Origin of the sequence: Sphingomonas flavescens (assembly GCF_030866745.1) — a bacterium.
Taxonomy (GTDB): domain Bacteria; phylum Pseudomonadota; class Alphaproteobacteria; order Sphingomonadales; family Sphingomonadaceae; genus Sphingomicrobium; species Sphingomicrobium flavescens.
The window spans coordinates 283,498-339,385 of the sequence record NZ_CP133016.1; the positions used below are offsets into that span (position 1 = coordinate 283,498).

At 63.6% G+C, this 55,888-nt stretch carries 59 protein-coding genes, 2 tRNA genes and 1 other RNA gene (2 of these 62 running past the window's edge); 40 read left to right on the top strand and 22 right to left on the bottom strand.

All coding sequences use genetic code 11. The features are described from left to right. Positions 1–1,031, bottom strand: the 5' portion of a protein-coding gene (dapE, locus tag QU596_RS01470) for a succinyl-diaminopimelate desuccinylase (RefSeq protein ID WP_308516594.1). It extends 97 nt beyond the left edge of the window; only the first 1,031 of its 1,128 coding nucleotides appear in the window; the start codon lies at positions 1,029–1,031; the stop codon falls past the left edge of the window. A gap of 150 nt (positions 1,032–1,181) precedes the next feature. On the opposite strand from dapE, the gene QU596_RS01475 reads away from it, so the two are divergent. Together QU596_RS01475 and QU596_RS01480 are read left to right on the top strand one after the other, a co-directional pair. Beyond that, positions 1,182–3,260, top strand: a complete 2,079-nt coding sequence (locus QU596_RS01475) for a TonB-dependent receptor plug domain-containing protein (protein ID WP_308516595.1) — start codon at positions 1,182–1,184, stop codon at positions 3,258–3,260. Positions 3,261–3,291: 31 nt separating this feature from the next. Then, positions 3,292–3,756, top strand: coding sequence for a cupin domain-containing protein (locus QU596_RS01480; protein ID WP_308516596.1), 465 nt, complete (start codon positions 3,292–3,294; stop codon positions 3,754–3,756). Here the strand turns inward: QU596_RS01480 and QU596_RS01485 are convergent. The 7 genes from QU596_RS01485 to QU596_RS01515 form a co-directional block, all read right to left on the bottom strand. Continuing rightward, positions 3,753–4,421, bottom strand: a complete 669-nt coding sequence (locus tag QU596_RS01485) for a glutathione S-transferase family protein (protein ID WP_308516597.1) — start codon at positions 4,419–4,421, stop codon at positions 3,753–3,755. The two genes, QU596_RS01480 and QU596_RS01485, sit on opposite strands and share 4 nt — an antisense overlap. Before the next feature lie 10 nt (positions 4,422–4,431). Continuing rightward, positions 4,432–5,073: a ribosome biogenesis GTP-binding protein YihA/YsxC gene (gene yihA, locus QU596_RS01490; RefSeq protein ID WP_308516598.1), complete on the bottom strand. Its 642-nt coding sequence runs from the start codon at positions 5,071–5,073 to the stop codon at positions 4,432–4,434. Continuing rightward, positions 5,070–6,776: a membrane protein insertase YidC gene (gene yidC, locus QU596_RS01495; protein ID WP_308516599.1), complete on the bottom strand. Its 1,707-nt coding sequence runs from the start codon at positions 6,774–6,776 to the stop codon at positions 5,070–5,072. Before yidC ends, yihA begins: the two co-directional genes overlap by 4 nt. Positions 6,777–6,789: 13 nt before the next feature. Then, positions 6,790–7,002 carry a membrane protein insertion efficiency factor YidD gene (gene yidD / locus QU596_RS01500; RefSeq protein ID WP_308516600.1) on the bottom strand — a complete coding sequence of 71 codons (213 nt, stop codon included), beginning with the start codon at positions 7,000–7,002 and terminating at the stop codon, positions 6,790–6,792. Then, a complete protein-coding gene (gene rnpA / locus QU596_RS01505; protein ID WP_308518020.1) occupies positions 6,999–7,316 on the bottom strand; it encodes a ribonuclease P protein component in 318 nt (105 codons plus the stop codon). Before rnpA ends, yidD begins: the two co-directional genes overlap by 4 nt. A gap of 5 nt (positions 7,317–7,321) precedes the next feature. After that, a complete protein-coding gene (gene rpmH / locus QU596_RS01510; protein WP_037504084.1) occupies positions 7,322–7,456 on the bottom strand; it encodes a 50S ribosomal protein L34 in 135 nt (44 codons plus the stop codon). A 91-nt stretch (positions 7,457–7,547) separates the two neighbouring features. Then, entirely contained in the window at positions 7,548–7,880 is a 333-nt protein-coding gene (locus QU596_RS01515) for a PGPGW domain-containing protein (RefSeq protein ID WP_308516601.1), read from the bottom strand. 129 nt (positions 7,881–8,009) lie between these two features. Here QU596_RS01515 and QU596_RS01520 point away from each other — a divergent pair, with 129 nt between their 5' ends. Beyond that, positions 8,010–9,518, top strand: a complete 1,509-nt coding sequence (locus QU596_RS01520) for a YifB family Mg chelatase-like AAA ATPase (RefSeq protein ID WP_308516603.1) — start codon at positions 8,010–8,012, stop codon at positions 9,516–9,518. Positions 9,519–9,556: 38 nt separating this feature from the next. Next, positions 9,557–9,641, top strand: a tRNA-Leu gene (locus QU596_RS01525). A 10-nt stretch (positions 9,642–9,651) separates the two neighbouring features. On the opposite strand, the gene QU596_RS01530 is transcribed toward QU596_RS01525, so the two are convergent. Continuing rightward, positions 9,652–12,735, bottom strand: coding sequence for a GAF domain-containing protein (locus QU596_RS01530; protein ID WP_308516605.1), 3,084 nt, complete (start codon positions 12,733–12,735; stop codon positions 9,652–9,654). A 135-nt stretch (positions 12,736–12,870) separates the two neighbouring features. Between QU596_RS01530 and QU596_RS01535 the strand changes: the two genes are divergently transcribed. The 3 genes from QU596_RS01535 (at position 12,871) to QU596_RS01545 (ending at position 14,956) form a co-directional block, all read left to right on the top strand. Then, positions 12,871–14,094: an AI-2E family transporter gene (locus QU596_RS01535; RefSeq protein ID WP_308516607.1), complete on the top strand. Its 1,224-nt coding sequence runs from the start codon at positions 12,871–12,873 to the stop codon at positions 14,092–14,094. Between the two features lie 23 nt (positions 14,095–14,117). After that, positions 14,118–14,194 (top strand) — tRNA-Asp (locus QU596_RS01540). A gap of 39 nt (positions 14,195–14,233) precedes the next feature. Next, positions 14,234–14,956, top strand: a complete 723-nt coding sequence (locus QU596_RS01545) for a J domain-containing protein (protein WP_308516609.1) — start codon at positions 14,234–14,236, stop codon at positions 14,954–14,956. Here the strand turns inward: QU596_RS01545 and QU596_RS01550 are convergent. The 7 genes from QU596_RS01550 to QU596_RS01580 all read right to left on the bottom strand — a co-directional run bounded on the left by QU596_RS01550 (position 14,953) and on the right by QU596_RS01580 (position 18,047). Then, on the bottom strand, positions 14,953–16,065 hold the full coding sequence (locus tag QU596_RS01550) for a cell wall hydrolase (protein ID WP_308516611.1): 1,113 nt from the start codon (positions 16,063–16,065) through the stop codon (positions 14,953–14,955). The two genes, QU596_RS01545 and QU596_RS01550, sit on opposite strands and share 4 nt — an antisense overlap. Positions 16,066–16,111: 46 nt before the next feature. Beyond that, positions 16,112–16,333 carry a DUF2842 domain-containing protein gene (locus QU596_RS01555; protein ID WP_308516613.1) on the bottom strand — a complete coding sequence of 74 codons (222 nt, stop codon included), beginning with the start codon at positions 16,331–16,333 and terminating at the stop codon, positions 16,112–16,114. Positions 16,334–16,378: 45 nt separating this feature from the next. Then, on the bottom strand, positions 16,379–16,528 hold the full coding sequence (locus QU596_RS01560; RefSeq protein WP_308516615.1) for a hypothetical protein: 150 nt from the start codon (positions 16,526–16,528) through the stop codon (positions 16,379–16,381). 156 nt (positions 16,529–16,684) lie between these two features. Then, entirely contained in the window at positions 16,685–17,314 is a 630-nt protein-coding gene (locus QU596_RS01565; protein WP_308516616.1) for a 5-formyltetrahydrofolate cyclo-ligase, read from the bottom strand. Then, positions 17,301–17,469: non-coding RNA, 6S RNA (ssrS, locus tag QU596_RS01570), on the bottom strand. Before ssrS ends, QU596_RS01565 begins: the two co-directional genes overlap by 14 nt. Positions 17,470–17,481: 12 nt before the next feature. Beyond that, on the bottom strand, positions 17,482–17,811 hold the full coding sequence (locus QU596_RS01575) for a cell division protein ZapA (protein ID WP_308516618.1): 330 nt from the start codon (positions 17,809–17,811) through the stop codon (positions 17,482–17,484). Continuing rightward, positions 17,811–18,047, bottom strand: coding sequence for a hypothetical protein (locus QU596_RS01580; RefSeq protein ID WP_308516620.1), 237 nt, complete (start codon positions 18,045–18,047; stop codon positions 17,811–17,813). The genes QU596_RS01575 and QU596_RS01580 overlap by 1 nt, the downstream gene beginning before the upstream one ends. Before the next feature lie 82 nt (positions 18,048–18,129). On the opposite strand from QU596_RS01580, the gene tkt reads away from it, so the two are divergent. Genes tkt through QU596_RS13660 form a run of 4 tightly spaced genes read left to right on the top strand, consistent with a single transcriptional unit; the run spans position 18,130 to position 22,795 of the window. Further along, a complete protein-coding gene (tkt, locus tag QU596_RS01585; RefSeq protein WP_308517919.1) occupies positions 18,130–20,115 on the top strand; it encodes a transketolase in 1,986 nt (661 codons plus the stop codon). Next, positions 20,112–21,122, top strand: coding sequence for a type I glyceraldehyde-3-phosphate dehydrogenase (gene gap / locus QU596_RS01590; RefSeq protein WP_308516622.1), 1,011 nt, complete (start codon positions 20,112–20,114; stop codon positions 21,120–21,122). The genes tkt and gap overlap by 4 nt, the downstream gene beginning before the upstream one ends. A gap of 1 nt (position 21,123) precedes the next feature. After that, positions 21,124–22,326, top strand: a complete 1,203-nt coding sequence (locus QU596_RS01595) for a phosphoglycerate kinase (protein ID WP_308516623.1) — start codon at positions 21,124–21,126, stop codon at positions 22,324–22,326. A 16-nt stretch (positions 22,327–22,342) separates the two neighbouring features. Continuing rightward, on the top strand, positions 22,343–22,795 hold the full coding sequence (locus QU596_RS13660; protein WP_420030932.1) for a lasso peptide biosynthesis B2 protein: 453 nt from the start codon (positions 22,343–22,345) through the stop codon (positions 22,793–22,795). Here the strand turns inward: QU596_RS13660 and QU596_RS01605 are convergent. Further along, complete coding sequence (locus QU596_RS01605) at positions 22,746–24,458, bottom strand: asparagine synthase-related protein (protein WP_308516625.1); 1,713 nt, start codon at positions 24,456–24,458, stop codon at positions 22,746–22,748. The genes QU596_RS13660 and QU596_RS01605 overlap by 50 nt on opposite strands. Positions 24,459–24,927: 469 nt before the next feature. On the opposite strand from QU596_RS01605, the gene QU596_RS01610 reads away from it, so the two are divergent. Beyond that, positions 24,928–25,815: a fructose bisphosphate aldolase gene (locus tag QU596_RS01610; RefSeq protein WP_308516626.1), complete on the top strand. Its 888-nt coding sequence runs from the start codon at positions 24,928–24,930 to the stop codon at positions 25,813–25,815. Here the strand turns inward: QU596_RS01610 and QU596_RS01615 are convergent. Then, entirely contained in the window at positions 25,812–26,246 is a 435-nt protein-coding gene (locus tag QU596_RS01615; protein WP_308516627.1) for a hypothetical protein, read from the bottom strand. The two genes, QU596_RS01610 and QU596_RS01615, sit on opposite strands and share 4 nt — an antisense overlap. A 35-nt stretch (positions 26,247–26,281) precedes the next feature. Between QU596_RS01615 and thiE the strand changes: the two genes are divergently transcribed. Then, on the top strand, positions 26,282–26,944 hold the full coding sequence (thiE, locus tag QU596_RS01620) for a thiamine phosphate synthase (RefSeq protein ID WP_308516629.1): 663 nt from the start codon (positions 26,282–26,284) through the stop codon (positions 26,942–26,944). On the opposite strand, the gene QU596_RS01625 is transcribed toward thiE, so the two are convergent. Together QU596_RS01625 and QU596_RS01630 are read right to left on the bottom strand one after the other, a co-directional pair. Further along, positions 26,941–27,651: a prolyl hydroxylase family protein gene (locus tag QU596_RS01625; protein ID WP_308516631.1), complete on the bottom strand. Its 711-nt coding sequence runs from the start codon at positions 27,649–27,651 to the stop codon at positions 26,941–26,943. The genes thiE and QU596_RS01625 overlap by 4 nt on opposite strands. Before the next feature lie 44 nt (positions 27,652–27,695). Beyond that, positions 27,696–28,448 (bottom strand): DUF72 domain-containing protein, encoded by a 753-nt coding sequence (locus QU596_RS01630; protein WP_308516633.1) that lies wholly within the window; start codon positions 28,446–28,448, stop codon positions 27,696–27,698. Between the two features lie 41 nt (positions 28,449–28,489). Between QU596_RS01630 and QU596_RS01635 the strand changes: the two genes are divergently transcribed. The 24 genes from QU596_RS01635 to QU596_RS01750 all read left to right on the top strand — a co-directional run bounded on the left by QU596_RS01635 (position 28,490) and on the right by QU596_RS01750 (position 49,307). Then, positions 28,490–29,098, top strand: a complete 609-nt coding sequence (locus QU596_RS01635; RefSeq protein ID WP_308516634.1) for a M23 family metallopeptidase — start codon at positions 28,490–28,492, stop codon at positions 29,096–29,098. Positions 29,099–29,175: 77 nt separating this feature from the next. Further along, complete coding sequence (gene efp, locus QU596_RS01640) at positions 29,176–29,739, top strand: elongation factor P (protein WP_308516636.1); 564 nt, start codon at positions 29,176–29,178, stop codon at positions 29,737–29,739. Between the two features lie 3 nt (positions 29,740–29,742). Then, a complete protein-coding gene (locus QU596_RS01645; protein ID WP_308516637.1) occupies positions 29,743–30,555 on the top strand; it encodes an inositol monophosphatase family protein in 813 nt (270 codons plus the stop codon). 73 nt (positions 30,556–30,628) lie between these two features. Then, positions 30,629–31,006: an NADH-quinone oxidoreductase subunit A gene (ndhC, locus tag QU596_RS01650; RefSeq protein ID WP_308516639.1), complete on the top strand. Its 378-nt coding sequence runs from the start codon at positions 30,629–30,631 to the stop codon at positions 31,004–31,006. Further along, on the top strand, positions 30,997–31,578 hold the full coding sequence (locus QU596_RS01655; protein ID WP_308516641.1) for a NuoB/complex I 20 kDa subunit family protein: 582 nt from the start codon (positions 30,997–30,999) through the stop codon (positions 31,576–31,578). Before ndhC ends, QU596_RS01655 begins: the two co-directional genes overlap by 10 nt. Beyond that, the gene (locus tag QU596_RS01660; protein ID WP_308516642.1) at positions 31,578–32,429 is read left to right on the top strand and encodes an NADH-quinone oxidoreductase subunit C; all 852 of its coding nucleotides are present in this window, start codon (positions 31,578–31,580) and stop codon (positions 32,427–32,429) included. The genes QU596_RS01655 and QU596_RS01660 overlap by 1 nt, the downstream gene beginning before the upstream one ends. Then, a complete protein-coding gene (locus QU596_RS01665; RefSeq protein WP_308516643.1) occupies positions 32,426–33,700 on the top strand; it encodes an NADH-quinone oxidoreductase subunit D in 1,275 nt (424 codons plus the stop codon). Before QU596_RS01660 ends, QU596_RS01665 begins: the two co-directional genes overlap by 4 nt. After that, positions 33,697–34,143, top strand: coding sequence for a hypothetical protein (locus QU596_RS01670; protein ID WP_308516645.1), 447 nt, complete (start codon positions 33,697–33,699; stop codon positions 34,141–34,143). Before QU596_RS01665 ends, QU596_RS01670 begins: the two co-directional genes overlap by 4 nt. Further along, positions 34,143–34,835: a complex I 24 kDa subunit family protein gene (locus QU596_RS01675; protein WP_308516646.1), complete on the top strand. Its 693-nt coding sequence runs from the start codon at positions 34,143–34,145 to the stop codon at positions 34,833–34,835. Before QU596_RS01670 ends, QU596_RS01675 begins: the two co-directional genes overlap by 1 nt. After that, positions 34,832–34,978, top strand: a complete 147-nt coding sequence (locus tag QU596_RS01680) for a hypothetical protein (RefSeq protein WP_308516647.1) — start codon at positions 34,832–34,834, stop codon at positions 34,976–34,978. The genes QU596_RS01675 and QU596_RS01680 overlap by 4 nt, the downstream gene beginning before the upstream one ends. Continuing rightward, the gene (gene nuoF, locus QU596_RS01685) at positions 34,978–36,288 is read left to right on the top strand and encodes an NADH-quinone oxidoreductase subunit NuoF (protein WP_308516648.1); all 1,311 of its coding nucleotides are present in this window, start codon (positions 34,978–34,980) and stop codon (positions 36,286–36,288) included. Before QU596_RS01680 ends, nuoF begins: the two co-directional genes overlap by 1 nt. Beyond that, entirely contained in the window at positions 36,285–36,419 is a 135-nt protein-coding gene (locus tag QU596_RS01690; protein ID WP_308516649.1) for a hypothetical protein, read from the top strand. The genes nuoF and QU596_RS01690 overlap by 4 nt, the downstream gene beginning before the upstream one ends. Next, positions 36,412–38,421 carry an NADH-quinone oxidoreductase subunit NuoG gene (nuoG, locus tag QU596_RS01695; protein ID WP_308516651.1) on the top strand — a complete coding sequence of 670 codons (2,010 nt, stop codon included), beginning with the start codon at positions 36,412–36,414 and terminating at the stop codon, positions 38,419–38,421. The genes QU596_RS01690 and nuoG overlap by 8 nt, the downstream gene beginning before the upstream one ends. After that, the gene (gene nuoH / locus QU596_RS01700) at positions 38,418–39,476 is read left to right on the top strand and encodes an NADH-quinone oxidoreductase subunit NuoH (RefSeq protein ID WP_308516653.1); all 1,059 of its coding nucleotides are present in this window, start codon (positions 38,418–38,420) and stop codon (positions 39,474–39,476) included. Before nuoG ends, nuoH begins: the two co-directional genes overlap by 4 nt. Beyond that, positions 39,473–39,955, top strand: coding sequence for an NADH-quinone oxidoreductase subunit NuoI (nuoI, locus tag QU596_RS01705; RefSeq protein ID WP_308516654.1), 483 nt, complete (start codon positions 39,473–39,475; stop codon positions 39,953–39,955). The genes nuoH and nuoI overlap by 4 nt, the downstream gene beginning before the upstream one ends. Before the next feature lie 24 nt (positions 39,956–39,979). Beyond that, entirely contained in the window at positions 39,980–40,585 is a 606-nt protein-coding gene (locus QU596_RS01710; RefSeq protein WP_308516656.1) for an NADH-quinone oxidoreductase subunit J, read from the top strand. Beyond that, positions 40,582–40,887 (top strand): NADH-quinone oxidoreductase subunit NuoK, encoded by a 306-nt coding sequence (nuoK, locus tag QU596_RS01715; protein WP_308516657.1) that lies wholly within the window; start codon positions 40,582–40,584, stop codon positions 40,885–40,887. The genes QU596_RS01710 and nuoK overlap by 4 nt, the downstream gene beginning before the upstream one ends. Next, complete coding sequence (gene nuoL / locus QU596_RS01720; protein WP_308516659.1) at positions 40,887–42,932, top strand: NADH-quinone oxidoreductase subunit L; 2,046 nt, start codon at positions 40,887–40,889, stop codon at positions 42,930–42,932. The genes nuoK and nuoL overlap by 1 nt, the downstream gene beginning before the upstream one ends. Next, positions 42,929–44,452, top strand: a complete 1,524-nt coding sequence (locus QU596_RS01725; RefSeq protein WP_308516660.1) for an NADH-quinone oxidoreductase subunit M — start codon at positions 42,929–42,931, stop codon at positions 44,450–44,452. Before nuoL ends, QU596_RS01725 begins: the two co-directional genes overlap by 4 nt. Continuing rightward, positions 44,452–45,885, top strand: a complete 1,434-nt coding sequence (nuoN, locus tag QU596_RS01730) for an NADH-quinone oxidoreductase subunit NuoN (protein WP_308516662.1) — start codon at positions 44,452–44,454, stop codon at positions 45,883–45,885. The genes QU596_RS01725 and nuoN overlap by 1 nt, the downstream gene beginning before the upstream one ends. Positions 45,886–45,950: 65 nt before the next feature. Continuing rightward, complete coding sequence (locus QU596_RS01735) at positions 45,951–46,571, top strand: biotin--[acetyl-CoA-carboxylase] ligase (protein WP_420030948.1); 621 nt, start codon at positions 45,951–45,953, stop codon at positions 46,569–46,571. A gap of 29 nt (positions 46,572–46,600) precedes the next feature. Further along, positions 46,601–47,386 carry a type III pantothenate kinase gene (locus tag QU596_RS01740; protein WP_308516664.1) on the top strand — a complete coding sequence of 262 codons (786 nt, stop codon included), beginning with the start codon at positions 46,601–46,603 and terminating at the stop codon, positions 47,384–47,386. Positions 47,387–47,396: 10 nt separating this feature from the next. Continuing rightward, positions 47,397–49,034 carry a ribonuclease J gene (locus tag QU596_RS01745; RefSeq protein WP_308516666.1) on the top strand — a complete coding sequence of 546 codons (1,638 nt, stop codon included), beginning with the start codon at positions 47,397–47,399 and terminating at the stop codon, positions 49,032–49,034. 6 nt (positions 49,035–49,040) lie between these two features. Next, the gene (locus QU596_RS01750; RefSeq protein WP_308516668.1) at positions 49,041–49,307 is read left to right on the top strand and encodes a DUF1467 family protein; all 267 of its coding nucleotides are present in this window, start codon (positions 49,041–49,043) and stop codon (positions 49,305–49,307) included. Here QU596_RS01750 and QU596_RS01755 read toward each other — a convergent pair. Then, positions 49,304–51,610, bottom strand: coding sequence for a coiled-coil domain-containing protein (locus tag QU596_RS01755; protein ID WP_308516670.1), 2,307 nt, complete (start codon positions 51,608–51,610; stop codon positions 49,304–49,306). The two genes, QU596_RS01750 and QU596_RS01755, sit on opposite strands and share 4 nt — an antisense overlap. Before the next feature lie 108 nt (positions 51,611–51,718). On the opposite strand from QU596_RS01755, the gene QU596_RS01760 reads away from it, so the two are divergent. From QU596_RS01760 to QU596_RS01770, 3 genes are all read left to right on the top strand, one after another. Beyond that, the gene (locus QU596_RS01760; protein WP_308516671.1) at positions 51,719–52,903 is read left to right on the top strand and encodes an NTP transferase domain-containing protein; all 1,185 of its coding nucleotides are present in this window, start codon (positions 51,719–51,721) and stop codon (positions 52,901–52,903) included. Between the two features lie 83 nt (positions 52,904–52,986). Continuing rightward, a complete protein-coding gene (locus QU596_RS01765) occupies positions 52,987–53,988 on the top strand; it encodes a DUF2336 domain-containing protein (RefSeq protein WP_308516672.1) in 1,002 nt (333 codons plus the stop codon). A gap of 55 nt (positions 53,989–54,043) precedes the next feature. Next, a complete protein-coding gene (locus QU596_RS01770; RefSeq protein WP_308516673.1) occupies positions 54,044–55,300 on the top strand; it encodes a sensor histidine kinase in 1,257 nt (418 codons plus the stop codon). Here QU596_RS01770 and QU596_RS01775 read toward each other — a convergent pair. After that, positions 55,297–55,888: the final stretch of a citrate synthase gene (locus QU596_RS01775; RefSeq protein ID WP_308516674.1), read on the bottom strand. It continues 695 nt past the right edge of the window; 592 of the gene's 1,287 nt are visible here — the last part of the coding sequence; the start codon falls outside the window, past its right edge; its stop codon occupies positions 55,297–55,299. The genes QU596_RS01770 and QU596_RS01775 overlap by 4 nt on opposite strands.

Below are 55,888 nucleotides of genomic sequence, written 5' to 3' on the forward strand. Positions count from 1 at the left end.
TTCGGCAAACCGAAATCGACGACGGGGCAAAGCTGAATCAAAAAACGACCATCGGACGTGCCGCCGCTGGTCGATAGTTCGGGCTTACGGCCCATCTCCTCTTCAATTGCAGCGACCACGACGTCGAACAATTGGCCAGAGGGCGTGAGAAAGGCTTCGCCCGAAATCCTCGCCCGGATTTTGGTCCCCGGTGCCTTTCGCTCCGCTATCTCCTCCACCAACCGCACCAGATCTTCTCCGCGATGCAGATTGTTGAAGCGGATGTTGAGTTGCGCCGTCGCGGTCCCCGGGATGACGTTGCTTGCATCCGTCGGCGTCGAGATGGCGGTGAATTCCAGGTTTGACGGTGGGAACTGTTCCGTGCCGTCGTCCAGATGAAGCTCATCCAGGGCGGCAATCACGCGGGCCAGCGGCGGGATCGGATTGGTCGCACGATGAGGATAGGCAACGTGACCCTGCACGCCCGGTGCCTCGATCCACATATTCACCGATCCCCGCCGCCCAATCTTCACCGTGTCGCCGAGGCGATCGACCGATGTCGGCTCGCCGATAAGGATCATGTCCGGTCGGATTTGCCGCTCATTCAGCCAGTCGATGATCCGCGGGGTGCCGTAGGTCGCATAGCCCTCTTCATCGCCGGTGATCAGAAACGAAAGCGTCCCATCGCGCGTGTCGAGGCGCGAGACCGCGCCGACATAGGCTGCGATTGCGCTCTTCATGTCATTGGCACCGCGGCCGACCAGCACCCCGTCCACAATCTCGGCACCAAACGGATCGCCGTTCCAACCTTCCCCGGAAGGAACGACGTCGAGATGCCCTGCAAAGCCGAAGTGCGGCCCACTATCGCCGCGAATCGCGACCATATTTTCGGTCGGGCCGTCGGGCGCTTCGCCCATGACCCATCGATGGACGGCGAAGCCAAGGGACGTTAGCGCATCGCCGAGCACGTCGAAAACTTCGCCACTCGCGGGGGTGACGCTTGGGCAGCGGATCAGCCGCTGCGCGAATTCGACCGGATCAATGGCTACCATGTCGCCTGCCTAGCAAGCCGCAAGGCGCCGGCAAATGCCACCGCTCGTCGTTCATTCGTCGGTTCGTCGATTTCCCGCTTGCGCTACCAACGCTACAAATGTAGCACGCTACAAATGTAGCACCGGTGGTGCGCGTTCAGGGAGTTTCCGGTGCCGATCCATTTCGTTCGATCTTTGTTGCTCGCAAGCGCGGCCGCCGCAGTCGCAGCGCCGGCATTCGGACAAACCACCCCGGCGCCTATTGCGAAGGCCGTCGATGGCAGAAGGATCTACACCGCTGCCGACTTCACGCGCTTCGCGCCCAAGACGGCGTACGACATGCTGGTCCAGGTGCCGAGCTTCTCGATCCGCTCGGCGGACCAGGAACGGGGACTTGGTCAGGCCTCCGAAAACGTGCTCATCAACGGCCAGCGGGTCGCCAACAAATCCGGCGGCGCCGTCGATCAGGCACAGCGCACTTCCGCCGCCAATGTCGACCGGATCGAAATTGTCGACGCGGCCAGCCTCGACGTCGCCGGGCTATCCGGGCAGGTCGCCAACATCATCCTGAAGTCGAGCCCGAAAGGCGGGTCAGGCCAATATGAATGGTACGTCAACTGGCGGGCGCATTATGCCGAGCCGGAGTTCCTTGGCGGTTCGATCAGCTATTCGAATAAGGTCGGACCGGTCGATTACACGATATCCGTCAAGAACCAGTCGGGCCGCGGTGGTCTGGGCGGTCCGGTCCGGCTTTACGACCGCGATCGCAACCTGATCGAAAGCCGGACCGAATTCTATCACTCCGAGTTCGAGCAGATCAGCACGCAGCTGAAGATGGCGATCGATGGGCCCGGCTCGTCGCTTGGGAACCTGACGCTTGGCTATCAACCCTACACCAATCCGGAATCGCTGCGGGACACGCGAATTCTTGCGAACGGCGAGCGTCGCAGCCGGGTCTACTCCGGCAGCCTCGCTGGCTACGTCGGCGACATTAGCGGCGATTACGAGTTCGCATTGGGCCCGGGCCGGTTGAAGCTGATCGGCTTGCGCCACTGGGAGCATGAGCCTCTCTTCAACACGCAGATCCTGTATTTCGACACGACCCATGCCGATCCGGACGGCACACGTTTCAGCCGGGATTCGCACATCGGGGAGACGATCGGCCGCGCCGAATATCACTGGAAGAGCGGCAAGAACGACTGGCAGTTTTCCTTGGAGCGAGCCTTCAATTCGCTCGACCAGCATGGCCGGCTGTTCCTGCTCGACCCGCAGCGGGAGTTTGCCGAAGTCGACTTTCCCGAAGGCAGCGGGAAAGTCACCGAAACGCGCTACGAAGGCATTGCGACCTTGAGCCGCCCGTTAACGCCGAAACTCGACCTGCAGGTGGCGGCAGGCGCCGAGATTTCGAAGCTCGACCGTGTCACGGATGACCAGCCCGCGCGGAAGTTTTTCCGGCCCAAGGGCAGCGTGACGCTCGGCTGGCGCCCGGCGAAGGGGTGGGACGTCAGCCTCAAGCTCCGCCGCCGCGTGGGACAGATCAGCTTTTACGATTTCCTCTCACAGCCGCAGTTGGAGCAGGACCGCGAGAATGCGGGCAACCCCGACCTCGTGCCGCCGCAGAGCTGGGAGATCGAGACGGAGATCGGCCGTGATTTCGGCAAGTGGGGAAAAACGCGGCTCAACCTGCATTATTATCGCATCGAGGATATCGTCGACGTCATCCCCATCGGGACGGACGGGCAGGGCGTCGGCAATTTGCCGCGGGCACAACAGGCCGGCTTCGAGAGCGTCAGCACCTTGCTGGGCGATCCGATCGGCTGGAAGGGTGCCAAGCTGGACCTCACGGTCGGCGGCGAATGGTCGTCCGTTCGCGATCCGCTGACCCACGAGAAACGGCCGATCGGCGGCAATCGCGATCGCTGGATGAGCGCCCGGATCCGTCACGACATTCCCGGCACGCCATTCGCCTGGAGCGCCTACGTCCAGCATAACCATTATGCGAAATATTATTATCTGACCGAGGTCTACAGCTCGCTAGACCTGCCGTGGATCTCCGGCTTCTACGTCGAGGACAAGAACGTGATGGGGCTGACCGTCCGGGCCAGCGTCGACAACATCTTCAATGGCAAGCACATTTACCACCGGACGATTTATGGCGGGTACCGAGATCGCTTTCCGGTCACGACCTATGAAAATCACGACGACATCGTCGGCCCGTTGTTCAAGGTGTCGGTGAAGGGGACCTTCTAGCGGCGGTGCGCGAAACTGCTATTGTCCTGCCATGCCCAAAGTCGACCTGGACGCCATCCCGCAAGTCAATCGCACCGGCTATCCGGCGCCCTTCGACGAGGCGGTGGCGGGACGCTGGCAACGGCGCCTCGCCCCGGCCGTGGGATTGACCGAATTCGGCGCGACGCATGTCGTCCTGAAGCCGGGCGCCTGGTCGTCCCAGCGGCATTGGCACGACGGCGAAGACGAATTTCTCGTCATGCTCACCGGAGAGGCCGTGCTGGCTGAGGACGATGGCGAGACCCTGCTACGCGCTGGTGACATCGCTGCTTGGCCCAAGGGGAGCACCAATGGGCATCACCTGCGCAATGAAAGCGACGCGGACTGTTCGTTCGTCGCGATCGGGGCGGGGGCCAACACGGGCGGCGGCTATTCCGACATCGACATGATCTTCACGCCCGAGGGTACCTATGCCCACAAGGACGGCACGCCTTACGACGCCAAGCGCCAGCCTTAGGCGGCGCCCTCGGTCTCGTACTGTTCGATCACCCAGGGCTCGTCCTGGGCCTTGTCGATCCACTCCGCCACGTGCGGATGCGACAGCACGTTTTTCATGTAGACGCCGGCAAAGCTGGGCACGCCGACGCCATAGGTGATCAGGCGCGTGACCACGGGCGCGTACATGATGTCCGCGGCGCACCACTCTCCGAATAGGAAATCGCCGGTTCCGCCCCAGCGGGCGCGGGCTTGCGCCCATAATTGCAGGATCCGCTCGACCTCGCCCCTTACGCCCTCGCTCAAATCCTTGGGCGGGAAGCTCTTGCGGACGTTCATCGGCAGTTCGCGGCGCAAGTTTGCGAAGCTGCTGTGCATCTCAGCGGACATCGACCGCGCGACCGCGCGCGCGCCTTCGTCTTCCGGCCAGAATAGGGCAGGCCCGTAGCGGTCGGCGAGGAAGTCGATGATTGCCAGGCTGTCCCAGACGACGATGTCGCCGTCCCACAGGATTGGCACCTTGCCGAGCGACGGCGCGAACTCGTCGCCTTCGCGACGCTGCTCCCACTCCGCGTCGAACATCGGCACCACGAGTTCCTCAAACTCCTCGCCAGTTTGCTTGCAAGCGAGCCAGCCGCGCATCGACCAGCTCGAATAAGCGCGATTGCCGATGATCAGCTTGAACAAGCCCGTCTCCCTAGGTCGTCGCGGCTTCGAGGATGGCCGTCCGCAATTCCGCGATCCCGCTACCGGTTTCGCTGGACGTAGTGAAGATCGTCGGGTGAGCGGCCGGGTGCTTGGCGGCTTCGACGCGCGTGGCCTCAAGTGTCTTGGCAAGCTCGGTCGGCTTCACCTTGTCGCCCTTGGTCAAGACCACGTGATAGCTGACCGCTGCGTCGTCGAGCATTTGCATCATCTCGCGATCGACGTCCTTCAGACCATGCCGCGAATCCACCAGCACCAGCGCGCGCTTCAACGGCCCGCGCCCGCGCAGGAAATCGTTCACGACGCGCTTCCATCGCTTGACCATGTCGCGCGGGGCCTCGGCGAAACCGTAGCCGGGCATGTCGACCAGCCGCAGCTGCAGCGGTTCGCCCACGTCGAAGAAGTTGAGCTCCTGCGTCCGACCAGGCGTATTGGACGTCCGCGCCAAACCCTTGCGGTTGGTGAGCGCATTGAGCAGCGAACTCTTCCCGACGTTCGAACGGCCGGCAAAAGCAACTTCGGGCGCATCCGGATCAGGCAGGAAGCGAAGATCCGGCGCCGATTTCAGAAACGTGATCGGCCCCGCAAAGAGCTTCCGCGCGCGCTCCGTCAGCTCTTCGTTCGCCTCGCTCACGTTGCGACCGGGTGCGTGTCTTTAAGGTGCAGTCCGTACTTGCGGTACAGCCACCATTGCTGCGCCATCGTCAGCACGTTGTTGGTGATCCAGTAGAGCTGCAGCCCCGCCGCGAACGGCGCCATGATGAACACCAGGAACCAGGGCATGATCGCGAACACCTGCGCCTGCGCGGGGTCCATCGGCTGCGGGTTGAGCTTCATCGAGCCCCACTGCGTCGCGCCGACGAGGATCGGCAGCACACCGATCGCTAGGAACGCCGGCGGGGTGAAGTGCAGCAGGCCGAAGAGGTTGACCGGGGTCAGCGGGTCCGCTGCCGACAAATCCTTGATCCACAACGCGAACGGCTGATGGCGCATTTCGACGCTGACCAGCAGCACCTTGTAGAGCGCATAGAAAACCGGGATCTGCAGCAGGATTGGTAAGCAGCCCGCCGCCGGATTGATCTTCTCGGCCTGATAGAGCTTCAGGATTTCCTGCTGCTGGCGCTGCTTGTCGTCCTTGAACCGCTCCTGCAGCGCCTTCAGCTTGGGCTGGATCTTGCGCATGGCGGCCATCGACTGGAACTGCTTCTGCGCAATCGGGAACATGATCGCGCGGACGATGAGCGTCAGGCAGATGATGGCCACGCCGAAATTGCCGACCGTGTGGAACAGGAACATCAGCAGGTCGAAGATCGGCCGCATGAAGAATTCGAACCAGCCCCAGTCGATCGACTTGGACAGCTTCGGAATGCCGGCATCCTCGTAGCGATCGAGCCAGGCCTTCTCCTTCGCGCCCGCAAATAGCCGCGTCTGCGTTGTCGAAGTCTGGCCGGGTGCGACCGTGATCGGTGCGAGAGCATAATCGGCCTGATACCCGCCGCTCGGACTGCGGCGGAAATCGGCAGCCATGCTGCCCTGCGGGATTAGGGCCGTGAGCCAATATTTGTCGGTGAAGCCGAGCCAGCCGTCGACATTGTTGAAGGGCTGCGGCCCATCTTCGTCGAGGTTCTTGTAGTTCACGTCGTAATTGGCCTTGCCACCGAAGAGACCGATGGGCCCGACGTGGTTCGTCCAGCTATCGGGGTCGTGCGACTTCTCGGCGCGGCTGACGAGGCCGATCGGCCGCAATATGAAGGGGGCGCTGGAGCCGTTGGTGACGCTCTGCGCCACCGTGAACAGATAGCCGTCGTCCACCGCGATTTTGATCTGGTAACGCGCGCCGTCGGCCCCTTGCGAAGTCAGCGTGACGGGGCGACCGGGAACGAGCTCCTGGCTATCGGCAGTCCACATCGTATCCATGCCAGGAGCCGCGCCGTTCTGGGCGGTCCACCCGAAGCTGGCGAGATAGGCTCCCGGCGCGCCGAGCGGGGAGAACAGCCGCACGGGCGGGGAGTTCTTGGCGATGGTCTGCCGTTGATCGAGCAGCACGAGATCGTCGATCTGTGCGCCCTTGAGGTTAATCGAGCCGCTCAGCGACGGCGTGCGGATCGCAACTCGCTGGGAGCTTCCTAATGCAGCCGCAACCGACATCGTCGCCTTGGGCGTTGCGGGTGCCGACGGTTGCGCGTTCGGCTGTTGCACTGGCTGCTGTTTGCCCGCTTCGATCTTTGTGCTTGGAGGATTCGCAGTCGGGAAGAATTTGTTCGCCGCCCAGCTCCAGCCGAGCAGGACGAGCGCGCTCAGCACCACCGCGAGGATCAGGTTCTTGCTGTCGTTCACTTAACTTTGATCCTCACGGTACGGGGTCGTGGCCTTGGCCACCCCAGGGATTGCAGCGGAGGATGCGCTTCAACGCCATCCACCCCCCGCGCGCGGCGCCATAGCGTTCAACTGCAGTGATCGCATAGGCCGAACAGCTTGGCTGATAGCGGCAGCTTGGCGGGAGCACTTGCGACGGGCCCCGCTGCCACGCTTTCGCAATCAGAATCATCGCGCGTGCGATCATGGCCGTAGCCGGTCCAATGCGCTTGCGAGTTCCGACCGAAGCAGGCCGAAGTCACGCTCGACGCCCTTGGCGCGGCCAATCATGATGTGATCGGCACCCGCCAGGCCTTTGGTGGGAACGATTTCTCGGGCAAGCGCCCGAAACCGGCGCTTCATCCGGTTGCGGATGACCGCGCCCCCGATCTTCTTGGTCACGGTGAAACCCACGCGCATCGATGTGTCCGCGTCCTTGCGATCGCGGATCAGCAGGATGAAACCGGGGGTCGTCGTGCGCAGGCCGCCGTTGGCGGCGAGGAAATCCGCGCGCTTGCGGATATTAACTAGGCGCTGAGCTTCTTGCGGCCGCGGGCGCGGCGAGCGTTCAGCACCTTGCGCCCGCCGACGGTCGCCATGCGGCTGCGGAACCCGTGACGCCGCTTGCGGACCAGGTTGCTCGGCTGGAAGGTGCGCTTCATCACTCATGCCTTTAAGTTCAAATAAAAGAAAAAGGGCCGCCCATCAGGCAGCCGCTGTCCTGCGCGCCGATAGGGAAGGTGCGCGTGCAAGTCAATTGCCTCGACCACCGTCGGACAGGGTCGTCGCCTGCTGTTCGGCCTTGCGGATCGCCTCGCGGCGCTTGGCCGAGCGCCGCTGCAGCGCCCAGTCCGTCCAGCGGCCGGCTTTGGGCTGCCAGCGCTTGAACCGCACGTAGCGGCGTTTGGCCCACATGCTGGTCTTGAGAATCAGGGCCGCGCCAGGCGCGATGAAGAAAACGCCGCCCGGGCCGGGCAGGGGGGCAACGATGATCCCGATGATGACCAGCACCACGCCAAGCGCGAACAGGCACCATTCCACCCATGGCTGATCCAGGAAGCTGCGCCACTGATCCCGCGATATCATCGTCCGGATGTGGCCACCCATGGCCGTTCGCGCAAGCCGCTTGCGGGAAAGCTCCGCTTTGGCTTAGGTCTGAACCGCCGAGCTAGGGGGAATTCTGTACAAGATGGTCGGTTGTGGGGGCGTGGCCTGATGGCCGCGACCGTCGCCACTGTGGCGTATCTCGGCCTGGAAGCCCGCGCAGTCGAAGTCCAGGTGCAGCTGTCGTCTGGGCTGCCGGCGTTCATCATCGTCGGCTTGGCCGACAAGGCGGTTGCAGAGAGCCGCGAGCGGGTGCGGGCAGCCCTGTCCGCCATCGGACTAGCGCTTCCGCCGAAACGAATCACCGTGAACCTGTCGCCTGCGGATCTGCCGAAGGAGGGATCGCATTACGACCTGCCCATCGCGCTGGGCTTACTGGCCGCAATCGGTGCGACCGACGCGGAGACATTATCGCACTATGTCGCGGTTGGAGAGCTCAGCCTGGACGGCCGTATCGCGCCATCGCCGGGGGTGTTACTCGCCGCGTTACACGCTTCGTCTTTGGACCTCGGCCTCATATGCCCAGCGGCACAGGGTGGCGAGGCCAGTTGGGCCGGGCAGCTCGATGTCATCGCTGCCCCCGACCTGCTCGCCTTGCTGGCGCATCTCAAAGGCACGTCGCTCGTCCCGATCCCAGCGGTGGTCGAAGCGGAAGCGCCGGATGGCGGGCCCGACCTCGCGCAGGTCAAAGGCCAGGAAGTCGCCAAGCGCGCGCTGGAAATCGCCGCGGCCGGTGGTCACAATTTGCTGATGAGCGGCCCGCCCGGTTCGGGCAAATCGCTGCTCGCCGCCTGCCTTCCGGGTATTCTCCCACCGTTGCAGCCCAGCGAAGCGCTGGAAGTCTCGATGGTCGCATCGGTGGCCGGCGAGTTGGGTGACGGCAAAATCCGCCGACGCCGGCCCTTCCGAGCACCCCACCACAGCGCATCCATGCCGGCTCTGGTCGGTGGAGGCCTCAAGGTCCGCCCGGGCGAGATCAGCCTCGCGCACCTTGGCGTGCTGTTCCTCGACGAACTTCCCGAATTCCAGCGAGCGGTGCTCGATTCGCTCCGCCAGCCGCTTGAGACAGGAAACGTCAGTGTCGCGCGCGCCAACACCCATGTGACGTTCCCGGCGAGGGTGCAGCTCGTGGCAGCAATGAACCCTTGCCGCTGCGGTCATCTCGGCGATCCGGCGCTCGCCTGCAGCCGTGCCCCGCGCTGCGCGGCTGATTACCAGGCGCGCGTCTCCGGCCCGCTCCTCGACCGTATCGATCTCCACGTCGAAGTGCCGGGCGTTTTGGCGGCGGACCTCACCTTGCCGCCGCCGGCGGAAGGAAGCGCGGAGGTTGCCCAGCGGGTTGCGTCTGCGCGACAGCGGCAGGCCGACCGCTACAACGGCCACGGTCCGCGCACCAATGCAGAAGCCGACGGTGAATTGCTGGATTCGGTGGCGACGCCTGACGAACCCGGCCGAAAGCTTCTCGCCGACGCCGCCAACGCCATGCGGTTATCCGCCCGCGGCTTCCACCGAGTTCTCCGCGTTTCGCGCACCATCGCCGATCTTGCCGGCGCTGAGCAGGTAGGGCGCATTCACATCGCCGAGGCGCTTAGTTATCGTCGGCAATCACCACGCAATTGATTAGCGCCGTCGGCTCGCCTAGCTAGCGGCAGTCGCAGGCCCCTGTGGCGGAATTGGTAGACGCGCTCGACTCAAAATCGAGTTCTGCAAAGAGTGTCCGTTCGAGTCGGACCAGGGGCACCAGCCACTTGCCTTAGCGAAGCATGTTGCGGATGCGGTTCGCGAGGTCTTCCACACCGAACGGTTTCGTCAGCACTTCAAGGGAACGCTCGCCATCGGGCGTCTGGTCCAGCGCACTGCGCGCGTAGCCCGTCGTGAAAAGCACGTTCAATCCTGGTTGCTGAGCTTTGGCTTCCCGTGCCAAGTCGGCACCCGTACGGCCGCCGGGCAGCACCACATCGGTGAACAGCAAATCGACCTCGCCATGCTCAGCGAGTGCCACGAGAGCCGTATTGGCGTCGCGCGCTTCTATGACATTGTAGCCAAGGTCGCGCAGCGCCTCCGTCGAAAAGAAGCGCACCTCGTCGTCATCCTCGCATACGAGGATGCGCTCGCCGTGCCCGCGCGGCAACTCGGCCTGACCGGGTTCATTGCTCTCCTGGCGAGCCTCGGCGGTCGAGCAGGGAAGATACAGCTCGACCGTTGTTCCTTCACCAAGCGCAGAGTCGAGCCGCAGCTGTCCGCCGGTCTGGTTCACAAACCCGTAGACCATGGAGAGACCGAGCCCGGTGCCTTGGCCGACTTCCTTCGTTGAAAAGAACGGTTCGACCGCACGCTGGCGAACCTCTTCGCTCATCCCTTCGCCGTCGTCGCGCACGGTGATCAGAACATAGCACTCTTTGCTTAATCCAAGTTCCGCGCGTTCGGCATCATCGAGGCGGGTGACGCTGGTACCGATTTCCAGGTGACCGCCGCGCGGCATCGCGTCGCGCGCGTTAATGGCAAGATTGAGCAGCGCGTTTTCCAGCTGATTGGCATCGACCAGTGCATTGGGGATGCCGCTGCTCAGTTTATTGTCGATGATCACGGTCTCGCCGAGTGTCCGGTGCAGAAGCTCGGTCATGTCGAGGATCAAGCGATTGACGTCGATTGGACGCGTGTCGAGCGGTTGCCGCCGTGAGAAGGCGAGCAAACGCTTCGTAAGCGCTGCTGCCCGCTCAGTGCCGCTAAGCGCATTGTTGACCGACCGGCGAAGCTTTTCGTCTTCGGGCGGCAGCAGCCGCTGCATAATCGAAAGGTTTCCGTGAATGACCTGAAGAAGGTTGTTGAAGTCGTGCGCGATGCCACCGGACAGCTGACCGATGGTTTCCATTTTCTGGGTTTGCCGGAGAGCCTCTTCCACGCGCGACCGTTGCTGGATTTCCTCCGCGACGCGGCTCTCCAGCGTCTCGTTGAGCGCAGTAAGTGCCTGTTCCGCCTTCATCCGCTGTTCGATCTCGTGCTGGGCATTGCCGAACAGGCGGGCATTATCGATAGCGATGGCTGCCTGGGCAGCAATGCCTTCCATCAGCTGCTCATGCCGCGCTTCGAAACGGCCCGGTTCAGGATGGCCGAAGAACAGACCCCCAATGACCTCGCCGGTCCGACCGACGACAGGAACGGCCAGGTAGCTGACGACGGGCAGATGACCTTTCGGCATTCCGAAGTGCGGATCGCTTTTTCCGTAACGCGGATCCTTCGTGATGTCGTCGGAGCGTACGACGCCCTCGCCGGCAAAGGTGGGCGCGAAGATCGCGGTGTTCCGCGGCATCGGAAACTGCTCGAAAGCCGACTGCGCAACGCCGCTTAGCGAGTAAAGCATGTAGCTTTCGCCAGCAGGATTGACGACGTTGTAGAAGAAGGCGCCGAACTGGGCCCCCGTCAATTCCACGCCCGCATCCGTTACGAGCTGGACAACCCGCTGCAGGTCAAGCTCGCCCGCGATGGCCGACCCGGTAGTGTTCAGAACTTCGAGATTGTGGCTTTCGTCGCGCAGCCGTTGCTCGGTCGCCATGGAGGCGCTGATGTCGATGACCGTCCCGAGAAAGCGGGTGGCAATACGTTCGCTCCCCTCGCCGGAGAAGACGGAGCGGCCGGTGGCCGAGACCCACCGCTGGATACCATCCTGTAAGCCGATGGTCCGGTACGTAACGCTGTAGGCGCCGGGCCCGTCCGGACGTAGCGCATTCTGAACAGCCTCGTCAGTCGCGGCGCGGTCATCGGAATGGAGGCCTTGCAGAAAAATGTCATAGGTGATGTCGGCGTCCGCCGGGAGCCCAAACAGCTCCTTGCAGCGCGCGTCCCAGCGCAGCTCACCGGTCTGCGGATTGAAATCCCATGTGCCGATGTTGGCCGCTTCCGTCGTCATGCGAAGACGGTGTTCGCTTTCGCGGAGTTGCTGCTGCGCTACCTGCCGTTCGGTGACGTCGCTACCCTGGACCAGGATACCATTGACCCTTCCGCTACCGTCGGTCAGCGGCTGATAGACAAAGTCGACGAAGCGCTCTTCCTCACTCCCGCCGCGGTCGATGAGCACGGGTGTATCCAGTCCGACATACGGTTTGCCCGAGCGAAACACGTCGTCGAGCAGTTCGAAGAAGCCTTGGCCGGCGATTTCGGGCAGCGCCTCCCGAACGCTCTTGCCAATGACGTCTCGATTGCCGACCAGTTGCAGGTAAGCCGGATTGGCGACCTCGAACACATGCCCGGGGCCACGCATGACCGCCGTAAAGGTCGGAGACTGGTCGAACATCTGGACGAGACGTTCTCTGTCTTCCAGCGATCGACGCTCGGATAGAACGCGGTCGGTCGTATCGCTGACGACGCACAGGATACCCGCGACCTTGCCTGCTTCATCAGGGATCGCCGAGTAGCTGATGTCGAAATAGACCGTCTCCGGATAGCCGTACCGCTCAACGTAAAACTCCCGGTCCTTTGCAAAAACCGTCTGCCCCGTCTCCAGAACGCTTCGAAGCAGCGGCTCCAGATCGTCCCAGAGTTCGGCCCAATGCTCTCTGGCGGGCCGTCCCAACGCCTTAGGATGGTTGTCACCGATCGCGGGGGCGTAGGCGTCGTTGTAGATCGCGACATATTCCGGCCCCCAGAACACCACGATCTGAGCGGCCGCGGGCAAGATCAGCCCGACCGTTGTTTTGAGGCTCTGGGGCCAGGTATCCGGCGGCCCCACCGGCGAATCGGACCAATCGCGCTCCGCAATCAGGCGCGCCATTTCGCCGCCATCAAAGACGGTGACACCGCGCGATTCTTGCTGACGCTCAGGCAAACCGGCTTCGGTCATTCACTCCCCGAAACGACGCTTGACCGCTCAGGGTTACGCCGCGCTTGTTTTCACCAATCATTACGGCACCCGAAGGTTCCGGCGCCTTGGCCTATGTCCCTAGCGGCGGCACTGCGGTGACGATATGGTTCATTCATGGACGCGCGCAGCAAGAAGACCAAGGCCCATCACTACGATGACGAAGCGCGCGTGATAGCGGAGACGATTACCGCCAAGCGGGACCGCCTACTGGCGTCGCTCACCTTGATTGCCGGAATCGGCGTGGTCGTTGCGATCCCATTCGCGCTCCGCGCCGGCGCCGAGTTCTTCATGCCGGTCACGGCGGCGCTGGTGGTCGCCATTGCGCTGGTGCCCGCGCTCGAATGGTTCGAGCGCCGCGGGATACCATCAAAAGCGTCCGCTGGCCTTTGCGTGCTGATCTTCATCGCCTTCGCGATCTTCGCGATTGGCTCAATCGTCGTCCCGGCGCGCGACTGGGTGGCTCAAATCCCCTCGAAGGTACCGAAGGTGCGCGCCACGCTGGAGCCCGTCATCCAGCTTTACAATCACCTCGACAAGTTCATCAACAAGACCGCTTCGCAGATCGTGATCTCGCAAGAGCGTACGCAGGCGGTTCACGTTGAGACTCCCAACTCGATGTCCAGCCTGCTGCTGACATCCGCGCCGCATTTGCTGATCCAGCTCTTCTTCGCGCTTCTGGTGATCTTCTTCTTTCTCGCCGGATGGACCGCGATGCGGAAGAAAACCATCGTCAGCCGCGGCAGCTTCGAAGGCGCGCTGACTACGGCCCGCGTCATCCAGCAAGTCGTCGACGCGACATCCACCTATCTGGGCACCATCACGTTGATAAACCTCGGCCTTGGAACATTGACCGCACTTGTGCTGTGGTGGATCGGCATGCCGTCCCCGATCATGTGGGGCGGCATCGTCGCGGTTGCCAATTACGTTCCCTATCTAGGGCCGATCGTTTGCGCGCTGTTGCTGTTCTTTGGCGCGCTGATGACGTTTCCGGACGTCTGGGCTGCCTTGCTTCCACCGGCCGCTTTCATCGGCTTCCACCTTGTCGAGGCAAATTTCTTCACCCCGATGGTGGTGGGACATCGATTGACGATCAGCCCGCTGTCGATTCTCATCTCCTTGTCCTTTTGGGCCTGGGTGTGGGGAACCACCGGGGCGCTGCTCGCAGTGCCGCTTCTGATCATCATGAAGACCGTCTTTTCTGCTGCGGGAACACCGGACATCGCCGGCTTCCTGTTCGAAGACGGTACGCTGACTCATGTCGGCGACCCCGACGAAGAAGAAGTGGATGAACGGCAGGAAATGCGACCGGCGATGGTTGACACCTCCAAGGCCCCCTAATAGGTGCCCGCCCACGCCAAAACGCGGGTGTAGCTCAGTTGGTTAGAGCGCCGGCCTGTCACGCCGGAGGTCGCGGGTTCGAGCCCCGTCACTCGCGCCACTTTCCACAAGGAATGGGAGTGGATACCGTCCGAAACGGATGGGCGATCGTTCAGCATATGAAGTGTTGGGTCTCGAGCCCGAAGCCGACGATGCCGCGATCGAGCGCGCTTACCGGCAACTTATAAAGCGGTTCCATCCGGATCGGGGTGGCGATGCGTCGCGCGCGATGGAGATCAATCGCGCATACGGCGAGCTCAGGCGCGACCGTAACCTGCGGGATCCCCTCGACTTCAACGAGATCGACGAGGAACGGGCAGGGGGAAGCAGAGCCTGGCTATGGCTTGCGCTAGTGCTCGCCGGTTCCAGCATATTTCTTGTGCTGCAGAGCGCTCCGCCGCTGGACGTCGCGAAAAATAATTTTCCGATGAGCAGGGGGGTGACGACCAGAGTGTCGCCAAGTCCGATGAACCGGCCACTCGAGGTTAGGGAGATCGACCGGTCGGCCGCCGAGGCTCAGCACCTGAAGCAAACGAGCGATGAACTGGGTCTCGCCGCACACAGTCGCGCTTGTCAAGCAATGCTGCGTGACCAGCCTACGATCGCGCGATTTGACCGTTGCGTCGCCTTTGATTCCGCGGTCGTCCAACTGCAGGATCGCGATCCCTTACGTGACCAGGGCCCCTTCAGCGAATTGGCGGTGACTGGCCGGGTAAGAAGCGCGGCAGCATTGCTTTCGGACGATGCGGTCGGCGCGGACGCTCGGCAGGACGGGATCCGGCGGCAAGTCGAGCGGGACCTGCGTCCCGCGATTGCCAACTAGCGCTGAGCGGTTGCACCCGAGGCGCTCACGGGCGCAGTGGATGTTCCAAGCGGCTGCTGATTGTCCGCAACGGTATCGCTCGAAAGCGACCATTTGAGGTTGTCGGACGCCGCGAACTTGCTCGAATAATCTTCGTGCTTGACGTCATCCGCGGCCTTGCGCGCCGCGAGATTGAAGCGGACAGCCACGCGCTTGTCGCCGCGCAGCGAAGGCGCGAGCTTGAGCGCTTCGGCACCGGGAATTGCTTCGATCGCCTTCGCGACCTGGTTTTCGCCATAGGCGGGAATGATATGCGGGACCGCAAGCGCCGCGGTGCGCAGCGCTGCGGCATTGGGCTCTCGGCCGTCATAGACTTTCGCGAACACCGACGGCTGGCCCCAGTTTCCCGCCCATCGATAGAACAGGTGGGCGCCGACGATGGCGTTCTTCGTCATTGAGGAAGCCCAATAGGGCACGACATAATTGGCGTGATAATGCGTCGCCCAGCCGACCGGTGCATAGGTCGCACCGTTCAGCGCCTGCTCCGCGATGAGCTTTGCGCGACGCCAGCCGTCGGCATCGGGCTGGCGATTGAGTGACCCGTCGCACGTGAACGTGAACTGGCAACCGGTCGCGCGGGTCGATCCCTCGTACACGACTCCGCAAACGCTGCCAGGGAAGGCCGGATGGCGGACGCGGTTCAGCACGACCTGGGCAACGGCGCGGCCGCCGTCCGCATCCTGATTGCCGGCCTCATAATATACGGCGCTGGCCAGGCAGTTCAGGGCCTGCGCATGGGCCGATGCGTTCCCAGCAAAACGGAACGGGGCAGCGATCGGGTTCGGGCCGCTCGTGACCGGTATCTCGGCATTGACCTTCAGCGCCTGCTCGGGTGCGAGCTGCTTCATGATCAGTGGCGGCGGAGCAGGGGGCGCCGCCCGGACCTCCGGCGGAGCTCCCGGCGTGACGAGGGTTGCCGCTGCGGCTGAAAGCGCAACCAGCCCGAAGAGCCCAACCCCCAGCGTACCACGCGGGTGGTGATGAAAAAGCGCAAGACCACGCTCCCGCGCGCGACGTGTCGCGCTGCGAAGCCCGTCGAGCGGGCGAGCTAGGGTCACTGCTGAAGTCATTTGTCGTGCTATACCTAACTAATACACCAAATTCAAATCGGCTGCTTCAACCGGCGCGGAAGGAGCCAGTCTGGATCCATCTTACCAACGGTTTCAGCGGGATAATCCACGCTATTCCCATAAATAGATAGAATGGCGCCTGAATGAGAACAGGCCATTGCCCGACGACATGGGCGAGTCCTGCGACAAACGTCGCCCAGACGACGATGAGCAACAGGATCAGTGCAATTCCCGGCAAGGTGCGGGAAGAGGGTTGAGGTGCCGCCATGAGGCGCGGCGCCTAGCATAGCGCCAGTGGAAAAGCGCGTGCCCTTTATTCGCAGATGGTCGGCGCCGACGGGCCTTGCGCGGAAGCGTAGCAATTGCCCGCCGCGGCATCGGCACGGTTTTCCCCGCGCATGGCAGCGAATAGCCCGCCGCTAATGGCCAGGATGACGACCACAGTGATGACCTTGGTACGCATGAAAAGCCCCTGATCGCAGCCGGAAGCTCCGAGCGGCGATGCTAACGCAATAACATTCAAGGGACGGTAAACGAAGGGTAATGGTGACCGATTTTCCTCGATCGCTGCCAACAGCAGCAATCTCTGCGCGACTGTGACAATCGGGCCACGCAGCGGTCAGCGATGGAAGATCTCGACCCCCCCAGGACTGGCGAAGGCGTCGAGCGGGATATCCCACTCGTCTGCCGGAATGATGTCCGCAATGCGCTGCATCGACCATCCGACGCCGATCAGCCGTGCCCCGCTCTTTTTAAGCCGAACGAGCGCGCGGTCATAATGACCCTTGCCGCGTCCGAGCCGCGTGCCCGACGCGTCGATGGCGATCAGCGGGATGAGGATCAGGTCAGGTTCGACGACGGGGGCGCTGCGCTTGGGCTGCATGATCCCGAAAGGCCCAGCTTGAAGCGGATCGCCAGCGCGAAACTTGAACGGCTTCCCGGGATCGTCGAACGCCGGGAACGCGACGATCCGCCCAATTGCGCGCGCCTCTTCGATCGCCAGCTGCGGGCTGATCTCCGACCCCATCGGTGCGTAGCCGCCGACCACTTTCGCCTCCGCGCACAGAGAGGTGAGATGCTCGGCGAGCTGCTGCTCGGCCAGCGTCCGCTCTCCGTCCGACAAGGTCCGCACGAATGCTTTGCGCGCGTCGAGCGCGGCACGGCGCAGCGCGTCCTTGCCGAGCGGCTCGATCTGCGGTTCCAGGCGTGGGCCGGGGCCGCGAAAGAAGGGAGGTGACGGGACCACCATGGCCGTTTGCCCTAAAATCCTCTGACGCCAAAACGTCAGGTGGGCGCCATATGCTCCCGACCCGGCGGAAAACCGCATGATCGGGGCAGGGACAGCTCCCAAGTGGAGTGAATCGCCTCAGGGATTTTCCGAAGGCTCGCACCAGGCAGTGCCCGTCACGTCCTGATTTAGGAGGTCGCGGCGTCCTGCTCAAGCGCCTGCGCCAGCGATTCGAGCCGGTCCGCCAACGCTCCGGCGCGCATGATCAGCGCCGGGTCCGGCCGTGCGGGCGGCGGCGGCGCATTTTCGTCGCGTGGCTTGTCTATCAGTTGGTCCGCCAGCAGCAGCGACGCGAACAGGAATTGCCGCGCCTCGCTCAGCGTCCCCAAGCCGGCGAGCGCTTCGCGGCTCTTGCCGTCGACCAAGCGCGCCGCGCTGCGCAGATTGTCTTCCTCGCCCTCGCGGCAGGCGACCTGGTAGGTGCGCCCCGCGATCGTCAGATCAACCATCGTCGCCATCAGGCCGCGGCCTGCCGGATCAGCTCGTCGAGCTCTTCGACGACTTCGCGCACTTTGGCACGCAGTTCTTCGTCGCGCATCACCGGCGGCTGCCGATGGGAAAGGCTACGCTCGATCCGCTGCAGCGCGCGTTCCGCCCGCTCCAGCGCCGCTACAATCTCGCTGTCGTCCATCCCAATCCGCCTAAGCACATCGGCAATCGCGGGCAAGCGCCGCCCGTGCATTTTCCGCTGCACTTTGACGCGGCGGGCAGTGCCGCTAAGGGAGCCGCAACGTCGCCCGGACTGCCGGGTGAGCAGCCCCCGCACGATGGAGCTTATGCTGCCTTCCGACCGCCGCCTTGCTAACGCGATCCGCGCCCTCGCGATGGATGCCGTGGAGGCTGCGAACAGCGGTCACCCCGGCATGCCGATGGGCATGGCGGACGCCGCCACCGCGCTGTTCACCCGTCACCTGAAATTCGACGCAGCGGACCCGCGCTGGCCCGACCGCGACCGCTTCATCCTCTCGGCGGGCCACGGCTCAATGCTGATCTACGCCCTGCTCTATCTGACCGGGTACGAGCGGCCGACCATCGAGGACATCAAGCGCTTCCGCCAGTTGGGTTCGCCGACCGCCGGTCACCCGGAGAATTTCGAACTCCCCGGCATCGAGGTTACCACCGGCCCGCTCGGCCAGGGGGTGGCGATGGCCGTGGGCATGGCGATCGCCGAGCGTCACCTCAACGCGACCTTCGGCGACGAGCTGGTGGACCACCGCACCTTCGTCATCGCCGGCGACGGCTGCCTCATGGAAGGCATCAACCACGAAGCCATCGGCCTTGCCGGGCACCTGAAGCTCAGCCGACTGATCGTGCTGTGGGATGACAATGACATCACTATCGACGGCTCGACCGAGCTGTCGCGCAACGAGGACGTGGTCGCGCGCCATCAGGCCTCCGGCTGGCACACCTGCGAATGCGACGGCCTCGATGCCGCCGACGTCAGCCGCGCGATCGAGGAAGCGACCGCCGACCCGCGCCCGAGCCTGATCCGCTGCAAGACGATCATCGGCTACGGCGCGCCCGACAAGCAGGGGACGTCGGCGACCCACGGCTCTCCGCTCGGCGCTGAGGAAATCGCCAAGGCGCGCAAGGAGCTGGACTGGGACCTGCCACCGTTCGAGGTGCCGGACGACGTGCTCTCCTCGTGGCGCAGCGCGGGCAAGCGCGGTGCGGTCGAGCATGCGCTGTGGAACGAGCGGCTGGAGCAGAGCGGCCGCCGCGACGAATTCCTGGCGCGCCTCAACGGCAAGGTCAGCGATGCCTGGCTGAAGCCCTATCTCGACAAGCTGCTCGCCGACCTGAAGCCGGTCGCCACGCGCAAGGCCTCGGAAATGGCGCTCGAAGCCATCAATTCGGCAATCCCCTCGACCATTGGTGGTTCGGCCGACCTCACCGGCTCGAACAACACCAAGACCAAGAACATCGAGCCGCTGACGGCGGAGAATTATGGCGGCCGCTACATCTATTACGGCATCCGCGAGTTCGAGATGGCCGCCGCGATGAACGGCATGGCGCTGCATGGCGGCGTGGTGCCTTACGGCGGAACCTTCCTCGTTTTTACCGACTACGCCCGCCCGGCCATCCGCCTCAGCGCGCTGCAGCATGCGCGGGTCATTTACGTCATGACCCACGATTCGATCGGGCTTGGCGAAGACGGTCCGACCCATCAGCCGATCGAGCATCTGCAGAGCCTGCGCGCGATGCCGGGGCTGGAGGTCTTCCGTCCCGCCGATGCAGTCGAGACCGCCGAATGCTGGGCGCTGGCGCTGGGCAGTGACAAGCCGAGCATCCTCGCATTGACGCGTCAGAACCTGCCGCCGCTGCGCAAGGATGCGGTCGGCGAGAACCTCTGCGCACGCGGCGCGTACCGCCTGAAATCCGCCGAAAACGAGCGCAAGGCGATCATTCTTGCCACGGGTTCTGAAGTCGAGATCGCGCTTGGCGCCGCCGAGCAGCTTGAAGGGCAGGGCATCGGCACCGACGTCGTTTCCATGCCCTGCACCGAGCGTTTCGATGCCCAGCCGTGGGATTATCGCGAGGACATCTTGCCCGACGTCAGCAACCGCCAGATCCTGCGCGTCTCGATCGAGGCGGGCACCACCTTCGGCTGGGAACGCTACGTCGGCCTCCACGGCCTGAAGCTCGGCATCGATCGCTTCGGCGTCTCCGCGCCGGCGCCCGACGCCTACAACTATTTCGGCCTGACCCCAGCCAAGATCGCCGAACGCATCACCGATTTCATGAAACAACGAGGAATATGATGACCAAAGTCGCCATCAACGGATTCGGCCGCATCGGCCGCCTGGTCGCCCGCGCGATCCTCGAGCGGCCGGACTGCGGGTTGGAGCTCGTCAGCGTCAATGATCTTGCCGACGCCAAGGCCAACGCCTGGCTGTTCAAGCACGACAGCGTCCACGGCAAATTTCCTGGCGACGTGAAGGCCGAAGGCACTGACATCGTCGTCAACGGCAAGAAGATCCACGTCACCGCGCAGAAGGATCCCGCGAACCTGCCGCATGGCGACCAAGGCGTCGAGATCGTGCTCGAGTGCACCGGTTTCTTTACCGACCGCGAAAGCGCGCAGAAGCACATCGACGCCGGCGCGAAGAAGGTCCTGATTTCGGCGCCGGCCAAGGGCGTCGACCTGACCGTTGTCTATGGAGTCAACGACGACAAGCTGACCGCCGAGCACAAGATCGTCTCCAACGCCTCTTGCACCACCAATTGCCTGGCGCCGGTCGCCAAGGTGCTGAACGACGCGCTGGGCATCGAGCGCGGGCTGATGACCACCGTTCACGCCTACACCAACGACCAGAAGATCCTCGACCAGATCCATTCCGATCTTCGCCGCGCGCGCGCAGCGGCGATGTCGATGATCCCGACCACGACCGGTGCCGCTCGCGCCGTCGGCGAAGTGCTGCCGGAGCTGAAGGGCAAGCTCGACGGCTCCGCGATCCGCGTTCCGGTGCCGGACGTAAGCTTGGTCGACCTGACCTTCACGCCCAAGCGCGACACGACGAAGGAGGAGGTCAACCAGATCCTCAAGACCGCCAGCGAGACCGGGCGCCTCAAGGGCATCCTGGACTACACCGACGAGCCTCTGGTTTCTATCGACCTTATGCACACGCCGGCCAGCTCGACCGTCGACAGCCTCGAAACCGCGGTTCTCGACGGCAAGCTCGTTCGCGTCGTGAGCTGGTACGACAATGAATGGGGCTTCTCGAACCGCATGATCGACACCGCCTGCGCGATGGCGAAGCTGGGCTGACGTGAGCGGTTTCCGGACGCTGGATGACCTGCCCGAAGACCTGACCGGCAAGAAGGTGCTGGTCCGGGTCGACCTCAACGTGCCGATGGATGGGGCGCGGGTGACCGACGACACACGCCTGCGGGCCATGCTGCCGACGGTGCTGGAGCTCAGCGACCGCGGCGCGGTCGTGCTGCTGCTGTCGCACTTCGGCCGGCCCAAGGGTGAGGTGCGGCCCGACATGTCGACGGCGCAGCTGGTGCTGCCGCTGCATCGACTGTCGGGACGGTCGGTCCGGTTCATCGAGGACTGCCAGGGTCCGGAAGCCGCGCGCGCCATCACCACCATGCTGCCGGGGAACATCGGCATCCTCGAAAACACGCGCTTTCATCGCGGCGAGGAGAAGAACGACCTCGAGCTGGCCAAAGGCATGGCGGCGCTCGGCGACTATTATGTCGACGACGCTTTCTCGACCGCGCACCGCGCGCACGCGTCGACGGAGGGGATCACCCATTACCTGCCCAGCTTTGCCGGCCGTGCGATGGAGGCGGAGCTCAAGGCGCTTGAGCGCGCGCTCGGCAATCCGGAGCGGCCGGTCGCCGCAGTGGTCGGCGGCGCCAAGGTCTCGACCAAGCTTGCCGTGCTCGGCCACCTCGTCGGTAAGGTCGATCACCTGATCATCGGCGGCGGCATGGCCAACACCTTCCTCGCGGCGCGCGGGATCGATGTCGGCAAGTCGCTGTGCGAGCACGACCTCACTGGCGAAGCCAATGCGATTTTCGACCGTGCAGAGCAGGCCGGCTGCACAATCCACCTGCCGTACGACGTTGTCGTAGCCAAGGAATTCGCACCCAATCCACCGAGCCTGCGCACGTGCAATGTTCACGAGGTGGCGGCTGACGAGATGATTCTAGACGTGGGTCCTGCGGCCGTCGAAGCGCTCGCCGACGCACTAAAAACCTGCAAGACGCTTGTTTGGAACGGTCCGTTGGGCGCCTTCGAGACGCCACCGTTCGACGAGGCGACCGTCGCGCTGGCAAAGACGGCAGCCGCGTTGACCAAGGATGGCTCTCTGATTTCCGTTGCCGGTGGCGGGGACACTGTCGCCGCGCTCAATCACGCCGGCGTGGCGGGCGATTTCACCTTCGTTTCCACGGCTGGCGGGGCGTTTCTGGAATGGATGGAAGGACGCACGCTGCCTGGCGTGGCCGCGCTCCAACAATAAGCCGATGGCGATCGGCATGACCGCCGCGCGCAAAGGAGCGGTCCGCCGACTGATTGAGCGGAGCGGGCGCGACAACCTGTTACTAGCCGAGGCCGTGGTTCACTTGCTGCGAGCATGGTCGGCCGTTCGCTTCCTGCCGTTCCGCTGGGCGGTTACTTCGGGATCAGCGCGGGTCGGAAAGAAACCGAGCGCAGATGCCGATCGGCTTGCCTGGGCCGTTTCTGCAGCCGGTGCCCATGTGCCGTGGCGGGCGGTCTGCCTGGAGCAAGGGCTGGCCTTGCAGCGCATGCTCCGGCGCCGTGGCGTGGATGCTCGGCTGCAGTACGGGATAGGTCATTCGAATGCGGGCGAACTTCAGGCGCATGTCTGGGTCAGCGTTGGAGACCGGATTGTCATCGGCGGCGAGCAGGCGCCCGATTTCAAATGCGTAGCGACGTATCCGGAGAAACAAATCGGCCCATCTCAGTGAGAAAAATCCCTGTTGCCAGTACGGCAGGCAAATCCATTGAATAGGTAATCCGACCGAATCCCTTGTTCCAGTCATCTGCCGGCCAGCGGTCAATGGCGCTACGCACCGCGGCGAGGTCGATCAGTTCCCCGACCTCCACATTACCGCTGATTTCCTCGAGAAGTTCGTAAGCTTGACTTTGATTGAGACGCAGATGCCAATCGGCGGACTGGAGCCCGCGGTTCTGCGCCTGAAGTACGATGGCGGGCACCCGATCCCTCAGCCCTTCGCGTGCCAGCGGCCGTGACTGGCCGTCGCGGATGAGCTGATCTGGCGGAAGCCGCATGCTGAATTCGATTAGCCGTCGATCGGACGTCGGATCGCGCTCCTCGATCCCCTGATCCGCAATCGCGGCGAGTCGCCATGGTCCGACGTCGTCAACGCGCAATTTCCGCCAGCGGTCGCGATAAGAATTCCCGCTAGGACGATAGCGGTCCGCGCCGCGTTCCCGTATCGCGTCGCGCCAGCAGGGATGGAGAAAGTTTGCGCCGCGGCCTTCGGCAATCTGCTGGAATCCAAGCAAAAGTGCGTCGTAGACCGGGCTTGGCATGTGATAGCCGAAGGAATTCAGCAGAATGCCGCGCCAGCGTACGTCGGGTCGGTTCGCCGCCGACCGTGCCTCGTGCCACCATTGGTCCCAGCGCCGCATTCGGGTCAGGTCGCCAAGTGACGCGAGCCCGCCGGTACTCAGGGTCAGGTTGCCCAACTCTCCAGTCAAGATGACGCGAGCACCTGCCGCCTTGGCCTGCGCCCGTATCGCGACCCACCAGGCGACGTTGAATGGGCTGAGGATCGGAAGCTGGCAGAGACGCGCATAGCGACGCATCACCTCATGAATGGGAGCCGTTTCCCGCACGACCCTGTGTTGAACGCCATAATATCGCGCCGCAGCTTCGGCGATCTTGGTTTCGTCGGCATAGCGACCACGAGGCAGCGCGCCCAAAGGGCCTTCGAGTGGCGCGGCGGTGAATGCCCATAGCCTTCTCGGCTCCGCGCTCAGTCGCGCGGCGGTCGCCGTAACCGCATTGCTGTCCCATCCACTGCTGAGGTGGGTTGCGCTGCTTCCTTCCGACATGCGCGAGTGGACAGCTAGGCCGAGCAATTCGCGAAAACGCTCAATCTGCTCTGCGTCTGACGATCTGACGTCGGCTTCGAAGTTCGGCTCCCAGTTCGTCCGTCGGACCGTCAGGTCTTCGCAAACCAAGCTTTCGCCGGGGCGGACGCGCTCAATTCCTGCGAAGACCGTGCGCTCGCTCTCATGCGGAACGAGCGCAAGGTCGCTCGCAAGCTGATCAAGTTCGGGTCCGCTGTCCTCGAGCAGTACGCGAAGGCCGCTGGGCATGCTTGCGAAGGCGATGCCGCTGATCCGGCGAGCGTAATACAGCGGTCGCTGACCGGTCGGATCTCGGGTTAGCGTGAGCCTGCGTCGAGCCCGATCATATGTCGCGATGGCATATTCGCCGACAACGTCGGCAAGATAGCCGTCACCTACGCAGCGCCAGTACCGAAACAGGAGTCCGGCGTCGCTCAGTTGGCGGTAATCAGGCACGCCAAGTCTCGCGAACAGATCGCTGCGGTTCGCGAGATGGACGTCCGCGGCCATGAGCCAGCGATCGTCAGCCACGAAAGGCTGATCGACTAGCTGATCCTGAAAATGAGGAGAAAAGGCTAGAGCGACATCATCGAAGGCGCGAGTGCGGGCGTGCAGCGATCCATAGTCACGTAGCGCGCGTATCGACTTGTTGCAGCAAGCCTCAAGAAATGATGCGTCGCGGAACCCGACTAGCCCCGCGATGGCGGCCATGCGTCAAAGAAAGTTACGGCCGCCTGGTCAGGACTTGCCGCCGCCGGTTTGCGCGTCCTTGCTGCCCGTCGAACCCAATTCAGCCGAGCCCGCGACGAGGGGCTTCACTTCCGGCTTGCGCCACTGCTTCTTGACCATCCCGAGCTCCTTTACCGCAGGCATAGCTTTGGCGACGCCGTTGCACAATGTCCTGTGCTAGGGCCTGCGAAGAGCTCGACCCAGTCTCCTTGAGCCCTCGCCAAGCCGAGGCTATCGCGCACCTCAAACAGGAACGGGAGCGTCGGAGAATATGCAACAGTCGGACATGCGTGAGCGGATTGCCAAGGGTGACGGGTTCATCGCCGCGCTGGATCAGTCGGGCGGGTCGACCCCAAAGGCATTGAAAGGCTATGGCGTGGACGAGGGCGCCTGGTCGTCAGACGAGGAGATGTTCGACCTTATTCACCAGATGCGCTCCCGCATCATCACCTCACCCTGCTTTGGCAGCGGCAAGGTCATCGGTGCGATTCTCTTCGAGCGCACGATGGACGGACAGGTCGACGGCAAGCCGACCCCGCAGGCGCTGATCGACCAGGGCGTCGTGCCCTTCATCAAGATCGACAAGGGCCTCGAGGATCAGGACGCCGGCGTGCAGATGATGAAGCCGATGCCGGGCCTCGATGAACTGTTGGAGCGCGCCAAGGGCCTTGGCGTGTTCGGCACAAAAGAGCGGTCGGTCATCAACGAGGCCAACGAAGGCGGCATCGCAGTGCTCGTCGCGCAGCAGTTCCAGGTTGCCCGGCAGGTGCTGGGCCACGGCCTGATGCCGATCATCGAGCCCGAAGTGAACATCAAGAGCGCCGACCGCGCCGAGTCCGACCGGCTGCTGCTCGCCGCGATTCTGGAAGAGCTGGATGCCCTTCCGGACGGCCAGCAGGTTATGCTGAAGCTGTCTATCCCGGCCGAGGCGGGTTTGTTCAATCCGCTGGTGAATCACCCGAAGGTGCTGAAGGTTGTCGCCCTGTCCGGCGGTTTCTCCCGCGAAGAGGCGTGTGCGGAACTGGCGAAGAACCCGGGCATGATCGCGAGCTTCAGCCGGGCACTGCTATCGGACCTCCGCGCTCAGCAGAGCGATGAGGAATTCGACAGCACGCTCGGCAAGGCCATCGACGAGATTCACGCCGCCAGCGTCGCTTAAGGTTTGGGCGGTGGGGGCGGTCCGCCGAGACGGTCGTCGCGCCGTTCATAGGTGAAACGGTAGTCGCGCGGCTCAATCCGGTGATCGGTCGTCTTTTCGGGCCTCACGCCTGCAAGGGCGAGCATCTGGCCGTGAGTGGTGTGGATCTGACCTAGCGTGAGATTGGCGGTCTCGCGCCAACCCTTACCGTCAATCCGCGTTTGCACGACTAGCCGGCCCGCCCAGACGCAACGTGCGTTCATCGGGCAACGGCTGTCCTCGACAACTTTGATCGGGGTGGCCGTCAGATCGCCGACCCGCACTGCCTGACCAAGCGGCACGGGGGTCTCCGCGGGCCACGCGCTGCCCGGGATGTTCGAAACGGTGGCACAAGCGCCAAGTGGGGCGAGGCAGAGCACAGATGCGGCAGCGAAGACGAGCGGAGCTTTCATTGGACGGGTGGGACACTTTCGCTAATGCACCGGCCATGAACGCCGACGAAGCCGACCTGTCCATTTTCCCGCCGCCCGAGCGAATCGAGCCGGCTAAGCTTTATCTGATCAGCCCGCAGGATGTTGCGGGCGCGTTCGGCGATCGGCTGAAGGCGGCGCTGGAGCCCGGCCTTGCCTCGGCGTTCCAGCTGCGCGTCAAGGACGTAGGAGAGCATGAACTGACGCGGCTTGCCGAACCGCTGCAGCGGATATGTGCGGACGCGGACATCGCTTTCATCGTTAACGACAGCGTGTCTTTGGCGAAGCGGCTGGGCGCCGACGGAGTGCACCTTGGTCAAGGGGACGGCGACATTCGCGACGCGCGAGCGGTACTGGGTCCTACGGCGCAGATCGGACGAACCTGTCACGATAGCCGCCACCTCGCTATGGAGGCGGGTGAAGAAGGCGCCGACTATGTCGCGTTTGGCGCCTTCTACCCGACGACGACCAAGCCGTCCGACTATCGCCCCGAGCCGCCAATCCTGAGTTGGTGGTCGGCCCTGTTCGAAATCCCATGTGTCGCCATTGGGGGAATCACGCCTGACAACGGGCGGCCGCTGGTCGAAGCAGGCGCGGACTTCCTTGCGGTCTGCCAAGCGGTCTGGAGCGCGGAAGATCCGGCTGTGGCAGTGCGGGCGTTTGAGAAAGTGCTCGCCTAAATGAACTGACGTTCGCGGTACCATTTGGTGACGATGTACTTGGTGCCGCGCTCGACCGGCATGCCTTCGTGGAGCGTCCACGGATTGGGGCTGCCGTCGAGCGCCATGTTGTTCCAGATGAGAATGCGGCCGAGTTTTGGTTCGGCCTGATAGTCGAGCAGCTTGAAGCGGGTCGCGCCGCCGGCTTCCGGCTCGTTTAGGTAAATCATCGCGGTCCAGGTTCGCTGCCCGCCGTGGGGTTCGTACTCGGCCCAGTAAGGCTGATCGATGTAGAAGAAGTCGGCATGCTCGCGGAAGCGCTGTCCTTCCTGGTAGCGTTGCCCCTGCAGCGGCTCGCCCCAGGCTGGATCGATGCCTAGCAGTTCGGCAATCTGCCCATTGATGCTGGTGATCAGAGGATCGTAGGCGTTGAGGTTGCAGCTGTAGCTGGTGCGCACGTCCTCATGCTTTTCCTTTTCATACAGCGGCGAAGGATAGCTGCCCGCGTCGATCTGCTCGCACATCGCCTGGCAGGCGTCTGACGTCAGGAAGTTATCGCCGTAGTAGAGCTGAATCGGCTGGCGGGGCGAGGAGCAGAAACGCCACAAGCGCATGCGTTGATCGAGGGTGTCGCCGACACGTCGGCCGATGCCCGCACGAAGGTCCGACCGCTGTTGGCCGAAGGGCGTTGGCGGCTCGTAATAAGGCGGCGGTTCGGCGTCGGCCATCAATGCAATCTGCTTTAGATTGGCGCGATTGCCAATCGGCTCGCTTATTCCGCGACCATCGCCTTCAGCGCCCGAGCATCCTCGATTGCGTGGCCATGGATGTCGTTGTTGAAATAGCACCAGACGCTGCGGCCCCGGTTGCGCTGTTCGCGGCACCAATCCGCCCAGACAGCGAGCAGCTCTTTACCATATAGGCCGTGATAGCGACCGCTCGTGCCGTGGAAGCGGATGTACGCGGTGCTGCCGCTCGCCCAGCGCGGTGAGATGAGTCCGCGGAGATCGTGCACCACGAAGCCGACATCGTGCCGGTCGAGCAGTTCGAGGACTTCCTCTTCGTACCAGCTGCGATGGCGGAACTCGACGACGTGCAAGAGGTCAGCCGGGAGTCGGCTTAAGAACGCGTCCAGCCGTTCGACATTTTTGTGGAGGCTTGGCGGCAACTGATAAAGCAGCGGCCCGAGCTTGTCCTGGAGTGGGCGAGCAAGCGCGATGAAGCGATCCGTCTCCTCCTCGCAATCCAAAAGCTTCTTCATGTGCGTGATGAAACGGTTGACCTTCACCGCGTAGCGAAAGCCAGGCGGCGCCTTCTCGCGCCAGCCCTCGAATGTTGACGCTAAAGGCAGACGGTAGAAGCTGGCGTTGATCTCGACCGTGTCGAACTGCGACGCGTAATGCTCGAACCACCGTTTCTGTGGCAGACCCTCGGGATAGAAGATCCCGCGCCAGTGCCGGTAGACCCAGCCGGAGCAACCGACATGAATGCCTGGTGCTTCATGGGAAACAGTTGTTTGCTCCATCGTTGCAGCCTCAGAACAACCACGCAGGGGATTGCGCGCGCATGCTGAAGGTCATCGGGACGGCTTTGCTCACGGCCTTCGTAACGAGCATGTTCTGGATCTGGTTCTATAATTTCGCGCAACGGCCGCAGGCGACGGTGGCGAGGAGCGGTCCAGTGGTGACCGTGAAGCCGGAGAACGCGCCGCCAGTCGCGGTGGCGCAGGATGTGCAGGTCGCGCCGTCGGGTCTCGCGCTGCCGGTAGTCGGGATCAAGCAAAGCGACCTGACCGACACGTTCGACGCGGCGCGCGGGGCAGGGCGGCGTCATGACGCCATCGACATCATGGCCGACGAAGGAACGCCGGTCATCGCCGCGGCGGACGGTACGATCGAGAAGCTGTTCAACAGTGTGCGCGGCGGGATCACGATCTACGAGCGTTCGCAGGACCAGAAGTGGATCTATTATTATGCGCATCTCTCGGCGTATGCGCCGGGGCTGAAGGAAGGGCAGGCTGTTAAGCGCGGCCAGGTTATCGGCAAGGTCGGCCACACCGGCGACGCGAGCCCCGACGGCCCACACCTTCATTTTGCGGTGAACAAGATGGCGCCGGGCGAGCGCTGGTGGAACGGTACCGCGATCAATCCCTACCCCCTGCTTGCCGGAAAATAGGTCAGCGGCTAACAGGCCGCCGAACCGCGGGTAAGCCCGCGGCGGCTCTTTCATCAGTCTTTGGCAGGTAGGCGATCATGAAGATCAGCGGCGTGGACATCCGTCCCGGCAATATCATCGAATATGAAGGCGGCATCTGGCGCGCCGTGAAAATCCAGCACACGCAGCCAGGTAAGGGCGGCGCCTACATGCAGGTCGAGATGAAGAACCTGATCGACGGCCGCAAGACCAACGTCCGCTTCCGCTCGGCGGAGACGGTGGAGCGCGTCCGCCTCGACACGAAGGATTTCCAGTTCCTCTTCAAGGACGGCGACATGCTGACCTTCATGGACAAGGACAATTACGAGCAGATCAGCCTTCCGGCCGACCTCCTAGGCGAGGCCGGAGACTTTCTGCAGGACGGCATGGACGTCGTCATGGAGTTGTACAACGAAAAGCCGATCAGCGTTCAGCTGCCCGACCAGGTCGAGGCGACGATTGTCGAGGCCGACGCAGTGGTGAAGGGCCAGACCGCGAGTTCCTCGTACAAGCCGGCGGTGCTCGACAATGGCGTGAAGGTGTTGGTCCCGCCGCACATCACGTCGGGCACGAAGATCGTCGTCGACGTGTACGAGCGCACCTACGTCCGCCGCGCGGACTAAATCATGGTTGCGCATTCCGGCCTGATCACCGTCATGCAGCGCGCCGCCCGCAAGGCGGCGCCGCGTCTGCGCCGCGATTTCGGCGAGGTCGAGCATCTGCAGGTCAGCCGCAAAGGCCCCGCCGACTTTGTTTCCATGGCCGACAAGCGGGCCGAGCAGACGATCGTCGAGGAGTTGCGCAACGCGCGGCCCGACTGGGGCATGCTGCTGGAAGAGGGCGGCGAGGTCGAAGGTAATCCGGACAAGCCGCGGTGGATCGTCGATCCACTGGATGGGACAACCAATTTCCTCCACGGCGTCCCGCATTTCTCGATCTCGATCGCGGTCGAGGAGAAGAAGCCCGGCGGCGGGACCGAGATCACGCAGGGGCTCGTCTATCAGCCGCTGACCGACGAGAGCTTCTGGGCCGAGAAGGGGCGCGGCGCCTGGTTGCACGACGCGCGTCTTCGCGTGTCGGCACGGCGTGACTTGAACGAAAGTCTGATCGGTACCGGCATGCCGCATTGCGGCCGAGGCGACCCGGTAAAATGGTCGAAGATATTTGCTGCGGTTGCGCCGGAAGTGTCGGGTCTGCGTCGCTTTGGTTCGGCTGCGCTTGACCTCGCGTGGGTTGCTGCGGGCCGCATGGACGGTTTCTGGGAAGACGATCTCGACTTGTGGGACACCGCGGCGGGCGTGCTTCTGGTCCGTGAAGCCGGTGGGTTCGTCACCGATTATCGCGGTGCTGACCGGGCCTTCGAGCGCGGTGAATATGTCGCGGCGTCGTCAGCAATCCATTCGAAGCTGCAAAAGCTCGTCGCCGGCGCGCTAAGATAGGCTTTCGGGTGGTTGCGGCACACCAAGTGCTGTCCTAAAGCGCGCCCAAGTTTTCGTCCCCGGGAGTATTTCCTTGGCAAGTGTTGCCGCCGGCTACCTGCCGATCCTGCTGTTCCTGATCGTCGCGCTGGGCCTGTCCGGCGCGTTCGTCGTGCTGCCGATGATCGTGTCGCGCCTGACCGGCACGCATCGTCCCGATCCCGCCAAGCTCAGCGAATATGAATGCGGCTTTCCGGCGTTCGAGGATGCCCGCGCCGAGTTCGACGTCCGCTTCTACCTGGTGGCGATTCTTTTCATCGTTTTCGACCTTGAAGCCGCGTTCCTGTTTCCCTGGGCAGTCAGCCTTGATTTCACCCGATGGACGGGCTGGACGGCCATGGTCGTGTTCCTCGTCGAACTAGGTCTTGGCCTTGCCTATGCCTGGAAGAAGGGAGCGCTCGAATGGGAGTGATGCTTCGTCCCGGCGAAGACCGCATGCCGTCCGAGGAAGAGCTGGCGCGGATCGCCGGACTCGTCCCCGGCGAAGTCGATCAGGCCAAGCTTCTCGAGGTTCAGCAGTCGCTCAACGAAAAAGGCTTCATGGTCACGACGACCGAAGACCTGTTCACCTGGGCGCGTACCGGGTCGCTGTGGTGGATGACCTTCGGCTTGGCGTGCTGCGCGGTCGAGATGATCCATGTGAACATGCCGCGCTATGACCTTGAAAGGTTTGGCGTCGCCCCGCGCGCGAGCCCGCGTCAGTCGGACGTGATGATCGTCGCTGGCACGCTCTGCAACAAGATGGCGCCGGCGCTGCGCCGGGTCTACGATCAGATGAGCGAGCCACGCTACGTCATCTCCATGGGCAGCTGCGCCAATGGCGGCGGCTATTATCACTACAGCTATTCGGTGGTCCGCGGCTGCGATCGTATCGTGCCCGTGGACATCTACGTCCCGGGCTGTCCGCCAACCGCCGAGGCGCTGCTCTACGGCATCCTTCAGCTTCAGCGGAAAATTCGCCGCGAAGGGACGATCACGCGCTAATGGCCTCGTCCGCGCCTCGTTACGCCGACGCGCCGCCGTCGCTTGGCAAGCTTGCCAAGGCGACACCGCGCGAGGGCATTGAAACGGCGTTCGACGTCGCCCGCGAGGATCTGATTTCGGTGATGACGGCGCTGCGCGATACGCATCAATATCAGCAGCTGATGGAAATCGCTGGCGTCGATTTTCCGGATCGCGTCGAGCGCTTCGAGGTCGTCTACTGTCTTCTATCGCTGACGAAGAACCATCGCGTTCGTGTGCACGTCAGCACCGATGAGCAAACGCCCGTGCCGAGCGTCACCGGGCTGTGGCCGGTCGCCGGCTGGCTCGAGCGTGAAGTCTTCGACATGTACGGCGTCGCGTTCACCGGCAATGACGATCTTCGCCGTATCCTCACCGACTATGGCTTCGAGGGCTATCCGCAGCGCAAGGACTTTCCGCTGACGGGCCACGTGGAGCTTCGTTACTCCGAAGCGGAAAAGCGGGTCGTTTACGAGCCGGTGTCGCTGCCGCAAGACTTCCGCAGCTTCGATTTCCTGATGCCGTGGGAAGGTCCGGAATATCGCCTGCCGGGCGATGAGAAGGCCCAGCCGGAGCAAGCCGGTGCGCCGACGCCCGCCCCCGCGCCAACCAAAACGCAGCCCACGAACGTGAAAACGACCGTGAAGCCCGAGGCGCGTGAAAAGCCTTACGCCATGGACAACGAAGAGCGCTCGCGGGCCGGCGCCAAGGAAGCCGACGCCGAAGCGCGGAAGCCGGCCAAGGCGAAGGCGGCGAAGGAAGTCAGCAAGCCCGGCCCGACCGCGCCGAAGAAGTCGCCGGCCAAGCCGCGCAAGCCGAAGGGTGATGCATGACCGACGTCCGGGACGAACTGCGCCCAGGCAAGCGGCGGGTGGAAGTCGATGTGGGCGCTGGCGGCGAGGGCGCCGAACTCGGCCATCCGCGCGACCCCGGCGACGAGACGATCAGCAATTACACGATCAACTTTGGCCCACAGCATCCGGCGGCGCACGGCGTTCTTCGCCTGATCATGGAGCTTGACGGCGAGATCGTCGAGCGCGTCGATCCGCACGTCGGACTGCTCCACCGCGGCACCGAGAAGCTGATCGAATACAAGACCTACGCCCAGGCGCTGCCGTACTTCGATCGCCTCGATTACTGCTCGCCGATGTGCATGGAGCACAGCTTCGTGCTCGCCGCGGAGAAGCTGCTCGGGCTCGAGATCCCGATCCGCGCCCAGTACATCCGCGTGCTGATGGCGGAGATCACCCGCATCTCCAACCACATGCTCAACCTTGGCAGCCACATCATGGACGTCGGCGCGATGACGCCGAACCTGTGGCTGTTCGAGCTGCGCGAAGACATCATGCAGATCTACGAGCATGTGTCCGGCGCGCGCATGCATGCGAACTATTTCCGCGTTGGCGGCGTGCGCGAGGACATCCCGCCCGCCGTGCTCGACAAGATCGGAGAGTTTCTCGATAACCGTCTGAAATTGTACGAAGATGCGATCAGCCTCGTCGCTGACAACCGCATCTTCAAGCAGCGCAATGTCGACATCGGCGTGGTCAGCCGGGACGATGCGATCGCGTGGGGCTTCTCCGGCCCGATGATCCGCGCCGCGGGCATCCCGTGGGACATCCGTCGCAGCCAGCCGTACGAAGTCTATGACAAGATGGACTTCGAGATCCCGGTCGGCACCAATGGCGATTGCTACGACCGCTTCATGGTTCGCGTCGAAGAGGTCCGGCAGAGCTTCAAGATCGCGCGCCAGTGCCTGCAGCAGATGCCGGCCGGTCCGATTGGCGCCGACAGCAAGGTGTTTCCGCCCAGCCGCGCGTCGATGAAGACGTCGATGGAAGCGCTGATCCACCACTTCAAGCTGTACACTGAGGGCTATCACGTTCCCGCGGGCGAGGTTTACGTCGCTACCGAAAGTCCGAAGGGCGAGTTCGGCGTGTATCTGGTCGCCGACGGCACCAATAAGCCGTATCGCTGCAAGATTCGCCCAACCGGTTTCTCGCACCTGCAGGCGATGGATTTCATGATGAAGGGCCACATGCTGGCCGACACGACCGCCGTCTTGTCCGCGATCGACGTCGTGTTCGGGGAGGTTGATCGGTGATCCAGATCCTCCTCACCCTACTTGCTGCGGTGACGCCGGATATCGGTCCGGAGCCATATCCGCTTAGTGGGCATGCCACGGCAGAGGGCGCCAAAGTGACCGTCATACGTCTGCTCGGGGCGGTAAGGGCCAAAAACGATGCGGCTTATGATAAGATAGCGCGGGGAATGGCTTTGCTACTGGCGCCCGACATGGCGATGAAGCTTGATCGCACGCAGTTTGAGCAAATTTTTGCCAGCTGCAATTCTTTGCGGGTGGTTAGCTCTCGACCTTTTCCCAATTCTCCGGCGGCGCAAGCCGTTCGGATTGAGATGATGTGCACGGATAAGGATCGCGCAAGGCCCCAGCCGGGGGCCGCGGATATCATGGCTGATAATGATCACGCGTTCGCGATCTATCCGGGGAGTGCTGACCGAATGTTGCCCCTTAAGGCACCACAATAATGGCCGGCCAGGGTTCCTTCATCGACGACGCCGAACAGCGTGCGCGCTGGGAAGGCTTTGCGTGGACCGATGCCAACGCGAAGACGGCGAAGACGCTGATTGCGCGCTATCCGGCGGGACGGCAGCAATCGGCGGTAATCCCGTTGCTCGATCTCGCGCAACGGCAGGTCGGCGCGGAGACGAATACCCAGGGTTGGCTGCCGATCCCGGTGATGGAGTTCGTCGGCCGCGAGCTCGGCATGCCGTACGTTCACGTGCTGGAGGTCGCGACCTTCTACACGATGTTCAACATGCATCCGGTCGGCCGCTTCCATGTCCAGGTGTGCGGAACGACACCGTGCATGCTGCGCGGCTCGGACGATGTGTTCACCGCTTGCGCCAAGCGCGGGCTGAAGAAGGGCAAGACGACGAAGGACGGTCTGTTCACGCTGACCGAGGTCGAGTGCCTGGGCGCATGCGCGAACGCGCCGATGGTCCAGATCAACGACGACAATTACGAGGACCTGACCGAGGAAAGCATGGGTGCGATCCTCGACGCGCTGGCCGAGGGCAAGACACCCAAGCCGGGCCCGCAGGTCGATCGCCAGACCAGCTGCCCCGAAGGCGGCCCGACGACGCTGAAGAAAATGGCCGAGCGCAATTACGACTATCGCCCGCAATGGACGGCGACTGCCGGGGAGGGCGCGCAATGATCGGGCTGATCATCGCAGTCATCATCGGCATTCTGCTGATCGGCATCGTGCTGAAGATCGTGAAGCTCGCGATCATTCTCGCGCTTGGCGTCGGGATCGTGATGTTCGCGCAAAATAAGTTCGGTCAGAAGCGGATCCGCTGATGGGCTATACGGGACCACTGGCGGACAAGGACCGCATCTTCACCAACCTCTACGGCTTCCAGGAGCCGTGGCTAAAGGCTGCGCAGGCGCGCGGCGACTGGGACAACACTAAGGGCCTCGTCGGTCTCGGCGAAGAGACCATCATCGAAAAGATCAAGGCGTCTGGCCTGCGCGGTCGCGGCGGCGCGGGCTTCCCGACCGGCATGAAATGGAGCTTCATGCCCAAAGAGCCCAAGCCGGGTAAGCCGAACTTTCTGGTCATCAATGCCGACGAATCCGAACCCGGCAGCTGCAAGGACCGCGAGATCATCCGCCACGATCCGCACAAGCTGATCGAAGGTGCGTTGATCGCCAGCTTCGCGATGCGGGCGCGCGCCGCCTACATCTACATCCGCGGCGAATTCATTCAGGAATCCCGCGTGTTGGAGCGCGCGGTTGCCGAGGCCTATGAAGCCGGTTTGCTCGGCAAGAATGCCGCCGGCACGGGCTACGACTTCGACCTGTTCGTCCACCGCGGCGCGGGCGCCTACATCTGCGGCGAAGAGACCGCGATGCTCGAAAGCCTCGAGGGCAAGCGTGGCAATCCGCGGCTGAAGCCGCCGTTCCCGGCCGGCGCGGGCCTCTACGGCTGCCCGACCACGGTCAACAACGTCGAAAGTATCGCCGTCGTCCCGACCATCCTGCGCCGTTCGCCAGAATGGTTCGCCGGCATCGGCCGCGAGAAGAATGAAGGCACCAAGCTGTTCCAGCTGTCGGGCCACATCAACACGCCGTGCACCGTCGAGGAATCGATGGGTATCAGCTTCCGCGAGCTGATCGACCGCCACGGCGGCGGCATCCGCGGCGGCTGGGACAATCTGCTCGCAGTGATCCCCGGCGGATCGTCGGTTCCGCTGGTCCCGGCGGCCGAGATCATGGACGCGCCGATGGACTTCGACGGGCTGAAGGCGCTTGGGTCGGGTCTCGGCACCGCGGCGGTGATCGTCATGGACAAGTCGACCGACGTCGTCCGCGCGATCAGCCGTATCAGCTATTTCTACAAGCACGAAAGCTGCGGCCAATGCACGCCGTGCCGCGAGGGCACCGGCTGGATGTGGCGCATGATGGAGCGCCTGCGCGAAGGCGACGCCGACGTGGGTGAGATCGACAAGCTCTACGACGTCACCAAGCAGGTCGAAGGCCACACCATCTGCGCGCTTGGCGACGCCGCCGCCTGGCCGATCCAGGGCCTGATCCGCCACTTCCGTCCCGAACTCGAGCGCCGCATCGCCGAACATTCCGGCCGCCGCATGCTGGAGGCCGCGGAATGACCACGCAAACCCTCATCATCGTCGTCGTGATCGTCGTCGCGCTGATCGCCGTCCTGGCGGCGCGCAGCGGCGGGCCGCGGGTTACGCATATCGAAACGCGCCGAGAGAAGGACGGAGGCGAGGATGCCTAAGGTCACCGTCGACGGCGTCGAGCTGGAGGTCCCGCAGGGCGCGACCGTGCTCCAGGCCTGCGAGCTGGCGGGCAAGGAGATTCCGCGCTTCTGCTATCACGAGCGGCTGAGCATCGCCGGCAACTGCCGCATGTGCCTGGTCGAAGTGGCGCCGGGACCGCCCAAGCCGCAGGCGAGCTGCGCGCTGCCTGCCGCCGACGGCCAGACGATCCGCACCGACACCGCGATGGTCAAGAAGGCGCGCGAAGGGGTGATGGAGTTCCTGCTCATCAATCACCCGCTCGATTGCCCGATCTGCGACCAGGGCGGCGAATGCGACCTGCAGGACCAGGCCATGGCCTATGGCCGCAGCGGCTCACGGTTCGAAGAGAACAAGCGGGCGATCGACGACAAGTACATGGGTCCGGTCATCAAGACCTCGATGACCCGCTGCATCCAGTGCACGCGCTGCATCCGCTTCTCGGAAGAGGTCGCGGGCGTCGACGAGATCGGCATGCTGTACCGCGGCGAGGACAGCCAGATCACGTCCTACCTCGAAAACGCCGTTGGCGGCGAGCTCGCGGGCAATCTTGCCGACGTGTGCCCGGTCGGGGCGCTGTTGCAGAAGCCGCAGAGCTTCGAGACCCGCCCGTGGGAATTGAAGAAGGTGCCCGGGATCGACGTCATGGACGCGGTGGGCTCCAACATCCGCCTCGACGTGCGCCAGCGCCAGGTGATGCGCATCCTGCCGCGCATCAACGAGGACGTGAACGAGGAGTGGATCAGCGACAAGACGCGCCACCACGTCGACGCGCTCGTCCGTAACCGTCTCGACCGGCCGTGGGTGCGCGAGGGCGGCAAGCTGCGTCAGGCGAGCTGGACGGAAGCGCTCGAGCTGTTCGCTTCGCGTCTGAAAAAGGCGGGAGACAAGGTCGCGGCGGTCGCCGGCGATCTGCTCGACGCGGAGACGATGTATGCAGCGAAGGCGCTGCTCGCGGGGCAGGGATCGACCCTACTCGAGGGGCGCCAGACCGGGCTCGATTACGACACCAGTTCGCTCGGCGCGGTTGCGTTCAACTCGACGATTGCCGGCATCGAGAGCGCCGACATCGTCCTGCTAATCGGCTCCAACATCCGCTGGGAAGCGCCGCTGATCGCCACCCGCATCCGCAAGGTTGCGCGCAAGGGCGGTCGTGTGTTCGCAATCGGCCCGCAGGTCGATCTCGGCATGAAGGTCGAATGGCTCGGCGATGATCTGAAGCTGCTCGGCAAGCTGCCCAAGGAGGCGCAGGACGCGTTCGCGAAGGCGGAGCGTCCGGCGGTCGTAGTCGGCCCTGGCGCGCTAGGAGCAGGTGGTTTTGGCGCCGCGCTCGCGCTGGCGGGCTCGCTGAACTTGGTCCGCGATGGATGGATCGGCTTCAACGTCGTCCACACTGCGGCCTCCCGCATGGCCGGCATCATTCTCGGCTATGCTCAGAAGGGCGGCATCGCCGATCTCGAAGCGGCCAAGCCCGAACTCGTCCTGCTGCTCGGCGCCGACGAAGTTTCAGCCGACCGCTTCAAGGGCGCCTTCAAGGTCTATATCGGCCATCACGGTGACGCCGGCGCGCGGCAGGCGGACCTCGTGTTGCCCGGCGCGACCTATGCTGAAAAGCACGGCACCTACGTCAATACCGAAGGCCGGGTGCAGCGCGGCGAGAAGGCGGCCTTCCCACCGGGCGAGGCGCGCGAGGACTGGACGATCCTGCGGGCAGTCAGTGAGCTGGCCGGCAACAAGCTGCCCTTCGACAGCTTCGCGGACCTCCGCCGTCAGATGATCGCGGCGCACCCGGAGCTCGGCCGGGAAGGTCTGATAGACATGCCGTGGTCGCCGCCCAAGCTCTCCGCCAAGGCGGAAGGCGCGGTCCGCTATCCGATCGGCGACTTCTTCCTGACCAACGCCATCTGCCGCAACAGCCCAACCATGCAGCGCTGCTCGGAAGAGCTGGTGCGTGGCGTGCAGTTCCAGGAAGCGGCCGAATGATCGAGACCTTCCAGCACTGGGGCCTCAACTACGATTGGGCGTGGTTCCTCGCCACGATCATCGGCATCCTAGTGATTGCCCTGCCGCTGATGCTGGCGGTGGCGATGATCATCTACGCTGACCGCAAGATCTGGGCGGCGATGGCGCTCCGCCGTGGTCCGAACGTGGTCGGCCCGTGGGGTCTGCTGCAAAGCTTCGCCGACGGGCTGAAGGTCTTCCTCAAGGAAACCATCATCCCGACCAGCGCGAACAAGGGCCTGTTCCTGATCGCGCCGATCGTGACGTTCACCACCGCTCTAATCGTCTGGGCCGTCGTGCCGTTCGCGCCCGGTGTGGTGCTCGCGAACATCAACGTCGGACTGCTCTACATCCTCGCGGCAAGCTCGCTCGGCGTTTACGGCGTGATTGTCGCCGGCTGGGCGTCCAACTCGAAATATCCATTCTTCTCGGCGCTCCGCGCGGCCGCGCAGATGGTCAGCTACGAGGTCTCGATCGGCTTCGTCCTGATCTGCGTCGTGCTCTACGCGAACACGTTCAACATGAGCGGGATCGTCATGGCGCAGCAGGGTCACAAGCTCTGGGGCCTGCTTAACGGCTTTGGCTTCAATCCCTTGCTGTTCCCGATGGCCGTCGTGTTTCTGATCAGCTCGATGGCCGAGACCTTCCGCACGCCTTTCGACCTGGTCGAGGCGGAGAGCGAGCTCGTCGCCGGTCACCAGACCGAATATTCCTCGATGAGCTTCGCGCTCTTCTGGCTCGGTGAGTACGGCAACGTCATCCTGATGTGCGCGCTCAACGCCGTGCTGTTCTGGGGTGGCTGGTTGCCGCCGGTGAACTGGGCGCCGCTGTACCTCATCCCCGGTATCATCTGGCTATTCGCCAAGATGCTGTTCTTCTTCTTCGTATTCAGCTGGGTGAAGGCGACCGTGCCGCGGTACCGCTACGACCAGTTGATGCGGCTTGGCTGGAAGATTTTCCTGCCGCTGTCGCTGCTCTTCGTCATTCTCGTGTCTGGATGGTTGATGCTGACCCGTTACGGAGGAGCGCCGCTATGATCGCGCGCACCCTCAAGGCCTTTACGCTGTGGGAATTCCTGCGGGCCCACGCGCTGACGCTGAAGTATTTCTTCAAGCCCAAGGCGACGATCAACTATCCGTACGAGAAGGTACCGCAGAGCCCACGCTTCCGCGGTGAGCATGCGCTGCGCCGTTATCCGAACGGCGAAGAGCGCTGCATTGCCTGCAAGTTGTGCGAGGCGATCTGCCCCGCTCTCGCGATTACTATCGAATCCGAACCGCGCGAGGACGGCAGCCGCCGCACCACGCGTTACGACATCGACATGGTGAAGTGCATCTATTGCGGGCTGTGCCAGGAGGCCTGCCCGGTCGATGCGATCGTCGAAGGGCCGAACCTCGAATTCGCGACCGAAACGCGGGAGGAACTGCTCTACGACAAGGCGAAATTGCTGGCCAATGGCGACAAGTGGGAACAGGCGATTGCCGCCAACCTTGCCGCCGATGCGCCCTACCGATAAGCGCGCCGCAACAGGGTCCCTCGCTTGATTTCAATCCTCGCCTTTTGGTTGTTCGCAATCCTCACGATCGCTTCGGCGGTGCTGGTGATCTTTGCCCGCAACCCGGTGCACAGCGTGCTGTGGCTGATCGTGTCATTTTTCAACGCGGCGGGCCTGATGCTGCTGCTGGGCGCCGAGTTCATCGCGATGTTGCTAGTCATCGTCTATGTCGGCGCGGTCGCGGTGCTGTTCCTGTTCGTGGTCATGATGCTCGACATCGACTTCGCGCAGCTACGCAGCGGGTTCACGCGCAACCTGCCATTCGGAATCATCATCGCCATCGTGCTGCTCGCGGAAGTGCTCGTCGCGCTGACCGCGTGGAAAGCTGGCCCGGCGCTGAGCGGCCGTGCCATCCCGGAGACGGCGACGCCGAACATCGTTGCGCTCGGGCAACTTCTGTACAGCCGTTATCTGTTCGCGTTCGAGCTTGCGGGGTTGATCCTGCTGGTCGCCATGATCGGGGCAATCGTACTGACTCACCGCAGCCGCCGCGACACGCGCCAACAAAAGATATCAAAGCAAATCGATCGCCGTCCGAGCGAAGCGATCCGGAATACAAGCCCGGGCGTAGGCGAGGGGATGCAGCTGTGATCGGGCTTGGTCATTATCTCGCCGTCGCCGCGATCCTCTTCACGATCGGCGTGCTCGGCATCTTCCTCAATCGTCGCAACGTCATCCTTATGCTGATGGCGATCGAGTTGATTTTGCTCGCGGTGAATATCAACCTCGTGGCCTTCTCAGCCTATCTCGGTGACCTCACGGGACAGGTGCTGGCGATGTTCGTGCTGACCGTCGCAGCCGCCGAAGCCGCGATCGGCCTCGCCATTCTCGTCATTTTCTTCCGTCGCCGCGGCTCCATCGCCGTTGATGACGTCAACCGGATGCACGGCTGATGCACCCCGTATTGTTTATCGTCTTCCTGCCGCTGCTGGCGTCGATCATCGCGGGTCTGTTCGGCCGCTGGATCGGCAAGACCGCCGCCAAAGCCATCACCACCGCTTCGCTGTTCATCGGCGCTGCACTGAGCTGGCCGATCTTCCTGTCCTACATCGCGGGCAACGCGGCCCCGGTCGTGGTGCCGGTGCTGACGTGGATCCAGTCCGGCACGCTGACGGTAGACTGGGCGCTTCGCGTCGACAGCCTGACCGCGGTCATGCTGGTCGTCGTCACCAGCGTGTCCAGCCTCGTGCACCTCTACAGCTGGGGGTACATGGCCGAAGACCCCAGCCAGCCGCGCTTTTTCTCTTATCTGTCGCTGTTCAGCTTTGCGATGCTAATGCTGGTCACCGCCGACAGCCTGGTGCAGATGTTCTTCGGCTGGGAAGGCGTCGGCCTCGCATCCTACCTGCTGATCGGCTTCTGGTATCACAAGCCGTCCGCCAACGCGGCCGCGCTCAAGGCGTTCGTCGTCAACCGCGTCGGCGACTTCGGCTTTTCGCTCGGCATTTTCGGCACCTTCCTGGTGTTCGGTACCGTCTCGATCCCGGCGATCCTCGCCGCGGCGCCGGGCATGGGCGGCTCGACGATCGGCTTTGCTGGCATGCGCGCCGACACGATGACCATACTCTGCCTGCTCCTCTTCATCGGCGCGATGGGCAAGTCGGCGCAGCTTGGCCTGCACACCTGGCTCCCGGACGCGATGGAAGGCCCGACGCCGGTTAGCGCGCTCATCCACGCAGCGACGATGGTCACTGCCGGCGTCTTCATGGTCTGCCGCCTGTCGCCGATGTTCGAGACGTCGGTCACCGCGATGCACGTCGTCACCTACGTCGGCGCCGCGACCTGCATCTTCGCGGCGACCGTCGGGTGCGCGCAGAACGACATCAAGCGCGTCGTCGCTTATTCGACCTGCTCGCAGCTCGGCTACATGTTCTTCGCGGCGGGCGTCGGCGCGTACGGCGCCGCGATGTTCCACTTGTTCACGCACGCCTTCTTCAAGGCGCTGCTATTCCTCGGTGCCGGCTCGGTCATCCACGCCATGCACCACGAACAGGACATGCGTTACTATGGCGCGCTCCGTAAGGAGATCCCGATTACCTTTTGGGTAATGGTCATCGGCACGCTGGCGATCACCGGTGTCGGTGTCGCGGGCATCGGTTTCGCCGGCTTCTGGTCGAAGGACGCGATCCTGGAGAGCGCCTGGGCCAGCGGCTCCGTGCCCGGCACGATCGCCTTTTGGCTTGGCGCGCTCGCGGCGCTGCTGACCAGTTTCTATTCCTGGCGCCTGATCTTCCTGACCTTCTTCGGCGATGCGCGCTGGGCGGCGTCCGAGCACATCCAGCACGCGCTTCATGGCGATCACCATGATCATCCGGACGAAGAGCATGGCGACAGCGCCCACACGCCGGCGCACGTTTCGACGGGCACGGGCGGCTACCATCCGCACGAAAGCCCGCTGCCGATGCTGGTGCCGATCGCGCTGCTCGCCATCGGAGCGCTGCTGGCTGGCCAGATCTTCCACGACATCTTCGTTGGTGGCGATCGCGCGCCCGAGTTCTGGCGCGCCAGCATCGCGTTCAACGAGCATTTGGCGCACGCCGCGCACGGGTCGCCCGAGTGGGTGAAGCTTACGCCGACGATCGTCATGCTGATTGGCCTCTGGATCGCTTGGAACAACTACATCCGCGCGCCCGGTTCGTCCGACCGCTTCGTCGCGACCTTCCCCGGCATCTACAAGTTCGTCGCCAACAAATGGTATTTCGACGAGCTCTACAATTTTCTCTTCGTCCGCCCTGCATTGTGGCTCGGCCGTCTGTTTTGGAAGCGCGGTGACGAAGGGACGATCGACCGGTTCGGACCGCATGGCGCGGCCTATGCCGTCGGTGTCGGCAATCGCATCGCGGCCCGCGTGCAGTCCGGTTACCTCTATTCCTACGCGCTCGTCATGCTGCTCGGCCTGATCGGCGCGGCGACCTGGGCCATCTGGTGGGCGAAATGACCGGCGTTCCCTGGCTGACCATTCTTATTGCGGTTCCGCTGATCGCCGGCGCGCTCTGCCTTTTCGCGAGCGCGAACGTGGCGCGGTGGATCGCGCTCATCGCGACGCTCGTCTGCCTGGAAATCGGCATCGACCTGTGGCTGATGTTCGACCCGAACGGCCCGCAATGGCAGTTTGTCGAGCGCATCAGCCTCGGCGGCGGCATCAACTGGTCGCTCGGCATCGACGGCATCGCGCTGCTGCTGATCGTTCTGTCGGTGTTCCTCATGCCGATCTGCATCGGCGCAAGCTGGCGCTCGATCGAAAAGCGCGTACCCGAATACATGGCTGCCTTCCTGCTGATGGAAGCGCTGATGATCGGCGTGTTCGCCGCGCAGGACCTGTTCCTGTTCTACATCTTCTTCGAAGGCGGCCTGATCCCGATGTACCTGATCATCGGCATCTGGGGCGGCGCCGAGCGGATCAAGGCGAGCTACAAGTTCTTCCTCTACACCCTGCTCGGCTCGGTGCTGATGCTGATCGCCATGCTCTACATTGTGACCACCGCGCACACGAGCTTCATCCCCGACCTGATGGCGTACAACTTCCCGGTCGGGGTGCAGAAGTGGCTGTGGCTGGCATTCTTCGCCAGCTTCGCGGTGAAGATGCCGATGTGGCCGGTCCACACCTGGTTGCCCGACGCGCACGTGCAGGCGCCGACCGCGGGCTCGGTCATCCTGGCCGGCGTGCTGCTGAAGATGGGCGGTTACGGCTTCATCCGCTTCTCGTTGCCGATGTTCCCCGAAGGCTCGGCAATGTTCGTGCCGTTGGTGTTCGCGCTTTCGGGTATCGCGGTCGTCTACACCAGCCTCGTCGCGCTCGTGCAGCGCGACATGAAGAAGCTCATCGCTTATTCGTCCGTCGCGCACATGGCGTTCGTGACTTTCGGCCTGTTCGCCATGAACCGGCAGGGCCTTGAAGGGGCGATGCTGGTCATGCTCGGTCACGGCCTCGTGTCGGGCGCGCTCTTCCTGTGCGTCGGCGTCGTCTACGACCGCCTGCATACGCGGGAAATCGGCCGCTACGGCGGGCTGGCCGACAACATGCCGGGCTATGCGCTGCTGTTCATGCTGTTCACCATGGCCAGCGTTGGCCTGCCGGGTACGAGCAATTTCGTTGGCGAATTCCTGGCGCTGGTCGGCACCTACCATGCGTCCAGCTGGGCAGCGGTGGTCGCCACGACCGGCATCATCCTCGGCGCGGCCTACATGCTGTGGCTCTATTGGCGCATTTGTTTCGGCACGCAGCGCAATGCCGATGCCGCGGCCATGCCCGACCTGAACGTCCGCGAATGGTGGCTGCTGGCGCCCGTCGCCGCCGCCGTCTTCTGGATGGGTGTCTATCCCGAAAGCTTCCTCGCCCCCATGCGCAACGACATCGGCCGCCTGACGCAGCGCCTCGAACATGTCGCGCCGCGCGGGGACTCGGCACTGACCCTCGGCAAGGGCGCGGTCCACGCCGAGCATGGAGCGCACCACTAATGCTTCGTCTCGCTCCCATTCTGCCCGAGCTTATCCTGTCGCTCGGCGGCGTCGTCCTGATGATGGTCGCAGCCTTCGTGGGCCGCCGCGGCTCCGGCATTACCAGTTGGCTCGCGATTGCGCTGCTTCTGGGAGCCACCTTCGCACTGATCGGTGCGCCGTCGCACGCTGGCCTCCTTTTCGAAGGCTTCGTCGCCGCGGACCTATTCGCCAGTTTCGGCAAGGCGATCATCTTCCCCGCGGCCGCCGTTGCGATCATTGCTGCCCATGGCTGGTTCGAGCGCGGCACTGAGCATTCCGCCGAGTATCCGGTGCTGATCATCCTCAGCGCGGTCGGCATGAGCGTGATGGTCTCCGCGACGAGTCTGATTGCCCTTTACGTTGGCCTCGAACTGCAGAGCCTCGCCGCCTACGTGCTCGCCTCCTATCGCCGGACCGACGAGCGGTCGGCCGAAGCGGGACTCAAATATTTCGTGCTCGGCGCGCTCGCGAGCGGCATTCTGCTCTACGGCATCTCGCTGCTTTACGGCTTCACGGGCACGATGAGCTTCAATGGTCTGGCCGCCGCGTTCGGCCGCGAGGCGCCGTCGCTCGGATTGCTCTTCGGCCTGGTGTTCATTCTCGCCGGTCTGGCTTTCAAGATCAGCGCGGTACCGTTCCACATGTGGACACCGGACGTCTACGAAGGTGCGCCGACGCCCGTCACCGCCTTCTTTGCTTCGGCCCCCAAGGTAGCGGCCGTTCTGCTCGCAACGCGCCTGTGCGTTGCGGGTCTTGGCCCGGCTACCGACGCTTGGCGCCAGATCGTCATCTTCGCTTCGCTGGCTTCGATCTTCCTCGGCGCCATCGCCGCTTACGGTCAGACCAACATCAAGCGCCTGCTGGCCTATTCGTCGATCAACAACGTCGGTTTCGCCCTCGTTGGTCTCGCCGCCGCGGGCCCACGCGGAGCCTCCTCAGTTCTGTTCTATATGGCTGTTTACGTCGTCATGACGCTCGGCGCCTTCCTCTGCGTGCTGTGGATGCGCGATGCCGAGGGGCGTCCGGTCGAAAGCGTCGCAAGCCTGTCCGGCCTGTCGCAGACCCGTCCCGGGTTCGCGGCAGCGTTGACCGTCTTTATGTTCAGCCTCGCGGGCATTCCGCCCTTCTTCGGGTTCTGGCCCAAGTTGCTGGTCTTCACCGCGGCGGTGGACGCCGGCTACATCGCGCTGGCCGTGGCGGCGATTCTCGGCACCGTGATCGGCGCTTATTACTATCTGCGCATCATCAAGGTGATGTGGATGGATGAGCCCGCCGAACCCTACGCCAAGGCGCGGCAGCCGCTGCAGGGAGCGCTGATTTTCCTCGCTGCGATTCTCGTGTCTCCGATCGGCTATTTGCTCATCGGCCCGCTCGGTGCCTTGACCGACCGCGCTGCAGGAAGCCTTTTCTGACGCGCATCCGCATCGTCGAGCAGACCGGCTCGACCAACGCCGACCTGATCGCCGACCACCAGGCCATCGAAGGCGATTGGCTAGTCGCGCTCGAACAAGTGTCGGGCAGGGGGCGGCAGGGCCGCAACTGGTCGTCATCACCCGGCAATTTTTATGGCAGCACGCTCGTTCAGCTTCGTGCCGACGATCCGCCCGCGCATATTGTGTCGCTGGTTGCCGGACTCGCGCTGATCGAGGCTATCGATACCGCTGTTCCCAATCAGCCGCTGATGCTCAAATGGCCGAACGATCTCATGCTGCTCGGCCGCAAGATGGCCGGCATCCTGCTCGAACGGAGCGGCGAGCGCGTCGCCATCGGGTTCGGCGTCAACCTCGCGTCTGCGCCCGATCTTCCGGACCGCCAGGCTGCCTCGCTGACCGGCGAAGTCGCCCCTCAAGCCTTCGCTCCGCTGCTCGCCGGCAGCTTCGCACGGCTCCTTGAGCTTTGGCGGCAAAGCCAACCAGCGCACATCGCCCAGGCGTGGCTCACGCGCGCGCATCCGGTCGGCACGCCGCTCGCGGTGCATGCCGGAAGCGACGACGTGCGTTCGGGGCGCTTCGACGGTCTTGAACCCGACGGCGCCCTGCGGCTTCGCCGCGACGACGGCGCACTCGACATCGTGCGTGCCGGGGATGTCGTGTTGTGAACACTCCCCGACATGGGTAGGGCGCGGCGATGATTTTGGCGGTCGATGTCGGCAACACGAACCTGGTCTTCGCCTTGGTCGACGGCGGGAAAATCAAAGCCCGCTGGCGGATTGCGACAGATCCGCGCCGGACGGCCGACGAATACTCCGTCTGGCTACACCAGCTGTTTGAGCTGGAAGGGTTTAGCCGCGACGATGTGGATGGCGTCATCATCGGCACCGTCGTCCCGCGCGCGCTTCACAACCTGAAGGTCCTGTCCGAAAAATACTTCCGCAAGACGCCGCTGGTTGCAGGGCAGGGTGATGCCGCCTGGCCGATGGCGCTCGAAGTAGACGAGCCGCACAATGTTGGTGCCGATCGCGCGCTTAACGTCATTGCCGCTCACGCGCGACATGACGGCGACCTTTGCGTTATCGACTTCGGTACGGCGACCACCTTCGACCTGGTCACCCCAACCGGCGCTTACGCCGGTGGCATCATCGCACCGGGCATCAACCTCTCGCTCGACGCCCTCGTCAGCGCGGCTGCCAAGCTACCGCGCATCGCAATCGAAGCTCCGGCCACGGACAGCGTCATCGGCCGCACGACCGAGAGCCAGATGATCATTGGCATCTACTGGGGCTATGTCGCGATGATCGAGGGTCTGGCGGCACGCATGAAGATGGAGATCGGCCGCCCGCTGAAGGTCGTCGCCACCGGTGGCCTCGCGACCCTGTTCGACAAGCATACCGACGCGTTCGACGCGATTGAGCCCGACCTCACCATCCAGGGGTTGAGCTTGCTGTACGACCACGCGATGCGCAGCCCGAAATGAGCCTTCCAGAATGATCCCCGGCGAAGAATTGCTGTTCGTCGCGCTCGGCGGCTCGGGCGAGATTGGCATGAACGTCAATCTCTATGGCTGTCGTGGCCAGTGGCTGATGGTCGATCTTGGCCTGACCTTTGCCGACCCCAGCTATCCGGGCATCGACCTCATCTTGCCCGACCTTGAGTTCATCGAGAAGCAGCAGGATCGCCTTACGGGGATTGTCCTGACCCACGGTCATGAAGACCACATCGGCGCGCTACCCTACCTCGCTGAAGAGCTGAAGGTGCCGCTGTACGCGACGCCATTCACCGCGGGGCTAATCGCCGGCAAGCTTGAAGAGGAGGGCCTGACCGGACAGGTCAAGCTCAACGTCGTGGAGCGCGGCGGCAGCATCGAGCTGGGCCCGTTCCGCGTCAGCTTCGTCGCGTTGTCGCACTCAATCCCCGAGGGCAATGGCGTGTTGATCGAAACGCCGTTCGGGAATGTCTTCCACACTGGCGACTGGAAGATCGATGAAACCCCCGTCATCGGAGAAGCACCTAGCGTCGAAGCGCTAACGTCGATCGGCGATCGCGGCGTGCTCGCGCTCGTCTGCGATTCCACCAACGTCTTTCAAGACAAGCCTTCGGGATCCGAAGAGAGCGTCCACGCTGGGCTCTTGGCGAAGACTCTGGAAGCCAAAGGTCGCGTGCTTGTGACGACCTTCGCGTCCAACGCCGCGCGGCTGCAGACTATTGGCCGCGTCGCGCGGGAAACGGGCAGGCAGCTGTGCATCGCGGGCCGCTCGCTCGACCGGATCCTGCGCGTTGCCCAATCCACCGGCTACCTCAAAGATTTCCCTCCGCCGATCGGCTTCGACGAGGCAATGCGGCTGCCGAAGCGCGAGGTGATGATCATTGCCACGGGTGGTCAGGGCGAGCCTCGCGCCGCACTCGGCCGCATCGCCAGCGGGACGCACGACCTGAAGCTTAGCGAGGGCGATACCGTCATTTTCTCGTCGCGCGTCATCCCCGGCAATGAAGTCTCAATCGGTCGCATCATGAACCAGCTATCCGACCTTGGCGTCCGCATCGTCACGGAGCGTCAGGCGCACGTGCACGTCTCCGGGCATCCGGGCCGGCCCGAGCTCATCGAGATGTATAATTGGGTTCGCCCGCAGATCGTCGTGCCGGTGCACGGCGAAACGCGACATCTTGCCGAGCAGGCGCGTGTCGCGATCGGTCATGGCATCCCGCAAGCCGTCGTGCAGAAGAACGGCGATGTGATCCGGCTTGCGCCGGGCGATCCAAAGAAGGTCGATGAAGTCCGCGTGGGTCAGCTAGTGCTCGACGGTGACGTCATCCTTCCTGCGGACGGTCAGACTGTGAACGAGCGCCGCCGCATCGGTTTCAGCGGCTTGATTACCGTAGCCGTCCCTGTCGGCAGCAACGGCGAATTGACTGGCGCACCGCTCGTCCGGCCGTTTGGCGTCCCTGTAGAAGAGGATCGCGACGACTTCGTTGCGGATGCTACTGACGCGGCCACTAAAGCTTTCACGCCGCGTGGCGATGAAGAAAAGGTTCGCGAGGCTGTTCGGCTAGCCGTCCGGCGCTGCGCCACGCTGTGGACGGGCAAGAAGCCGCTCGTCGAGGTCACGATGATGCAGGTGGCTTGACCGGCCGTGGAATTTTCGTCGATCGTCGCAATCTATTTCCTGTTCTTCGCATTCAGCGCGTTCATCCTGCTGCCCTTCGGGGTGCGCACGGATGAGGAAGCAGGGACGCCCAAGGTAGCGGGACAAGCGGAAAGTGCGCCGCATCGCTTCAACCTGAAGCGGCATCTCCTCAAAGCGGCGCTATTGGGACTGGTGCTGTTTGCGCTTTACTACGCGAACTGGACCTTCGGCTGGGTCACACCTGACGATCTCGACTTCTATCACCGAACCTAGCGGCGTTTGTCGATCGCCTGCGCCAGCGCGGCATAAAGCTTACCCATGTCCGACGACATCAAAGTGACCGCAATCATCCCGCCGTCCCGCTCGGCCAATACACGGCGGAGCATTGATTCGAAGTCGGCGACATAACGGCTGACCGAGCGGTGGAACTCCCCGTCGCTCTCGTAATGGGCGCGGATCGCCCGAGTCTCGCTGCCGTCCAGCAAGCGTACCGCGCGGCTCGTGAAGATCCCGCGGTTGCCTTTGAGATAAGCGTCCCAAGCCCGCTCGTCGATTTCGTCCGACAGGATCTTGCTGACGTCGATCGCCGCGGAATTCATGGAGTCCATGAGCAGTGCGACGCGCTTTGCAAATTCCTCGCTGTCCCGCTCGCGCTGGTCCTTGTTGGTCTGCTCGATATGAGCTTCCAGCGCCGAAGCTGTCTGACCCAGCGTGATCATCTGCCCGGTCAGGCGATCGGAGGCTTCGCGGGCTGACGTAAGGGCGTGAGTCGCCACCGTCTCGACCTCGCGGAGGCGCTCCTCGATGCTCTCGCGAATGACCTTGGCAAGTGCAGCGGCCGTTTCGTCGGACAGTTTTCCGGCCGTCTCCGGAATGACGGCCTCGATCGTTTCGCGCGCCCGTTCAGCGGCATGCGTGGCCGCGTCTTTGACCTGAACTAGCGACGCGATCAGGGCAGGGCCTGTCTGAGCACTCAAGCTCGTCGCTTCCCGCTCGACCTGCGCCAGGGTCGAAGCAAGTTCAGCGAGCTTCGATTGTGCGCCCTCGACGCCTTGGTCGACATTTGCGATCAGCCCGCTGAAGCGCTCGCGTTGTTGCGCCATTTCAATGCCCGTCGCCGCGAGTTTGTCGCTTGTCTCGGTCGTCGCGTTGCGAAGCCAGTTGATATCCGGTTTCGCAGCGGACGCAGCCTGGACCAGCCGATCTGCGCTACCCTGGGCCTCTCCAATTGCTGTTCCCACGCCATCACGAATTTCCTCCGCAAGGCGCGCAATGCTGTCTCGCAGCGTAGTCGTTCGGTCGGCAAGCGAAACGATCGCATCGTCCTGTGCCCCAGCATGGGCCGCGAGAGTGTCGAGTTCGGCGCGCGCGCGTGAAAGCGACTGCAAGAACCGATTGGCCCGATCGTCGCCGTTGGCGGATAGCTCGGTGAAGCGTTCGTCGATCAGCGCCAGTCCGCGCTCGATCTCGGCAATCATTTGCTGGGACGCGCGATCCTGCTCGGCAACCCGGGCCGAAAGGCCGTGCAGAGAGGTACTCGCATGGTCGATGTTCGCGGCCAGCGACTCTGCGGCGAGCGCGCCCGCCTTGCCGATCCCGGCGGATGCCTGCGTGACCAGTGCCGAAACGGCGCTGGCTTGAACATCGATGCCCGAGCGAATCTGCTCGAGCGTTTCGGATGTCCGGTTAAGGAGGGTGTCCAATGTGCCTGCGTAGGCTTTCTGAGCCTCACCGACCCGCGATGCAGCGGAGGAACCCGCAATTTCGATTTCGTTCAACCGCTGCGCGAGCTGGTCGGTCGCCTCGGCGACGATCTGTTGAGCCGTCTGCGTCCGCTCACCGATTTCCCGAACCTTGCGACCATATTCCTCGACCCGCGCCCCGGCCTCGCCGCCGATCTGACGCAAATTCTCGGCAACGCCCCGCGCAGTCTGTTCTGCGCGCGGCAGGTCTTCCAGCAGCACGGCGATGTCGTTGCGCGCCGCTTCCGCAGCCCGGTCGAGCGCTTCCCCGTGCCGGCGGAGGCTCTCCGTGCTCGTATCGAAGTCTCGAGTTATCCCGCCTAGCTTGCCGGTCGCATCGTCGCCTAGCTGCATCAGGTGGCGCGAAATCATCCCCAATTCAGAATGGCTGTCCTGAATACGCTGGGTGAGGACTTGCAGAAGCCCTTCGAGGCTGCGCGCTTCGGTGCGCATCTCAACGACGGAGCGCGTGAAACGCTCGGCTTCCTTGCGACGGGTGCGTCCGAACATGATCCAGACCAGCCCCAACAGCGCCAGCGGGCCCGCGGCAATGGCCACCCATTGCGCAATCTGCGGCGAGGCCAGCGGCTGCCCGCCGAGCGTCCTACCTGCGGACCAGGCGGCATAGCCAACCCAGATGGCCGCCAGCACGCTGAGCGCAATCCCCAACACCTGACGGCCGCCCGTGCCTCGCTCTTCGGCGCTCTGTTCGACCCACTGCTGTTCGTCGAAACTAGGCTCGACGAAATCCGCGGCCGCACTCAGCAGCTCGATGGGCTCTGCCGACTTGTCGCGCTGCGGCAGGGATTGGGCGCGCTTGGGGGTGGGTGTCATCGTAATCGGCAGTTTACCATCTTTGAGGACGTGGGAAAGTGATTAGAGGGCGAACTTGCGGCGCACTTGTCGCATAGTGGGGCGATTGTTCGGGAGGGTTGACGGATCGTGGCGATTGGGGCGCTCATTGGGGCCTATCAGGAAGACGATAGCGGCGGCCTTCGCGCGCTGTTTCCGCTCGCCGGGCGTACCCTGCTGGAATATCAGGCCCGCTGCGCATCTGCCGCCGGCGCGGCGCCTGTCGTTGTCGTCGTCGAACGGGTTCCGCAAGCGCTACAGGATGCATTCGAACGCTTGCGCCTTGACGGTGTGGGCGTCTTTCCGGTCAGCGACGTAAACGAGGCCGTTAGCCGGTTCGAGGCGGGGTCTTCTATCTTGCTGATCGGCGACGGCGTCGCGCCGACCGTTGATCTCGTCACTGCTGTCGCCTCGGAGGGCGAGCCTGCGGTCGCTACTGTTCCCGACGACGAGCAGCACGAAAATTTCGAGCGGATCGATGCGGGGTCGCGCTGGGCGGGAGTGGCCGTCGTCGATGCACATCTGCTCGGCTCAACGGTGGCCATGCTTGGGGACTGGGACCTCCAGTCGACGCTTCTACGGCGGACGATCCAGGAGGGCGCCCGCCGGATCCCGATCCAGCCGGGTGAAGGCGAGCCCTTGCTGGTCGAACGCCCCGAGCAACTGACCAATTTTCAACGGCACATGGTCACAGCATCGCGCGGAGGCCGCACGGACTGGGCCAGCCGCTTCATACTTCCGTTTGTTGAGGATTTCGCGACTGAGCACCTGATGGAGACGACGCTGCGGCCGTTTTGGCTGGTTTGGGCGGCCGTCGGGCTGACGATCGCGGGCGCCGTCTGCTTTACGCGCGGCTGGCTTGGGGCGGGCCTGATCCTCCTGCTGCTTTCTACACCGCTCGACCTGATTGCTGCCCGGCTGGCGACGATCCGTCTCAAACCATTCCCCGCAAAGATGTGGAGCCGCTTGGCCCTATGGCCGGCGTCAGGTTTGGCCCTCCTCGCGATTGGACTGTGGGAGACGCGTCACGGCACGGGGTGGGGTTCGATTATAGCCGCGCTTACCGCATGCGCATTCGGCGAGGCGACGCGTATCGAAAAGGCGGCGATGCCCACTGACGGTGATGTGTGGTTACTGTCCCGCCGCAATGCGATCTTCCTCGCCATTCCCTTCGCGCTGGGGGGTGCGTGGACGGCCTATTTGCTTTCCATCCTGATCTACGCCGCTTTCTCGTTTTTCATCGTTCAGCGCGTGCGGCATCAAGAAGCCAGTTGACGGCAAGTTAACCCCAATCGCGCTAACGGGGAGGGATGATGCCGGAAGAATGGCCGATTGCTGCCGCTGCAACTGATGAAAGTGTGCCCGCTGCGGGTCGACGCGCGCGTGGCCGGCTGCGGACGGTTCGCATCGATTTTTTCCTCGACCCCAAGCAGCGTCTGACTGAGCAGGAACGGGCGCTCATGTCGGTCATGCTTAATCGCTTGATCGGCGATGTTGCCAGCGCCTTACGTGCGGCACTGCCCGGCGGATGGCTCGCGGCGAACGACGGGGATGATGCGGACCTCATCAACCGGCTGAAGACCGCGAAATTGCTCGATGACGCTGGGCTCATTGCCGTGGTGCTGCAACGCGCCGACGAGGAGCGAATTTCGCTTGCCGCCCGCGCGCGCGGTGGATGCAAGGAGGCCCGTGTCCTGCAAGGGTTGGTCAGTAACAATCATGGCGGAGTCGCAGCCTCAGCCATGGCTCTCATCCTGGCGCGTGGACGGCGTCGAGATCGCTTCGGCCAGTGCCTCGTGGCGATCGACGATTTGGCCGCCGTGACGGCCGATCATTTGATCACGGCAGTTGCTGCGGCATTGCGGGCGGAGGTTGCTCGCAGCCGGGGCGCGGCAGATGCGGATCGGGAACTCTCGGCCGCCGCTCGGCAGGTGCGGGAGCAGCGAGACGCGGAGCGTGGAATCGCGAGACTGACCACGGCACTCATCCGCGAGCTCGACGACGCTGGTGCGCTTAGCGACGATCTCGTGTTGGCCGCCGCGAATGAAGGTGAGGTCATGTTCGTCGGCGCTGCTCTCGCGCGCCGGGCAGGGTTACTCATCGACGACGCGCTCGACGATCTTCTCTCCGGCGACGGCTCCAGAATGATGATTCTTTGCCGTGCCGCCCACGCATCCCGGGAACTTGCCGCGGGACTGTTGGCAGGAATTGGGGATCTGCTCGGCATTGGAGATGCGGTCGAAGCGGTCGAAAGGTTCGACAAGATGACACCGGCGGACGTGGATGCTGCCAAATCCTGGTTGTCCACAGACCGTGGTTTCCGAGCCGCGCTGGAACGTTTGGACGACGAGCGTGGCTAGCGCACCTTCAGAACAACCTCCGGTCACGGGCCGCCTAGACCGAGGCGGTCGGCTGGTGGCCGCCGACCCTGAACTTGAGGCGCTGCAGCGCGAGGCGGGCGCGGCATTGAACGAACAGTTGGCCTTGCCCCAGGTTGCCGCAATCGCGGCGCTGGCTCGCAAGCTTCGGACAACAGTATCCAGGCCGGCCGTTGCCGCATCGGCGGATCAGGATATTGACCTGTGGGTCCGCGCAACGCCGCAAGGGGAGGACATCGCGCTTTCGCTGGAAGGCTGGACAACGCGAGCGCCGGGCCCGCCCCGCCTCGCTTCTTTGCTCGGGGCGGAAGCGAAGAGCTCGAACACTTTGAACGAATGGGCCACCGACGAACAGTTGCGGATAATTTCGCTTTCCGAGCGTCTCGCTGAGATCCTTGGCGTCCATGCAGCCGACGTGGCGCGTCAGCCGCTCACCCGCATTCTGCGCTTTGACGAAAATGAAGAAGGGGAAATGCCCCTGATCAGTGCGCTCGCCGCGCGCCGCCCGTTCGCCGGCCAGCATGCGCGTAGCCGCGTCGATGAAAGCCGGATGGTGATTCTCGACGGGGAAATTGTGATGGCCGCGGATGGCCAATTTGCGGGGTTTCGCGGCAGCGTTCGATCGGAAGACCCAATTTCGGGACCTGAGCAAGTGGGGGCTTTCGACCTCGCGCTCGATGAGATGCTCCGCTCGCCGCTCGACCACATCATTGGTAACGCCCAGCGGCTTGTCGAACGTTCGGAAGGTCCGCTTCGCAGCGATTACGCCAATTACGGGGAGGATATCGCCTCGGCCGCCCGGCACCTGCTTTCGGTCATGTCATCCATGGGCCACGAGACGGTACAGGGCGACCGAACGATAGACTTGGCGGCGCTCGCCGGCGACGCCGTCGTGATGCTGGAATCGGCCGCTGAAGCCGCTGGTGTTAGCATCGAAGCGGATGACGCCGCGTCGCTCGCCGCCAGGGGCGAGGAGCGCGCGGTCATTCAGATTTTGGTGAACCTGATCGGCAATGCCATCCGCCACTCGCCGGAGGGCGGCCGCGTGCGGCTGGAGTTTGCGCGCAGCGGTGGGATGGCCCGGGTAACGGTAACGGACCAGGGTACTGGCGTTGCCGCCGATGATCGCGAGCGGATCTTCGAGCGCTTTGAGAGGGCCCGCAAAAAAGATGACGGCGCAGGTCTCGGCCTTGCCATCTCGCGCCGCCTGGCCCGCTCGCTCGCCGGTGACGTCACGCTCGACACCGCACCCGGCGAAGGGGCGCGTTTCTCGCTCAGCCTGCCGGCCGCTTAACGCTTGTCGACCGGGACGTAGTCGCGCTGCGTCGCGCCAACGTAGAGCTGGCGGGGACGACCGATCTTCTGGTCGGGATCGGCGATCATTTCATTCCACTGCGCCACCCAGCCCGTCGTGCGGGCAAGGGCGAACAGCGCCGTGAACATGTCGGTCGGGAAGCCGATCGCATTGAGGATCACACCCGAATAGAAATCGACGTTCGGGTAGAGCTTCTTCTCGATGAAATATTCGTCGTTTAGCGCGATGTGCTCGAGCTCCTTGGCAACGTCTAGCACGGGATCGGAGATGTTGAGCTCCTTCAGGACCTCGTCCGCCGTCGCCTTCATCACCTTCGCCCGTGGGTCGAAGTTCTTGTAGACGCGGTGACCAAAGCCCATCAGCCGGAACGGATCGTCCTTGTCCTTGGCGCGGGCGATATATTCCGGGATCCGCTTCACGTCGCCGATCTCGCGAAGCATGTTCAGCGCCGCTTCGTTGGCACCGCCGTGCGCCGGGCCCCACAGGCAAGCGATGCCCGCCGCGATGCACGCGAAGGGATTGGCACCCGAAGAGCTCGCCAGACGAACCGTGGACGTCGACGCATTC

What these genes read in the sequence shown, in the direction of transcription:
- QU596_RS01480 (WP_308516596.1), top strand. Translation starts at nt 3,292, where the DNA reads ATGCCCAAAGTCGACCTGGACGCCATCCCGCAAGTCAATCGCACCGGC.
- yidD (WP_308516600.1), bottom strand. Translation starts at nt 7,002, where the DNA reads ATGATCGCACGCGCGATGATTCTGATTGCGAAAGCGTGGCAGCGGGGC.
- rpmH (WP_037504084.1), bottom strand. Translation starts at nt 7,456, where the DNA reads ATGAAGCGCACCTTCCAGCCGAGCAACCTGGTCCGCAAGCGGCGTCAC.
- QU596_RS01515 (WP_308516601.1), bottom strand. Translation starts at nt 7,880, where the DNA reads ATGATATCGCGGGATCAGTGGCGCAGCTTCCTGGATCAGCCATGGGTG.
- QU596_RS01520 (WP_308516603.1), top strand. Translation starts at nt 8,010, where the DNA reads ATGGCCGCGACCGTCGCCACTGTGGCGTATCTCGGCCTGGAAGCCCGC.
- QU596_RS01530 (WP_308516605.1), bottom strand. Translation starts at nt 12,735, where the DNA reads ATGACCGAAGCCGGTTTGCCTGAGCGTCAGCAAGAATCGCGCGGTGTC.
- QU596_RS01535 (WP_308516607.1), top strand. Translation starts at nt 12,871, where the DNA reads ATGGACGCGCGCAGCAAGAAGACCAAGGCCCATCACTACGATGACGAA.
- QU596_RS01545 (WP_308516609.1), top strand. Translation starts at nt 14,234, where the DNA reads ATGGGCGATCGTTCAGCATATGAAGTGTTGGGTCTCGAGCCCGAAGCC.
- QU596_RS01550 (WP_308516611.1), bottom strand. Translation starts at nt 16,065, where the DNA reads ATGACTTCAGCAGTGACCCTAGCTCGCCCGCTCGACGGGCTTCGCAGC.
- QU596_RS01555 (WP_308516613.1), bottom strand. Translation starts at nt 16,333, where the DNA reads ATGGCGGCACCTCAACCCTCTTCCCGCACCTTGCCGGGAATTGCACTG.
- QU596_RS01560 (WP_308516615.1), bottom strand. Translation starts at nt 16,528, where the DNA reads ATGCGTACCAAGGTCATCACTGTGGTCGTCATCCTGGCCATTAGCGGC.
- QU596_RS01565 (WP_308516616.1), bottom strand. Translation starts at nt 17,314, where the DNA reads ATGGTGGTCCCGTCACCTCCCTTCTTTCGCGGCCCCGGCCCACGCCTG.
- QU596_RS01575 (WP_308516618.1), bottom strand. Translation starts at nt 17,811, where the DNA reads ATGGCGACGATGGTTGATCTGACGATCGCGGGGCGCACCTACCAGGTC.
- tkt (WP_308517919.1), top strand. Translation starts at nt 18,130, where the DNA reads ATGCTGCCTTCCGACCGCCGCCTTGCTAACGCGATCCGCGCCCTCGCG.
- gap (WP_308516622.1), top strand. Translation starts at nt 20,112, where the DNA reads ATGATGACCAAAGTCGCCATCAACGGATTCGGCCGCATCGGCCGCCTG.
- QU596_RS13660 (WP_420030932.1), top strand. Translation starts at nt 22,343, where the DNA reads ATGACCGCCGCGCGCAAAGGAGCGGTCCGCCGACTGATTGAGCGGAGC.
- QU596_RS01610 (WP_308516626.1), top strand. Translation starts at nt 24,928, where the DNA reads ATGCAACAGTCGGACATGCGTGAGCGGATTGCCAAGGGTGACGGGTTC.
- QU596_RS01615 (WP_308516627.1), bottom strand. Translation starts at nt 26,246, where the DNA reads ATGAAAGCTCCGCTCGTCTTCGCTGCCGCATCTGTGCTCTGCCTCGCC.
- thiE (WP_308516629.1), top strand. Translation starts at nt 26,282, where the DNA reads ATGAACGCCGACGAAGCCGACCTGTCCATTTTCCCGCCGCCCGAGCGA.
- QU596_RS01625 (WP_308516631.1), bottom strand. Translation starts at nt 27,651, where the DNA reads ATGGCCGACGCCGAACCGCCGCCTTATTACGAGCCGCCAACGCCCTTC.
- QU596_RS01630 (WP_308516633.1), bottom strand. Translation starts at nt 28,448, where the DNA reads ATGGAGCAAACAACTGTTTCCCATGAAGCACCAGGCATTCATGTCGGT.
- QU596_RS01635 (WP_308516634.1), top strand. Translation starts at nt 28,490, where the DNA reads ATGCTGAAGGTCATCGGGACGGCTTTGCTCACGGCCTTCGTAACGAGC.
- efp (WP_308516636.1), top strand. Translation starts at nt 29,176, where the DNA reads ATGAAGATCAGCGGCGTGGACATCCGTCCCGGCAATATCATCGAATAT.
- QU596_RS01645 (WP_308516637.1), top strand. Translation starts at nt 29,743, where the DNA reads ATGGTTGCGCATTCCGGCCTGATCACCGTCATGCAGCGCGCCGCCCGC.
- QU596_RS01655 (WP_308516641.1), top strand. Translation starts at nt 30,997, where the DNA reads ATGGGAGTGATGCTTCGTCCCGGCGAAGACCGCATGCCGTCCGAGGAA.
- QU596_RS01660 (WP_308516642.1), top strand. Translation starts at nt 31,578, where the DNA reads ATGGCCTCGTCCGCGCCTCGTTACGCCGACGCGCCGCCGTCGCTTGGC.
- QU596_RS01665 (WP_308516643.1), top strand. Translation starts at nt 32,426, where the DNA reads ATGACCGACGTCCGGGACGAACTGCGCCCAGGCAAGCGGCGGGTGGAA.
- QU596_RS01675 (WP_308516646.1), top strand. Translation starts at nt 34,143, where the DNA reads ATGGCCGGCCAGGGTTCCTTCATCGACGACGCCGAACAGCGTGCGCGC.
- QU596_RS01680 (WP_308516647.1), top strand. Translation starts at nt 34,832, where the DNA reads ATGATCGGGCTGATCATCGCAGTCATCATCGGCATTCTGCTGATCGGC.
- nuoF (WP_308516648.1), top strand. Translation starts at nt 34,978, where the DNA reads ATGGGCTATACGGGACCACTGGCGGACAAGGACCGCATCTTCACCAAC.
- QU596_RS01690 (WP_308516649.1), top strand. Translation starts at nt 36,285, where the DNA reads ATGACCACGCAAACCCTCATCATCGTCGTCGTGATCGTCGTCGCGCTG.
- nuoG (WP_308516651.1), top strand. Translation starts at nt 36,412, where the DNA reads ATGCCTAAGGTCACCGTCGACGGCGTCGAGCTGGAGGTCCCGCAGGGC.
- nuoH (WP_308516653.1), top strand. Translation starts at nt 38,418, where the DNA reads ATGATCGAGACCTTCCAGCACTGGGGCCTCAACTACGATTGGGCGTGG.
- nuoI (WP_308516654.1), top strand. Translation starts at nt 39,473, where the DNA reads ATGATCGCGCGCACCCTCAAGGCCTTTACGCTGTGGGAATTCCTGCGG.
- nuoL (WP_308516659.1), top strand. Translation starts at nt 40,887, where the DNA reads ATGCACCCCGTATTGTTTATCGTCTTCCTGCCGCTGCTGGCGTCGATC.
- QU596_RS01725 (WP_308516660.1), top strand. Translation starts at nt 42,929, where the DNA reads ATGACCGGCGTTCCCTGGCTGACCATTCTTATTGCGGTTCCGCTGATC.
- nuoN (WP_308516662.1), top strand. Translation starts at nt 44,452, where the DNA reads ATGCTTCGTCTCGCTCCCATTCTGCCCGAGCTTATCCTGTCGCTCGGC.
- QU596_RS01740 (WP_308516664.1), top strand. Translation starts at nt 46,601, where the DNA reads ATGATTTTGGCGGTCGATGTCGGCAACACGAACCTGGTCTTCGCCTTG.
- QU596_RS01745 (WP_308516666.1), top strand. Translation starts at nt 47,397, where the DNA reads ATGATCCCCGGCGAAGAATTGCTGTTCGTCGCGCTCGGCGGCTCGGGC.
- QU596_RS01755 (WP_308516670.1), bottom strand. Translation starts at nt 51,610, where the DNA reads ATGACACCCACCCCCAAGCGCGCCCAATCCCTGCCGCAGCGCGACAAG.